This is a genomic window from Streptomyces sp. NPDC005492, assembly GCF_040605995.1.
Taxonomy (GTDB): domain Bacteria; phylum Actinomycetota; class Actinomycetes; order Streptomycetales; family Streptomycetaceae; genus Streptomyces.
The window spans coordinates 1-55,507 of sequence record NZ_JBEXDX010000051.1; the positions used below are offsets into that span (position 1 = coordinate 1).

Sequence of the window (55,507 nt, forward strand, 5' to 3'; positions counted from 1 at the left end):
ACGCGCTCACCGGCCGCCCGCCGTTCGGCTCGGGGGAGGCGGTGAGCCTCAGGGTGGTGCACGGCGAGCCCGATCTGGACGGCGTACCTCCGGGGTACGGAGCCGGGTGCTACTGGCCCTGTTGCTCGTCGCGCCGGCGCTGCCAGCGCTGCTCGATACGATCCATCACCGAGCGCCGCGGCCGTCCCTGACGGCGGGCATGCGGAGCGCCTGCGGCGGGCTGTTCGCCAGGCTTGGGAGCCTTGCGCCAGCCGGTCACGGCGAGGACCGCGCAGCCCAGCATGACGAGGAATCCCACCACGCTGACCCAGATCTGCAGTGTGACCATTCCGGCAATGAGGAGCGCGATACCCACGAGGAAGCCCGCGACCGCCTGGTAGACCCGTCGCCGGGTGTACGTCCGCAGACCGCTTCCCTCAAGCGCTGTCGCGAACTTGGGGTCTTCGGCGTACAGCGCTCGCTCCATCTGCTCAAGCATTCGCTGCTCGTGCTCCGAGAGCGGCACGGCGTCCTCCTCATCGTGCAGTCGCCGGGGCGACCCGGGGGGTCCCTTCAGGATAGGCAGGGAATCGCCCCCGTGAAACCCGCCCCTCTACGCCAATTGGCCAACCGGAATCCGCCATGGCTGTCCGGCTCGCTGAAGCTTCCATTCCCCAGCAGCCGTCCCGTCATGCCGGGCGGTCTCCCTCGATCATACGGCGCCGGGCCCCCGATCGGGGGGCCTGTGGCGTACTCCATGTGCGGCCGAGCCGCTGATCAGGGGTCCGGCACGGGAGGCCGCTCACGCCTCCGCGGCACCCCGCGTCACGCCGAGCACATGAAGCTGCGTGGCCACGGAGTGGAACGCCGGGAGCTCGGCCGCCGCGGCCTCCAGCTTGAGCAGCGCGTCCAGGGCACCGGGCTCGGTGTCCACGAGCACTCCGGGCACCAGGTCGGCGAAGACCCGCACGCCGTGCACGGCGCCGACGTCGAGGCCCGCGCCCGCGACGAACGCGGCGAGCTGCTCGGCGGTGAAGCGGTGCGGGACGGGGTCACCCGCGCCCCAGCGGCCGTTCGGGTCGTCGAGGGCCTGCTTGGCCTCCGTGAAGTGGCCGGCGAGGGCGCGCGCGAGGACGGCACCGCCGAGTCCGGCGGCGAGCAGGCTGAGGACGCCCTCGGGGCGCAGGGCGGCCACCACGGTGCGGACGCCCTCGGCGGGGTCGTCCACGTACTCCAGGACGCCGTGGCACAGCACCGCGTCGTAGCCGCCGCGCTCGACCACGTCGAAGAGGCCGTGGGCGTCGCCCTGGACGCCCTTGACGCGATCGGCGACACCAGCCTCGGCGGCGCGGCGCTCCAGCGCGAACAGCGCGTTCGGGCTGGGGTCGACGACGGTGACGCGGTGGCCGAGACGGGCGACGGGCACCGCGAAGTTGCCGCTGCCGCCTCCGGTGTCGAGGACGTCCAGCGCGTCCCGACCCGTGGCCTTGACCCGGCGGTCGAGGGCGTCCTGGAGGACCTCCCAGACCACGGCGGTACGGAGGGAGGCGCGGGGGCGGCTCGGGTCCGACACGGCAGTTGACTCCTCGGCGCGGCACCGCCTGTGCACGGCGGAGCGAACGGGCTGCCTCCCCGGTCCCGGTGCAGGGCGGAGGGAGGGCTTCAGGCGCCCTCCACCCTATTGCCTCCGGTGCCGTACCTGGTGATGTGTCTCGCGCGGCGAACACCGCCCGCTCACCCGGCGCGGTCCTCCGGCCGCTCGGGGTCCTGGCGCGGCTGCGGCAGCACCGGCTGAAGGACGAGCATCCGCTCCACCAGGCGCAGGAACATCGCCACGTCGCGTACGAGGTCGTCGGCGTCCCGGCGGGTCGCCGCGCCCTGGATGCCCGCCTCGGCCCGGGCCCGGCGGCGGGCGCCGGAGGCGAACAGGGCGCTCCACTCGGTGAGTTCGGGAGCTATCTCGGGGAGTACTTCCCAGGCGCTGCGGATACGGGCCCGGCGCCGGGCCGTGGTCTCCGGCTGGGCGCGCGCGGCGAGCACCGCGGCGGCGGTGCGCAGGGCGGCGAGGTGGGCCGTCGCATAACGCTCGTTCGGCGTTTCGAGGACGGCTGCCTCGTCCAGTCCGGCGCGGGCCTGGGCGAGGAGGTCGAGGGCGGCGGGCGGGGCCGTGGCCCGGCGGAGCACGGGGTGTACGTCGCTCGCCGGGCCGGTCAGTGAGGGGGCAGGGCCGGGGGCGCGGCGCCGACGGGCGGCGGCTGCGGACGAGTTGGCCATGACGAACCTCCTGTCGTCTGTGTGACGGCACTGGTGCCGTATGTACCCATCGTGAGGTAGGGCACTGACAATCCGTTCTGACCTGCGCTTTTGCTTCGATCGAAGGTTCGGGTTAGTTTTTGCACTGACCAGTCAGTTCAAATCCGGGATGGGGAAATCCGTGGGTGGGGTGGGTGTCGTCACCGAGGACTTCGGGCTCAGGGGGCCGCGCGGCTGGGCGTTCCGGGGGATCTCCCTGGACGCCGGGCCCGGCTCGCTGATCGCCGTCGTAGGGCCGTCCGGGTCGGGGCGTACGAGTCTGCTGCTCGCGCTCACCGGGCGGATGAAGGCGTCCGAAGGGGCCGCCTCCGTGGGCGGGTTCACGCTGCCGAAGCAGTCGGCGGCCGTACGGCGGGTCAGCGCGCCGGCCCATGTCGCCGGGGTCACCGACCTCGATCCGGCACTGACCGTCGCGGAGCATCTGCGGGAACGGGCGCTGCTGCAACGGCGGTTCGGGGACTCCGTGCGCGGGCTGCTGCGGCCGCGATCCGAGCGGGCGGTCGAGGCGGGGCTGCGGATCGAGCGGGCCGTGGCCGCCGCCGGGCTCGAACTCGACACCCTGCCCAAAGGCTCCCGGACCGCCGTACGGGATCTGGAACGGCCGCAGGAGTTGCGGCTGTCCATCGCGCTGGCGCTCATCGGGCGGCCCGCGCTGCTCGCCGTGGACGACGTCGATCTCAAGCTCTCGGATGCCGAACGGGCGGAGATCTGGGACCTGTTGAGGTCGCTCGCCGATTCCGGAACGACCGTCGTGGCGGTGTCCACCGAGGGAACGGAGAAGGCCGATGCACGCGCCGAGACTGGCCGCGCTTGAGCTGAGGCGCTTCGGCAGGGGGAAGCTGCCGCGCGCCGCGCTCGTCGCCCTCCTGCTGCTGCCGCTGCTGTACGGCGCCCTGTACCTGTGGTCCTTCTGGGACCCGTACGGCCGCCTGGACCGTATCCCCGTGGCGCTCGTCAACGACGACAAGGGGGCGAGTGCCGACGGGAAGAAGGTCACCGCCGGCGACGAGATCACCGAGGGGTTGCGCGACAGCGACACGTTCGACTGGCACGAGGTGAGCGCTGCCACCGCGCGGAAGGGCGTCGAGGACGGCACGTACTACCTGTCGTTGACCATGCCGGCCGACTTCAGTGAGCGTGTCACCTCCAGTGCGGGCGACTCCCCGGAGACGGGCGCGCTCCAGGTACGGACGAACGACGCGAACAACTACATCGTCGGGCAGATCTCCCGGACGGTGTTCAGCGAGGTCCGCTCGGCAGCGTCCACCAAGGCCTCGCGCACCTTCCTGGACCGGATCTTCGTCTCGTTCTCCGACATCCACGGCCAGACCGTGAAAGCCGCGGACGGCGCCGACCAGCTCAAGGGCGGCATCGGTACGGCCGAGGAGGGTTCCAAGGATCTCGCCGACGGGCTGAAGACCGCCAAGAAGGGCAGCGGCAAGCTCTCCAAGGGCCTGAAGAAGCTCGACACGGGCGCGGGCGACCTGGAGGCCGGCTCGAAGCAGGTCGCGGCGGGGACACAGACGCTCGCCGACACGGTCGACGGGGTCGCCGCCAAGGTAGGGCCCTTCCTGAAGGACAACGAGAAGACGATCGGGGACACCGCCCGACTGGTCGCCGATTCCGCCCAGTCGATCCGCGACAACCTCGACGTCCTGGTGAAGACGGCCCCGGTCGCCGCCAAGGGCGCGCACGCGGCCTCGGACACCCTGGACGAGGTCTACAGGGCACGCTGCGAAACCGCCGTCCTGAAGGACGCCGCCTGTCCCGACCTGAAGAAGGCCGCCCAGGCCGCCGCGGACGTGGCGAAGGTCGCCGACGACGTCAACAGCCTGGTCGCCGACCAGCACGGCGATCTGAAGAAGCTCGACGCGAACCTCGGCACGCTCCAGACGCAGGCCCAGGCGCTCGCCGACCGCGCACCGCACCTCTCCGAGGACCTCGACGACGCGGTGGCCAGGATCGACAAGCTCAACGACGGGGCCGGGAAGGTCGCCGCCGGCGCCAAGACCCTGCACACCGGGCTCGGCACGGCCAAGACCGGCGCCGCCGACCTGGACACCGGGGTCGGCAAGCTGAAGACGGGCGCCGTGGATCTCAGCGGCGGCCTGTACAAGCTCGTCGACGGCTCCGGGAAGCTCGCCGGCGGACTGCACGACGGCGCCGCGAAGATCCCGGACTACGACCAGCAGGACCGCGACCGGCGCACCGGGGTCATGTCCGACCCGGTCCGACTGGCCTCCCAGGACCTGCACAAGGCGCCCAACTACGGCACCGGATTCGCCCCCTATTTCATCCCGCTGTCCCTGTGGGTGGGCGCGATGGTGGCGTACATGCTGATCACGCCCATGAACCGGCGCGCGCTCGCCGCCGGTGCCCCGGCCTGGCGGATCGCCCTCGCGGGCTGGCTGCCGGTCGTGGCGGTCGGGGTGCTCCAGACGGTGGCCCTGATGGCCGTACTGCACTGGGCGATAGGCCTGGAGATGGCCCACGCGGCCGGCACGGTCGGCTTCCTGTTCCTGGTCACGGCGTGCTTCGCGGCCGTCGTGCAGTGGCTGAACGCGCGCTTCGGGGCGGCGGGCCGGATCCTCGTACTCGCCCTGCTGATGCTCCAGTTGACGTCGGCGGGCGGCACCTATCCGGTGCAGACCAGTCCGGGCTTCTTCAACGCGATCCACCCCTTCCTGCCGATGAGTTACGTGGTCGAGGCACTACGGAGGCTCATCACGGGCGGTGGCCTGGAACCCGTGTGGCACGCGTGCGTGGTGCTCGTCGGCTTCACCGCGGGCGCGCTCGCGCTGACCGCCCTGTCGGCGCGCCGCCGCCAGGTGTGGACCCTGGACCGGCTGCATCCGGAGCTGAGCCTGTGACCTCGCCCAGGACCCCGGCACCCGTGCCCGGCGCGGGAGTGGGGCCTGTGACAATCAGGCCCATGGAAAGCAGCAGCACCCCGCCGGGCGGCAGCACGCGCCGCGAGGCCACTCGGCAGAAGCTCTACGAGGCTGCCGTCACGCTCATCGCCGAACAGGGCTTCTCGGCCACCACGGTGGACGAGATCGCCGAGCGTGCCGGGGTCGCGAAGGGCACGGTCTACTACAACTTCGCGAGCAAGTCCGTCCTCTTCGAGGAGCTGCTGCGGCACGGCGTGGGCCTGCTCACCGCCTCCCTCCGCGAGGCGGCCGAGCAGACGGCCCGGGACGGCGGCAGCAAGGTCGACGCCCTGGACGCGATGATCCGCGCGGGCCTCGGCTTCATCGCCCGCTACCCGTCCTTCACCCAGCTCTACGTGGCCGAGCTGTGGCGCACCAACCGCTCCTGGCAGCCCACGCTCATGGTGGTACGGCAGCAGGTGAACGCCGCCATCGAGGACGTGCTGCACGCGGGCGTGGCGAACGGCGAGTTCAGCCCCGAGATCGATGTCCGGCTGACCGCGGCCGCGCTGGTCGGGATGGTCCTGGTGGCCGCCCTGGACTGGCAGTCGTTCCAACCGGAGCGCTCCCTGGACGACGTCCACTCGGCGCTGTCCCGGCTGCTCCAGGGCCGGGTGAGCGGAAGCCACTGACCGCACGCGCGGAAGCGCCGGTCCGTGGTGGCCGCGTCCCCCGCGGGCCACCTCGAACCGGCGCCTCCTCGTGCTTCCCCCGTACGTTCCCCCTGTCGGAACCCCCGTCGGTCAGTCCCCCGGGTTCCCCCGTGCCTCGCTTCCGCCGGGAATCCGGCGGAAGGAGCGGCCAAGGGCGCGGGTACCGTTCCGCCGCCCCGTGTCGGCGGTACCGGAGCCGCGCCCCTTTCCGTGTCTCCACTCTCTCGTTCGCGCAGGTCGCACCCCATCCGCGCGCGTACTCAACTCGCCCTCTAGGTACGGATACTCAGTCGTACGCGCTCAGGCCCAGGACGCCTCGTTGCGGAGTGGTTACTATCGCCTCCGTGTCCGTACTCCCTCTGGTCTTCACCAGCGGCTGGGCCAGCGGCATCAACGCCTACGCGGTGGTGCTGCTGCTCGGGATATTCGGCGCGACCGGGGTGAGCGACGCCGTCCCCGAGTCGCTGCAACGCCCTGAGGTCCTCGTCGCGGCCGGCGTGCTGTTCCTGTGCGAGGCGGTCGCCGACAAGATCCCCTACGTCGACTCCGTGTGGGACTCCGTGCACACGGTGATCCGGCCGGCCGCAGGGGCGTGGGTCGGGGCCGTGCTCGCCGGGCACAGCGGTTCGCTGAACGATGTGGCGGCGGGGTTGATCGGCGGTTCCACGGCGCTGGCCAGCCATACGGTCAAGGCCGGGACGCGGATGGCGATCAACACGTCGCCGGAGCCGTTCAGCAATGTGATCATGAGCCTCGCGGAGGATCTCGGGGTCGGCGGGATCGTCTCCTTCGCGATGTTCCATCCCCAGGCGGCGGCGATCATCGCGGCCGTGCTGCTGGCGACCGGCCTCACGGTTCTGTTCTTCCTCATCTCACGGATCCGCCGGTTCCTGCGCCGCCGGGCCCAACGCCGGGAGGAGAAACGGCTGGCCACGCAGGTGGGAGGGGACCCGGACCCACCGCGGTGGTGACGGCCCGTGACCGGAGTGTCAGTGGCGGCCGATAAAGTCGCGGGCATGGCAGGGATTGCGGTGATCGGCGCCGGCATGGGCGCGATGGCGGCCGCTGCCCGGCTGGCCGTCGCGGGCCACCGGGTGGCGGTGTACGAGCGTACGGAGACGTACGGCGGTGCGGTGCGCCGCTTCGAGCGGGAGGGCTTCGCCTTCGACACCGGCCCCGGACTGCTGCCCGTGCCCGCGGTCTACCGCGATCTGTTCATCAAGACCGGCAAGCAGCCGCTGGAGGACCTGGTCGAGCTGGTCCAGGTCGACCCGTCCTCCCGGCACCTCTTCGCGGACGGCACCGAGGTGTCGTTGCCGAACGCCTCCCGCGCGGGCGTCGTCACGGCCCTGGACGAGGCGCTGGGCGGCGGCGCGGGGCAGCGCTGGGGCGACTTCCTGATCCGGGCCCGCGAGGCCTGGGACCGCACCCGCAGGCCCCTCCTGGAGGAGCCGCTGTGGCCGAACTGGTCGGTGCTGGCCGGGCAGGAGCCCTATCCGGCGGTCCCGCACAAGAAACTGCTGCGCACCCGCCGTGCGGGCACCCTCGCCGAGATCGGCGCCTGGGAGCTGCGTGACGAGCGCCTGACGGCCCTCCTGGAGAGCCACGCGCTCGCGTACGGCCTGAACCCCTACAGTGCTCCGGCGAGCGCGGCCGTGCTGCCGTACATGGGGCACGCCTTCGGCACCTGGTATGTGCGGGGCGGCATGCGGGAGTTGGCGCGCGCGGTGTACGAGCGGTGCGTGGCGCGCAGGGTCGAGTTCGTCTTCGGGGCGGAGGTCACCCGGGTCCTGGAGAAGGACGGACGGGCGGCGGGAGTGGAGCTGTCGGACGGCTCGGTGACCGACGCGGACCATGTCGTCGCGGATGTGGACCCGGCGCGGCTGCGGGCCCTGACGGAGCGTCCGCTGGACGAGGACGGTGATGTGCGGGCCGATCCGGACGCGCCCCGGCCGGTGCGGTGCACGCTTCTGCTGGCCCTGCGCGGCCCGCGCGAGGCCGGTGCCGTCCACCGGACGGTCGTCCACGCACCGGACCGCGAGGCCGAGTTGGACTTCCTGGCCTCCCCGGGCGGCGACGAGCCCCGCTGTCCCACAGTGACGGTGCTGCGCCCCGACGACCCCGCGCTGCGGCCGGACGACGACCATGAGTCGGCGGTGGTGTCCGCCGTGCTGCCGGGCGAGGCGACCTGGGCGGACGAGGGCACTGTCCGGCGGTACACCGACTTCCTCCTCAAGGCCGCCGAGTCCGCCGTACCGGCTCTGCGGGAGCGCCTGTTGTGGCACGAGGTGCGCACTCCCGGGGACACGGAGAGCGAGACCGGCGCCCGCTCCGGAGCCGTACCCGCGCCCTCGCTCGCCGCCGGCGGGGGCCGTTTCCTGCATCCGGCGAACACCACGCGGCTGCCCGGTCTGTACCGGGTCGGCGGCTGGTCCCACCCCGGCGGCGGGCTTGCGCACGCCGGTATGTCGGGGGCGCTGGTCGCCGGACTGATCGTGGAGGGACCGGGGTTCAGAGGGTCTCAGTAGGCTTCAGAAACGGTACTGCTCGTCGTAGCCGGTGCCCGACTGCGGCTGCTGCTGCTGTTGGCCGTCGCCCTGGTAGTACTGCTGGTCCGCCGGGAGCTCGCCGCCGTAGGTCTCGTCGCTGCGCTGCTGCGGGACCCACACCCCGCCGGCCGGGGTCTCGCCCACATAGCCGTTGTTGCCGTACTGGTCCTGGGTGTAGCCCTGTTGGGGATACTGCTGCTGGCCGTCGTAGCCCGTGTCGTACGTGGCGCCGCCGTAGGTCTGGGTGCCGATGTACGGGTCGGAGTAGGCCGCGTACTGCTGCTGGCCGGTCGTGTCGTAGCCGTACTGCTGCTGGTCGTATCCCGAGTAGGCGGGGTCGTAGCCGTACTGCTGCTGCTCGCCCGTCGCGTAGGCCTGGTCCTGGGTCTGACCGGCGGCCGCCGCCGCGTAGTTGGGGTCGGCGGCGTTCGCGTACGCGGCGTTGCTGTATATGCCGTAGGAGCCGGTGTCGTCCGGCAGGGGCTGCGGTTCGTAGACCGAGGTGGTCTCGGCGGCCGTGGGGTCGAGGGGGCGGTTCGGGGTGAACACGTCGTCGCGGTCGTAGTCGTCGTCCTGGGCGTAGGCCGCCTTGTTCTGGCCGTAGTCCTGGAAGGCGCCCTCGGCCTGCTCGGGGCCGGCGGCCGCCAGGTCCGGGTCCTGCTCGTCCGGTTCGCCGCGGCGGCGCTTGATGCCGCCCGCGCCGGGCCGACCGGAGACCGCCCAGCCGGCTTCGAAGCCGCGGCGGAACGACAGGGTGACGTAGGTCTGGCCGACGGCGAAGGCCACCGCGCCCAGTCCGATCACGATGACGGAGGGCATCAGCACCCCGAGCACGACGCCCAGGAAGCCCACGAAGGCGAGCAGCCGCCAGCGCAGCCGTGCCTTGTACTGCAGCAACACCTCACCGAGCAACCACAGTGCGACGATGCCGAACGCGATGTAGAGGACCGTCCAGCCCATGTACGCCCCTCTCCCAGTGGCCGCTACGCAGTGTGTCGTATCTCCGGGCGGCCGGTCTAGGCCCGCGGTGGGTGGTGCAGGCCCAGGTTCTCGTAGATTTCCAGCGTCGCCGTGGAGTTGTTGAGCGTGATGAAGTGCAGTCCTGGCACTCCCTCGGCCAGCAGCCGGGCGCAGAACTCCGTGGCGAAGTCGATCCCGATCGAGCGTACAGCCGCCGGATCGTCTTTGGCTGTGAGGATTCGCTCTTTCAAGGCGTCCGGGATGACCGCGTTGCTGAGCTGCGGCAACCGCTCCAGCATCCGCACGCTGGTCACCGGCATGACCTCGGGGATGACCGGGGTGACACAGCCCGCGGCCTCGACGCGGTCGCGCAGGCGAAGATACGACTCCGGGCGGAAGAACATCTGAGTGATCGCGTAGTCGGCGCCGGCCCGGCACTTGTCGACGAAGTGCGAGACGTCCGTGTCCCAGTCCGGGGAGCGCGGGTGCATCTCCGGGAACGCGGCGACACCGACACAGAAGTCGCCCGACTCCTTGATGAGCCGGACCAGTTCGGCCGCGTACGTCAGCCCCTGGGGGTGCGCCACCCAGTCGGCCATGGGGTCGCCGGGCGGGTCGCCGCGCACGGCCAGGATGTTGCGGATCCCGGCGTCGGCGTACTGCCCGATGATGTTGCGCAGTTCGGCGACGGAGTGGTCGACCGCGGTGAGGTGTGCGACCGGGGTGAGCGTGGTGTCGGCGACGATCTGCTCGGTCTCCTTGACGGTGCCCGCGCGGGTCGAGCCGCCGGCGCCGTAGGTCACCGAGACGAAGTCGGGGGCGACGGCCTCGACCCTTCGCAGTGCGCTCCACAGGTTCCGCTCACCCTTGGGGGTCTTCGGCGCGGAGAACTCGAACGAATACGTCCCCTTGCCGGTCGCGAGCATGTCGCGCACGGTGCGTGCTCGATCAGTCCTGGTGGATGCGGTTCCGAAGGCCATACCCGCAGGTTAGTCAGGGGGCGCCGGTCACCCAACCGGAACCGGGAATTTGCCCGCTTTGTCGCCCTCTTGTCCACCCATCGGACAAAAGCCCGGCTCCTGGACGCCCCTCAGAGCTGCCGCAGCCGCTTCGCGAACTCCGCCGCCGCCGCGCCCGGGTCGTCGGCCTCCATGACGGCCCGTACGACGACGACCCGGCGGGCGCCCGCTTCGAGCACCTCGTCGAGGTTGCCGAGGTCGATGCCGCCGATGGCGAACCAGGGGCGGTCGGTGCCCAGGGCGGCCGTGTACCGGACCAGGTCGAGGCCGGGGGCGTGCCGGCCGGGCTTGGTGGGGGTCGGCCAGCAGGGGCCCGTGCAGAAGTAGTCCACGCCCTCCTGGACGGCGGCCGCGGCGGCCTCGGACTCGGCGTGGGTGGAGCGGCCGATCAGCACGTCCGCGCCGAGGATCGCGCGGGCCGCGGGGACCGGAAGGTCGCCCTGGCCCAGGTGCAGTACGTCGGCGCCGGCGGCGTGGGCGACGTCCGCGCGGTCGTTCACCGCCAGCAACCTGCCGTGCCGGGCGCAGGCGTCGGCGAACACCTGGAGGTGCTCAAGCTCCTCGGCGGCCTCCATGTCCTTGTCGCGCAACTGCACGATGTCGACCCCGCCGACCAGGACCGCGTCCAGGAACTCCGCGAGGTCGCCCTGTCGCCTGCGGGCGTCCGTGCAGAGGTAGAGCCGGGCGTCGGCGAGTTCGGCGCGCACGGCGGCGGCGGTGGTGTCGGGCATGGGTGTGTCCCCCGTTGTCATGGCGTGGTGGTGCCGTGTACGGGCCGCGGGTGGGCGCGGCCCGTACACCGGTCGGGCGTCCGGGTCAGACGGCGAGCGCCTGGGCGCGGCGCTTCACCTCCGTGCCGCGATTCTCGCTGAGTGCCTGCGCGGGGGTGCCGGGCAGGCTGGGGTCGGGGGTGAAGAGCCACTCCAGCATCTCTTCGTCGGAGAAGCCGTCGTCCCGCAGGAGCGTCAGGGTGCCCGTGAGGCCCTTGACGACCTTCTGCTCGGCCCCGTCGATGAAGGCGGCGGGGACGTGCAGCGCGCGGTTCTCACCACGGCGTACGGCGATGACTTGGCCCTCCTTGACCAGCTGCCGCACGCGTGTCACCTCGACATCGAGCATCTCTGCGATGTCGGGCAGCGTGAGCCAGGCGGGGACGAGAGCATCGATCTTTGCGTCAATCTCGGTCACGTGAACAGCGTGCCATCCCGGACTGACAGTCGGAAGTCGGGCCGGTCCGACCCGGGGGGTCCAACTAGGCGATAGCGGCCTTCATCGGCCGAGAAGGGTCGGCCAGCAGCTCGGGGTTCATCGGTGTGCCCGCCTCGATCAGGCGGCGGCCCTGGGCCAGGTCGCGGGGGCGGCCGACCGCCAGGAGGGCCACCAGGCGGTTCTCGCGCAGCCAGCAGACGGTCCAGGCCGGGGTGGACGGATCGCCGCGCCACAGGGTCGTGTCGGCGGACGCGTGGTGGCCGGCGTACTGGACGAAGCGGCCGAACTGCTCGGACCAGAAGTACGGCACCGGGTCGTAGACCGCCGGGACCTCCCCGATGATGTTCGCGGCGACCGTGCGGGGGCCCTGGAGGGCGTTGTCCCAGTGGTGGACCAGAAGGCGCTCGCCGTACCTTCCCGAAGGGAAGGAGGCGCAGTCGCCGACCGCGTACACGTCCGGCACCGAGGTGCGCAGCCGGTCGTCGGCCAGGACCTCGTGGTGGGCGCCCAGTGCGACGCCGGAGCCGGTCAGCCAGGTGGTGGCGGGGCGGGCGCCGATGCCGACCACGACGGCGCCGGCGGGCAGCCGGGAGCCGTCGTCGAGGACCACTTCGCCGGGTTCGACGTGCGCCACGCGCGCGTGCGTCCGCAGCGAGGCTCCGGCATCCGCGTACCAGGCGGCCATCGGCGCGGCCACCTCGGCGGGCAGCGCGCCGGCGAGCGGCCGGTCGGCGGCCTCCACGACGGTCACCGCGCAGCCCGCCTCGCGCGCGGCCGTGGCGAACTCCGCGCCGATCCAGCCCGCGCCGACGACCACGATGTCGTGCTGCCGGGCGAGCACGGGCCGCAGCCGCTCGGCGTCGTCCAGAGTGCGCAGCAGATGCACCCCGGGAATGCCCTCGGCGCCCGGCAGCCGGATCGGCTCGGCACCGGTCGCGAGCACCAGGACGTCGTACGGCACCGGGCCCTCGGCGGTGTCCAGTTCGTGCTCGGCGGGGCGCAGGCCCACCACCTCGCGCCCCAGCCGCACCTCGATGCCGAGCGCCTCGAAGTCGACGTCGAAGGCGGACCCCTCGGCCTTGCCCAGCAGCACGGCCTTGGACAGCGGCGGGCGGTCGTAGGGCTGATGGGGTTCCGCGCCGATCAGCGTGACGGTCCCGGTGAAGCCCTGCTCCCGCAGGGCGACCGCGGTCTGCACCCCGGCCATGCCCGCGCCGACGACGACCACACGTGTCTGCTCGCTCATCCGATCACCATAGACACCTGACAATTCGTCAGTCAGGGGGCGCGTTCAGTGAGCTGTTCCACAACACTCGTCCCGCTGCCCGGCTGCGACTCCCACTCCCAGGTCTCCTCCAGGCGGACGCGGCCGTCGGGCAGCTCGACCACTTGGGACACGCAGTGCCCGGAGGAGGTCGTCCCGTCCCGCTTCAACTGCACGTACCGGAAGTCGAGCCGGTCCCCCGCGCGCGTGCCGACGAGATGTCCGCGGACGACGTCGCCGCCCGCGTACTCGGCCCAGATCTCGCCGTCCTTCTCGTGGTAGGCGAACCGGGTGCGCGTCCCGACCTGACCCGGTGCCTGGTCCACGACGGGGGCGAGGACGAGACCGTCGAGCGAGCGGGCCATGAGCGGAGGCTCCCTTACTGAGGGATACGGCACGGGCTAGGGTGGCCAACGTAAAGCACTCGCGGGAGTCCGGACGTACCGGGCTGAGAGGGAGGCTGGCCGGCCTCCGACCGTACGAACCTGATCCGGGTCATGCCGGCGAAGGGAGGGGCTGGACGCCCATGCCTACACGTACGTCAGACGTCCTCGTCGTCGGGGGCGGAATCATCGGGCTGGTCACGGCCTGGCGGGCGGCGCAGCGCGGGTTCGCCACCGCTGTGGTGGACCCCGAGCCGGGCGGCGGGGCCGCTCAGGTGGCCGCCGGGATGCTGGCCGCCGTCACGGAGCTGCACTACGGCGAGCAGACCCTGCTCGCCCTCAACCTGGCCTCGGCGCACCGCTACCCGGACTTCGCGGCCGAGCTGACCGACCTCACCGGGCTGGATCTCGGCTATCGCCGCTGCGGCACGCTCGCCGTCGCCCTGGACGCCGACGACCGCGCCCATCTGCGGGAACTGCACGCCCTGCAACGGCAGTCGGGGCTGGACTCGGAGTGGCTGTCCGGGCGTGAGTGTCGGCGCCTGGAGCCGATGCTCGCGCCGGGCGTACGCGGGGGGCTCCGGGTCGACGGCGACCACCAGGTCGATCCCCGGCGGCTGGCGCACGCGCTGGTGGCCGCCTGCGAGCGGGCCGGCGTCGTCTTCCACCGGACCTGGGCCGAGCGCCTCACGGTCGTACGGGAGCGGGCCGCCGGAATCGTCACGCGGGACGGAGAAGCGCTCGGCGCGGATCAGGTGGTGCTCGCGGCCGGCAGTCTCAGCGGGCGGCTGGAGGGGGTTCCCGACGACGTCCTGCCGCCCGTACGGCCCGTGAAGGGGCAGGTGCTGCGGCTGACCGTGCCGGAGCGGTACGCGCCGTTCCTGAACCGCACCGTGCGCGCCGTGGTGCGCGGCAGCCAGGTCTATCTGGTGCCGCGCGAGAACGGCGAGCTGGTCGTCGGCGCGACCAGCGAGGAGCTGGGCTGGGACACCACGGTGACCGCCGGCGGTGTCTACGAACTGCTGCGTGACGCCCATGAGTTGATCCCGGGCATCACCGAACTCCCGCTCACCGAGACCCGGGCCGGGCTGCGCCCCGGCTCGCCCGACAACGCGCCGCTGCTCGGCCCGACCGGACTGCCGGGGCTGCTGCTGGCCACCGGGCACTACCGCAACGGCGTGCTGCTCACCCCGGTCACCGGCGACGCCCTCGCACACGCGCTGGCCACCGGTGAACTGCCGGACGAGGCGCGTCCGTTCACCCCGAAGCGGTTCGCCCTCACGGAGTCGCGCGTATGAACGTCTCCGTCAACGGGGAGCCCCGGGAGATCGCTCCCGGCACGGCTCTCGACACCCTCGTGCGGTCCCTGGCCCCGTCGCCCTCCGGTGTGGCCGCCGCCCTCAACGAAACCGTCGTCCCGCGCGCGCAGTGGCCGTCGACGCCCCTCTCCGAGGGAGACCGCGTCGAGGTCCTCACCGCCGTCCAAGGAGGCTGACCCATGGCCGACGACCCCTTCGTCCTCGGTGGCACGAACTTCACGTCCCGTCTGATCATGGGCACCGGAGGCGCGCCGAGCCTCGATGTCCTGGAGCGCGCGCTGGTGGCCTCCGGAACGGAGCTGACGACGGTCGCGATGCGGCGCGTAAACGCTTCCGTGCACGGCTCGGTGCTGTCCGTCCTGGACCGGCTGGGCATCCGGGTGCTGCCCAACACGGCGGGCTGCTTCACGGCAGGCGAGGCCGTGCTGACGGCCAGGCTGGCGCGGGAGGCGCTCGGGACGGCCCTGATCAAGCTCGAGGTGATCGCGGACGAGCGGACCCTGCTGCCCGACCCGATCGAGCTGCTCGATGCCGCCGAGACCCTGGTCGACGACGGGTTCACGGTGCTGCCGTACACGAACGACGATCCCGTGCTGGCGCGGAAGCTGGAGGACGTCGGGTGCGCGGCGATCATGCCGCTGGGCTCGCCGATCGGCTCCGGGCTCGGTATCCGCAACCCGCACAACTTCCAGCTCATCACCGAGCACGCGCGTGTGCCGGTGATCCTGGACGCGGGGGCCGGTACGGCGTCCGACGCCGCGTTCGCGATGGAGCTGGGATGCGCGGGTGTGATGCTCGCCTCGGCGGTGACGCGGGCGCGGGAGCCGGTGCTGATGGCCTCCGGCATGCGGAGCGCGGTGGAGGCGGGACGGCTGGCGTTCCGGGCGGGACGTATCCCGCGCAGGCACTTCGCCGAGGCCTCGTCCCCCGCGGAGGGCCTGGCCCGGCTGGACCCGGAGCGGCCGGCCTTCTGAACACCCGTTCCACAGCGTGGGATCCGTCACAGCTCGGCTGCAGTACCGCCCCGATCCTGGCCGAAAAGGCGGCGCTGTCAGCCTCGGCTCGTACACTCACCTGCGTGGATACGACCCTTCATGACCCTCTCGTCGGGCAGCTGCTCGACGGCCGCTATCGCGTCGACGCGCGGATCGCCGTCGGCGGGATGGCCACGGTCTACCGGGCCGTGGACACCCGCCTGGACCGGGTCCTCGCGCTCAAGGTGATGCACCCGGGGCTGGCGGCCGACGCCTCCTTCGTCGACCGGTTCATCCGCGAGGCCAAGTCGGTGGCGCGGCTGGCGCACCCGAACGTGGTGCAGGTCTTCGACCAGGGCGCCCAGGGGTCGTACGTCTATCTGGCGATGGAGTACGTCGCCGGCTGCACCCTGCGGGACGTGCTGCGCGAGCGCGGGGCGCTCCAGCCGCGGGCCGCCCTCGACATCCTGGAGCCGGTGCTGGCCGCGCTGGGTGCCGCGCACCGGGCCGGGTTCGTGCACCGGGACATGAAGCCGGAGAACGTGCTCATAGGGGACGACGGCCGGGTCAAGGTCGCCGACTTCGGGCTGGTCAGGTCCGTGGACACGGTCACCAGCACCACCGGGTCCGTCCTCGGCACGGTGTCGTATCTCGCGCCGGAGCAGATCGAGGGGACCACCGCCGATCCCCGGGTCGACGTGTACGCGTGCGGTGTCGTGCTGTACGAGATGCTGACCGGGCAGAAGCCGCACGACGGGGACTCCGCCGCGATCGTGCTCTACAAGCATCTGCACGAGGACGTCCCGCCGCCCTCGGCCCTCGTCCCGGGGCTGGCGTTCGAGCTGGACGAGCTGGTCGCCACGGCCACCGCGCGCACCCCGGACATCCGGCCCTACGACGCGGTCGCGCTGTTCGGCCTGGTGCGCGACGCGCGCTCGGGGCTGAGCACCGAGCAGTTGGACGCGGTGCCGCCGCAGGCGCTGACCGCGGAGTATCCCCACTCGGAGAACCGTACGAGCGTGATCCCGCGCTCGCTGACCGTGCCCCGCCCGCTGCCCGTCAACGAGGACGACGAGCACGGTGACCCGCTCAACCGGACCAGCCGGTTCGAGAGCGGCCCCCCGCTGCCGCCCCGGCGGCGCGACGCGCGGCGGCCCCGGCGCGGACTGTTCGCGGTTCTCGCCGCCGTGCTGCTGATCCTCGGGGTCGGGGCGGGCGTCTGGTACATCAACTCCGGACAGTTCACCAAGGTCCCGCCGCTGCTGGCGAAGACGCAGGCGCAGGCGAGGGAGCGGCTGGACGAGGCCGGTCTCGACGTCAAGGCGGTCAAGCACGCCTACAGCGACACGGTGAAGCGTGGCACGGTGATCAGCTCCGATCCGGAGTCGGGCGCCCGCATCCGGGACAACGACTCGGTGACCCTGACCATCTCGGACGGCCCGGAGACCGTGAAGGTGCCGGACCTGACGGGCTACCGCCTGGACAAGGCGCAGGCCCTGCTGAAGCGGGACGGGCTGGCGGCCGGCATGGTCACCAGGGAGTTCAGCGACGACGTCCCCAAGGGCTTTGTGATCGGCACGGCTCCGGACGCGGGCACGAAGCGTCACGCGGGCTCCGCGATCGCCCTGACCGTCAGCAAGGGCAGCGCGGTGGACGTGCCCGACGTCACCGGTGAGGACCTGGACGAAGCGAAGGCGGACCTCCAGGACGCCGGTCTCGCGGTGAAGGTGTCGGCCACCGAGGTCACCTCGGAGTACGACGCGGGCCAGGTCGCGAAGCAGACCCCGGCCGGCGACAGCCAGGCCGCCGACGGCGACACCGTCACCCTGACCGTGTCCAAGGGCCCGGAGATGGTCGAGGTCCCGAGCGTGGTCGGCGCGAGCGTCGACGCAGCGACGAAGCTCCTTGAGGAGTCAGGCTTCAAGGTCAAGGAGGACCGCGGTCTGCTCGGCCTGTTCGGCGACACCGTCAAGAGCCAGTCCGTGGACGCGGGCGAGCAGGCTCCCAAGGGGTCGACGATCACGATCGAGATCCGGTGACGGGGGTGTCCCGCGCGCGTGACACCCTGGACGGGTGAGCAGCCAGTTCCCCTCCCGCAACCCTGTCGGCGGTCACGTCCCCGTGGCCGGCGGCCTGAATTCCGTAGGTCTGTCCTACGCCCGTGACCTCAAGGCCGAGACCGTGCAGGTCTTCGTCGCCAACCCGCGCGGCTGGGCCACCCCGGTCGGGAACCCGCGGCAGGACGAGGAGTTCCGCGCGGCCTGCGAGGCCGGGTCGATCCCGGCGTATGTGCACGCCCCGTACCTGATCAACTTCGGCTCGCACACCGAGGCGACCGTGGAGAAGTCGGTCGACTCGCTGCGGCACTCGCTCAGGCGGGGGCGGGAGATCGGTGCGCTCGGCGTGGTCGTGCACACCGGGAGCGCGACGGGCGGGCGGGAGCGGTGGGTGGCCCTGGCGCAGGTGCGGGAGCGGCTGCTGCCGCTGCTGGACGAGCTGACCCACGACGACGATCCGTTCCTGCTCCTGGAGTCCACGGCCGGGCAGGGGGCCTCCCTGTGCTCACGGACCTGGGACTTCGGGCCGTACTTCGAGGCGCTGGACGCCCACCCGAAGCTCGGCGTCTGCCTGGACACGTGCCACATCTTCGCCGCAGGACACGACCTGACCGGTCCGGCCGGTATGCACCAGACCCTCGACCTGCTGGTGGACACGGTCGGCGAGGGCCGGCTGAAGCTGATCCACGCCAACGACTCCAAGGATGTCGTCGGCGCCCACAAGGACCGGCACGAGAACATCGGCTCCGGCCACATCGGCGAGGACCCGTTCCGCGCGCTGATGACCCACCCGGCGACCGCGGGCGTACCGCTGATCATCGAGACACCCGGGGGCAAGGAAGGGCATGCGGCGGACGTGGAGCGGCTGAAGAAGCTCAGGGACTCGTAGTCCCGGTAGTCCCGGGACTCACAGCTCCGGGCCGTCCTCCGGCCCCTCCTGGTACGAGTACCGCTGCTCCCGCCAGGGATCCCCGACGTTGTGATAGCCGCGTTCCTCCCAGAAGCCGCGCCGGTCCGCCGTCATGTACTCGACGCCCCGGACCCACTTCGGGCCCTTCCAGGCGTACAGGTGGGGGACGATCAGGCGGAGCGGGAAGCCGTGTTCCGCGGTGAGGAGTTCGCCGTCCTTGTGGGTGGCGAAGATGGTGTCGGCGGCGGCGAAGTCGGCGAGGCGGAGGTTGGCACTGAAGCCGTACTCCGCCCAGACCATGACATGGGTGACGGCCGGTGCGGGTGGTGCCGTCTCCAGGATGGTGCGGGCGGGGATGCCGCCCCATTCGGCGCCGAGCATGCTGAACTTCGTGACGCAGTGCAGATCGGCCACCACCGAGTCGTAGGGCAGGGCCGTGAACTCGTCGTGGTTCCAGGAGAGTTTGCCGCCGTCGGCGGTGGCGCCGAAGACGCTGAACTCCCAGCGCTCGGGGCGGAACTTGGGCACCGGGCCGTAGTGGGTGACCGGCCAGCCGCGCTGGAGCCGCTGGCCCGGCGGCAGCTCGGACTCTTCGACCCCTCTCTGACCCATGCATCCATCCTGACAGACCGGGGAAGGTGCACATGACCGACGCCGAGCAGATTCGGGCAACTCCTACTAAGCATGCACTTACTGGACGATCTCTTCGCGCCGGTGCAATCATGCGGCGCAACCCGCCGGCTACCCACCGTTCTGGAAGGAGCCTCTGCAATGCAGGGCGACCCCGAGGTCCTTGAATTCCTCAACGAGCAGCTCACCGGTGAGCTGACCGCGATCAACCAGTACTGGCTGCACTACCGCATCCAGGACAACAACGGCTGGACCAAGCTCGCCAAGTACACGCGTGAAGAGTCCATCGACGAGATGAAGCACGCGGACAGGATCACCGAGCGCATCCTGATGCTCGACGGCCTGCCGAACTACCAGCGGCTGTTCCACGTCCGGGTCGGTCAGACGGTCACCGAGATGTTCCAGGCCGACCGGCAGGTCGAGGTCGAGGCGATCGACCGGCTCAAGCGGGGTATCGAGGTGATGCGCACGAAGGGCGACATCACCTCCGCGAACATCTTCGAGGACATCCTGGAGGACGAGGAGCACCACATCGACTACCTCGACACCCAGCTCCAGTTGATCGAGCAGCTCGGTGAGGCGCTCTACATCGCGCAGCAGATCGAGCAGCCCAGCTAGGGCCCGCCAGGTCTAGGCGGCTTCCTCCAGGGCGCCGAACACCGGCGCACCCTCTTCCACGAGCTCGCGGCGCGGACAGGTGCCGCGGCCGAGGATCGCCTGGATACGGCGGACGCACGAGCCGCAGTCGGTGCCGGCCTTGCAGGCCGAGGCGATCTGGCGAGGCGTGCAGGCACCGGAACCCGCGTGCTGTTGGACCTGCGCCTCGGTCACCTGGAAGCAGCTACAGACGTACACGCGGATTCACCTCCCGTCGGGGATCTCGATAAGGCTAACCTAACCTTACCCGGCGCTCAGGAACCGCAAAAGTGGAATGGGGCGCGGATCGTATGTGATCCGCGCCCCACTTCATGTGCTGGTAACAGGCGAACCCGCTACTGATCTGCTACTGGTCCCGGTACATCTCCGCGACCAGGAACGCCAGGTCGAGCGACTGGCTGCGGTTGAGGCGCGGGTCGCAGGCCGTCTCGTAGCGCTGGTGCAGGTCGTCGACGAAGATCTCGTCGCCGCCGCCCACGCACTCGGTGACATCGTCACCGGTCAGCTCGACATGGATGCCGCCCGGGTGGGTGCCGAGGCCCTTGTGGACCTCGAAGAAGCCCTTCACCTCGTCGAGCACGTCGTCGAAGCGGCGGGTCTTGTGGCCGGAGGCCGCCTCGTACGTGTTGCCGTGCATCGGGTCGGTGATCCAGGCGACGGTGGCGCCGGACGCGGTCACCTTCTCCACCAGCTCGGGCAGTTTGTCGCGGACCTTGTCGGCGCCCATGCGGACGATGAAGGTCAGCCGGCCGGGCTCGCGGTCGGGGTCGAGGCGCTCGATGTACTGGAGAGCGTCCTCGGCCGTCGTCGTCGGGCCGAGCTTGATGCCGATCGGGTTGCTGATCCGGGAGGCGAACTCGATGTGCGCGCCGTCCAGTTGGCGGGTGCGCTCGCCGATCCACACCATGTGCCCGGAGACGTCGTAGAGCCTGCCGGTGCGGGAGTCGACCCGGGTCAGGGCCGACTCGTAGTCCAGCAGCAGCGCCTCGTGCGAGGCGTAGAACTCGACGGTCTTGAACTCCTCCGGGTCCGCACCGCAGGCCCGCATGAAGTTCAGCGCGTTGTCGATCTCGCGCGCGAGCTGCTCGTAGCGCTGGCCGGACGGGGAGGACTTCACGAAGTCCTGGTTCCAGGCGTGCACCTGGCGCAGGTCGGCGTACCCGCCCGTGGTGAAGGCGCGCACCAGGTTGAGCGTGGAGGCGGACGCGTTGTACATCCGCTTCAGCCGCTCGGGGTCCGGGATGCGGGCCTCTTCGGTGAAGGCGAAGCCGTTGACGGAGTCGCCGCGGTAGGTCGGCAGGGTCACGCCGTCGCGGGTCTCGGTGGGCTTGGAGCGCGGCTTGGAGTACTGGCCGGCGATCCGGCCGACCTTGACCACCGGCACCGAGGCCGCATACGTGAGCACGGCGCCCATCTGGAGCAGGGTCTTCAGCTTGTTGCGGATGTGGTCGGCGGACACCGCGTCGAAGGCCTCGGCACAGTCGCCGCCCTGGAGGAGGAACGCCTCTCCCTTGGCGACGGCCGCCAACCGGGCACGCAGCAGGTCGCACTCGCCCGCGAAGACGAGCGGCGGATACGACGCGAGGTCCGCGATCACTGCGCGCAGAGCCTCGGTGTCGGGGTACTCGGGCTGCTGCGCCGCGGGCAGGTCTCGCCAGGTGTTGCCAGCGCTGGCGCTGGTCTTAGCGTTCACGGTCACGCACCCAACATTACGGGGTCGTGTCGACCGGTTTTCGCACGGCTCGACAGGTGAGACACCCGCACGCTCAGGTGCGCGTGGGGTAGGGTTCCTCGCATGTTCGCGCACTCGACCCAGCACACGATCCAGAACTGGTGGTGGACCGCTCATCCGGCGGCCCACTGACTGCGCGTACTCCCAGTACTTCGCGAAGGCCGCCCGAGGGGCGGCCTTCGGTGTTTCCCGGGCCGTTCCTCCACCCACAGATGGCAGAGGAACCATGCACCTGACACAGCTCCTGTCCGACGACCGCCCCTTCGCCCTGCTGCGCCGCCGCACACCGGGCCACGACGAGAACATGGTCGAGGTCTTCCTCGGCCCGGTCGCCACCTACGACCGCCTCGCCGACCTCCCCGACGAGGGGCTCGCGCTCGTCCCTTTCCGCCAGATCCGCGAGCGCGGCTTCGACGTCCGCGACGACGGCACCCCGCTGGCCTTCCTCACCCCCGAGGAGTCGTACGCCATCCCGCTCGCCGACGCCCTGGAACAGTTGCCCGCGCACGACGTGCGGGTCGAGGGCGGTGGCTTCGACGTCGACGACGAGGCGTACGGCGAGATCGTCGGGCGGGTCCTGCGGGAGGAGATCGGGCGCGGCGAGGGCGCCAACTTCGTCATCCGGCGGACGTACGAGGGAGAGATCCCGGGGTACGGCAGGGCCGAGGCGCTGGCGTTGTTCCGGCGGCTGCTGGTGGGTGAGCGCGGGGCGTACTGGACGTTCGTCGTGCACACGGGCGAGCGGACGCTCGTCGGCGCGAGTCCCGAGGTGCACGTCCGGATGTCCGGCGGGACCGTCGTCATGAACCCGATCAGCGGGACCTACCGCTATCCGGCCGAGGGGCCGACGCCCGAGCATCTCCTCTCCTTCCTCGCGGACGGCAAGGAGATCGAGGAGCTGTCGATGGTCGTCGACGAGGAACTCAAGATGATGTGCACGGTCGGCGACATGGGCGGGGTCGTCGTCGGACCCCGGCTGAAGGAGATGGCCCATCTCGCGCACACGGAGTACGAGTTGCGCGGGCGTTCCTCACTGGATGTGCGCGAGGTCCTGAAGGAGACGATGTTCGCGGCGACGGTCACCGGGCCACCGGTGCAGAACGCCTGCCGGGTCATCGAGCGCCACGAGGTCGGCGGGCGCGGCTACTACGCCGGTGCGCTGGCGCTGCTCGGCCGTGACTCCGGCGGCGCGCAGACCCTCGACTCCCCCATCCTGATCCGCACCGCCGACATCGACCCGACCGGGCGGCTGCGGGTGCCGGTCGGCGCCACCCTGGTCCGCGGCTCCGACCCGGCGGGCGAGGTCGCGGAGACCCACGCGAAGGCGGCGGGAGTACTGGCCGCGCTGGGCGTACGACCGTCCCGGCCGCGCGGCGAGGACGCGCGGCCCCGGCTCGCCGACGACCCCCGGGTGCGGGCCGCGCTCGACGGACGCCGGTCCTCCCTGGCCCCCTTCTGGCTGCGGATGCAGGACCGGTCCGAGGAGCTGACCGGGCACGCGCTGGTCGTCGACGGGGAGGACACCTTCACGGCGATGCTCGCGCATGTGCTGCGCTCCGGCGGGCTGGACGTGACCGTGCGGCCGTACGACGAGGAGGGGCTGCGGGAGGCCGTGCTCGCGCACGAGGGGCCGGTGGTGCTGGGCCCCGGGCCGGGCGACCCCTCCGACACGGCCGACCCGAAGATGCGGTTCCTGCGGGCGCTGACCGCCGAGATCGTCCGGGAGAACCGGCACGGGGTCCTCGGGGTGTGCCTCGGGCACGAACTGATCGCGGCGGAGCTGGGGTTGGAGATCGTACGGAAGGAGGTTCCCTACCAGGGGGCGCAGACGACGGTCGACCTGTTCGGGCGGGAGGAGACCGTCGGCTTCTACAACAGCTTCGTGGCCCGCTGCGACGACGAGGCGCTCGGTGAGCTGGCCGCGCACGGGATCGAGGTGAGCCGGAGTGCCCAGGGGGAAGTGCACGCGCTGCGCGGGCCCGGGTTCGCCGGTGTGCAGTTCCACCCGGAGTCCGTGCTGACGCTCAACGGGGCGGCGGTCGTACGGGAGTTGGTGGGTCAGTTGCACGGGACGAGCACGTTCTCGGAGCGGCGACCGGCCGTGTAGTCGTCCTCAAACGCCGGACGGGCCGAGATGCCCGTCCGGCGTCGAAAGCGTGGACAGACCTCAGCCGAAGAAGACCCCGACCTCGTCGTACAGCTTCGGGTCGACCGTCTTCAACCGCGCCGTGGCCTCCGCGATCGGGACCCGGACGATGTCCGTGCCGCGCAGGGCGACCATCTTGCCGAAGTCGCCGTCGCGGACCGCCTCGATGGCGTGCAGGCCGAAGCGGGTGGCGAGCCAGCGGTCGAAGGCGCTCGGCGTACCGCCGCGCTGGATGTGGCCGAGGACCGTGGTGCGGGCCTCCTTGCCGGTGCGCTTCTCGATCTCCTTGGCCAGCCATTCGCCGACCCCGGACAGCCGGACGTGCCCGAAGGAGTCGAGGGTCCCGTCCTTCAGCACGACGTCCCCGTCCTTGGGCATGGCGCCCTCCGCGACGACGACGATCGGCGCGTACGACGCCTTGAAGCGGGAGGTGATCCAGCCGCAGACCTGCTCGACGTCGAAGCGCTGCTCGGGGATGAGGATGACGTTGGCGCCGCCCGCGAGCCCGGAGTGGATGGCGATCCAGCCCGCGTGCCGGCCCATTACCTCGCAGACCAGGACCCGCATGTGCGACTCGGCGGTGGTGTGCAGCCGGTCGATCGCCTCGGTGGCGATACCCACGGCGGTGTCGAAGCCGAAGGTGTAGTCGGTGGCGGACAGGTCGTTGTCGATGGTCTTCGGTACGCCGACGCACGGCACCCCGTACTCGTCCGAGAGCCGCCCGGCCACGCCGAGGGTGTCCTCGCCGCCGATCACGATGAGCGCGTCGACCTCCTGCGCGGCGAGGTTGTCCTTGATACGGCGGATGCCGTCCTCCTGTTTCAGGGGGTTCGTCCGCGAGGAGCCGAGGATGGTGCCGCCGCGGGGCAGGATGCCGCGCACCGCGGGGATGTCGAGACGGACGGTGGCGCCTTCGAGCGGACCTCGCCAGCCGTCCCGGTAGCCGACGAAGTCGTAGCCGTACTCCTGCACGCCCTTGCGGACGATGCCCCGGATGACGGCGTTGAGTCCGGGGCAGTCGCCGCCTCCGGTCAGTACTCCTACGCGCATGGAAATATCCCTTCGCCGCAGTTCCCTGTGACAGCCACGCTAATGGTGATCCAGGTCACAGAGGGATGGGCGGGAAGGTCAATTCCCCCATCAATTCCGTTGAATTGTCCGGTAGTTGATCTAGCGGTCGGCCTACGCGTCGTCGAGGCCGCGCTCTATCGCGTACCGGACCAGCTCCACCCGGTTGTGCAACTGGAGCTTGCCCAGGGTGTTCTGGACGTGGTTCTGGACCGTGCGGTGCGAGATGACCAGGCGTTCGGCGATCTGCTTGTAGCTCAGGCCCTTGGCGACCAGGCGCAGCACCTCGGTCTCCCGGTCGGTGAGTTGGGGCGCCTTGGGCTCGTCGCCGTCGGCGGCCGGTGCCGGGTCGGAGGCGAGGCGCCGGTACTCGCCGAGGACCAGTCCGGCGAGCCCGGGGGTGAACACCGGGTCGCCGACCGCCGTACGGCGCACCGCGTCCAACAGCTCTTCCGTGGAAGCCGACTTGAGCAGATAGCCGGTCGCGCCCGACTTCACCGCCTCCAGTACGTCGGCGTGCTCACCGCTCGCGGAGAGGACCAGGACCCGCAACGCCGGGTTGGCGCCGACCAGTTCCTTGCAGACCTGGACGCCGGGCAGCGCCGGCAGGTTCAGGTCGAGGACGAGGACGTCGGGGGCGGCGGCCCTGGCACGGCGTACCGCCTGCTCGCCGTCCCCGGCGGTGGCGACCACGTCGAAGCCGGATTCGGCGAGGTCCCGGGCGACGGCGTCACGCCACATCGGATGGTCGTCGACCACCATGACCCTGATCGGGTCCCGCTGCTCACTCATCGTGTTCCCGCCCTCCCCCGCGCCTTCGGTACCTTCAGCTCAACTTCCGTGCCCTGCCCGGGAATCGACACCAGCTCGGCGCTGCCGCCGAGGTCCCGCAGCCGGCCCCGGATCGACAGGGCGACCCCGAGCCGCCCCTCCCCCTCGGCCTGCGCGAGCCGCCCCTCGGGGATGCCTGGTCCGTCGTCCCGTACGGTCACGACGACCTCCCCGGGCTCGTCCTCGACCAGGATCCAGGCACGGGCGTCCGCACCGGCGTGCCTGCGCACATTGTCCAGGGCGGCACCGACGGCCGCGGCCAGTTCCTTCGCGGCGGGCACGGGCAGCGGCACCGGGGCGCCGGGCTCGGCGAAACTCACCTTCGCGGCGGCGTACGGGGCGAGTAGCGTGCGCAGGTCGACCAGGCCGTCGTCGTCATCGGGTTCTTCTTCCACGGCTCTCACGACCGCACCCTCCGCCGCGTCCAGCGACACCCGGGACGGCGGCACCAGACCGCCGGACACCAGGGTGCGCAGGGCGACCTCCTGCTCACCCGCCATCCGGCCCAGCTCGCCCGCCTCGCCGCCGAGCACGGCACCTCGCCGCTGCACCATGGCCAGCACCTGGAGGACACCGTCGTGGATGTCCCGGGCCAGCCGCTCCCGCTCCCGGGTGGCGGCCTCGATCTCCAGGGCGCGGGCGAGGGTGCGCTCGGAGGCGCGGGCGACCTCCACGACGTAGCCGATGGCGATGGAGGCGACCCAGACGAGGACCACGTTGTGGACGGTGTCGCGGGCCGGGGAGCCGCGCTCGACCAGGTTGGCGACGGCGACCGGTGTGGAGGCGAACGCGGCCCAGCGCCAGCCGCCCTTGATGGCATAGGCGAGGACCGAGCCGGCGGTCCATATCGACGGCAGGGTGGGGCCGCCGCTCTGGATGTGGTGGTCGTCGGCCGCGACCGGGGTGAGGACGATGCCGATCAGCGCGATCGCGAGGTCGGCGGCGAGGAAGCGCTTGGTGCAGGCGACCGCGCTCTGCACCCGGGGCAGGGTGGCCAGCGTCCAGACGAACAGGACGACGTAGAAGGCGATGGCGATGCCCGGACGGTCGAACTCGTCGTAGGCGGAGGCGAACAGCCCGACCGCGTACAGCATGGTCAGTACGCGGTACCCGCTCAGCGCACGCCACAACGGCTGCTCGACGGACATCCTGACGACGCGTACGCGCTTGGCTGCCAACTCCCCCACCCCCGACACAGACCGCCCCACCTAGGGACTGGTCTGTTCCTTCTCCGCTTGTGCGAGCGCGGCCTTGGCCGCCTTGTCCGCTTCCTTCTCCGCCTTCGCCGCGTCCGCGATCCGCCGCTTGGCGGCCGTCGCGTAGATGTCGACGTACTCCTGGCCGGAGAGCTTCATGATCTCGTACATGACCTCGTCGGTCACCGCGCGGAGGACGAAACGGTCGTGCTCCATGCCGCTGTACCGGCTGAAGTCGAGCGGCTCGCCGATCCGGATACCCGGGCGCATCAGCTTCGGCATGACCTTGCCGGGCGGCTGGATCTTCTCCGTGTCGATCATCGCGACCGGGATGACCGGCGCCCCGGAGGCGAGCGCCACACGCGCGAGGCCACCCGGCTTGCCGCGGTAGAGGCGGCCGTCCGGGGAGCGCGTGCCCTCCGGATAGATACCGAACAGTTCACCGCGCTCCAGGACGTCGAGCCCGGCCTTGATCGCGGCCTCGCCGGCCCCGCGCGCACCGGATCGGTCCACGGGGAGCTGGCCGGCGCCCTTGAAGAACGCGGCGGTCAGCTTGCCCTTCACCCCGGGCGTCGTGAAGTACTCGGCCTTCGCGATGAAGGTCACCTTGCGGTCGAGGACCGCGGGCAGGAAGAACGAGTCCGAGAACGAGAGGTGATTGCTCGCCAGGATCGCGGCGCCCTCGGCCGGAATGTTCTCAAGGCCCTCCACCCAGGGCCGGAAGGCGACCTTGAGCGGTCCCCCGATGGCGACCTTCATCGTGCCGTACAACAACCCAGTGCCTCCCGTGTCCGTCGATCAGACCTTAACCCGGAGCACCGTCAAAGGACCCGACGACCCTGGTCGGTGTCAGTGCGGTCGCGTACGGTTAACCGCACCTGGACTTGTCCACACCCCTCGCACGACCACGCTTCTCATGAACACGCCCCTCTCATGAACAGGAGACCGAAGGTGCCGGTCCTCCCCGGAGCCGAGCCGTACCGCCACGAGGGCGGGGAGGTCGGAGTTCTCCTCTGCCACGGCTTCACCGGTTCCCCGCAGTCGCTGCGCCCCTGGGCCCAGTATCTGGCCGAGCGCGGCCTCACCGTGTCCCTGCCGCTGCTGCCCGGGCACGGCACCCGCTGGGAGGACATGCAGCTCACCGGCTGGCAGGACTGGTACGCGGAGGTGGACCGCGAGCTGCGCACCCTGCGCGAGCGCTGCTCGCAGGTCTTCGTCGCGGGCCTGTCCATGGGCGGCGCGCTGGCCCTGCGGCTGGCCGCGAAGCACGGCGACGAGATCAGTGGCGTCGTGGTCGTCAACCCGGGTATCAAGGTGCACGGCCTCGCCGCGTACGCCCTTCCGGTGGCCCGCCACTTCGTGCGTACGGCACCCGGCATCGCCAGCGACATCGCGAAGGAGGGCGGCGAGGAGCTCGGGTACGCCAAGGTGCCGCTGCACGCCGCGCACGCCCTGCGCAATTTCTTCCGACTGGTCGACCGTGAGCTTCCGCAGGTCACCCAGCCGCTCCTGCTGCTGCGCAGCCCCCAGGACCATGTGGTTCCGCCGGCCGACTCGGCCCGTGTCCTCAGCCGGGTTTCCTCCGCCGATGTGACGGAGATCCTGCTGGAACAGAGCTACCACGTCGCGACGTTGGACCACGACGCGGACCGGATTTTCGAGGAGAGCTTCGGGTTCATCGGCCGGCTCGCACCCAGTGTCGGCAAGCAGGCGTCCGACACGGGCCGGGTGAGCGAGCAGGAAGGGACGGCCACAGGTGGCTGAGCACGACTCCGACCGCGAGGGCCTCGAACCGGACGAGCAGGGCGTCCCGTTCGACGAGGAGGCCGCGTGGGCCGCGATCGTCGCCGGATATGGCGAGGAGCCCAAGGATCCGCCGGGCGTCAAGCCGTTCAAGTCGATCGAGGACCTGGCGCTGCTCGATCCCGAGAAGAACGACGAGCAGCCCAAGCCCGAGGCCGAGAAGCAGGACAAGGCCGAGGCCAAGGACAAGGGCACGGAGGAGGAGCCGCCCGCCAAGCCGCTGGGCAGCTCGGTCTCCTTCGCGCCCGGTGTCGGCGGCCCCCGTGACTACACCGCGCCGGACTCCTCCGAGGAGGACTTCGACGAGGACGACGAGGGCCACTTCGTGCCGCCGGAGCCGCCCCCGTTGCCGGCCGCGGACACCACGGCCAAGTTCGCCTGGCTGGGGGTGATCGGCGGCCCGATCCTCCTGCTGCTGGCGGTGCTGCTCGGCTGGGACATGACCTGGTGGCTGACGACCATCGGCGTCGGCGGCTTTCTGGGCGGCTTCGGCACGCTGGTGATGCGCATGCGGACCGACGAGGACGAGGGCGACGACCCCGGACGCGGAGCCGTCGTCTAGCCGTCTACCGCGCTGGGATTCTGAGGGCGGCGAGGACCGGGAAGTGGTCCGTGGCCGCCCTCACGTCTGTCTCCGTGATCCCGGGCAGCCCGAGCGGGACCCCGCAGCCGAGCACCTCGATGCCCTTCGAGGCGAAGATCGCGTCGATGCGCTGGAAGGGGTTGCCGGGGGTCCAGGTGTACTCGGCGCCCCAGGGCGCGGTGGCCCAGCAGTCCTGGAGGTCCTCGGCCAGCCGCCCGAAGGTCCGGCCGCCGGGGCGGTCGTTGAGGTCGCCGCCCGCGATGGTGTGGTCCACGCCCATGCCGGCCAGCCGGTCGAGGAGCATGCCGCCCTGCTCGTAGCGCTCGTCCTGGCGCAGGCTGAGATGGCAGCTCAGCACACCGAGCCGGACGCCCCCGAACCGTACGACGGCGGTCGCGAAGCCGCGCCGGTGTTCACCGGGTGTCAGCGGGAGGAGCACGTCCTCGGTGCGCTCGACCGTGGCCCGCAGCGAGCAGAGCAGGGCGGGGCCGGCCGAGGTGCCTCCGCCGCCGAGGACGACGAGGTCGGTCGCGGAGGCCAGCCGGGCGAGCTTCTTGCGCCAGCGGAAGAACCGGGGGGCTTCCTGGACGAGGACGAGGTCCGGGGCGCAGGCCCTGATCACCCGGGCCAGGGCGTCGGTGTCGTCGCGCATCGAGCGGATGTTGTAGCTCAGGACGCGGACGACGGCGGAACCGTCGGGTTCGGTGCGGGAGTTGGGGAGCAGCGGGGTCGAAGTCGCCATGCGGATCAAGATACGACGAAGCCCGCCGGCCTGAGAGAGGGGCGCGGCGGGCTCATCACCTGAGACTCGGGTTCAGGGCACTACATGATCGGGTCGGGCTCCCGCGCCAGGTCGGCCGCGCCGACCATGCCCGCCTTGTTGCCCAGTTGCGCGGCGATCACGTCGGCGACCGGGCGCCAGTTGCCGCCGACCAGCCAGCGCTTGTAGGACTTGCGGATCGGGTCGAGGACCAGCTCGCCCTCGTCCGAGAGGCCGCCGCCGACGATGAACGCGGAGGGGTCGAAGAGGGAGGCCAGGTCGGCGAGGCCGGCGCCGGCCCAGCGGGCCAGCTCGCGGTAGGAGTCGACGGCCACCGGGTCGCCCTGCCGGGCGGCCATGGAGATGTGCTTGCCCTCGATGCCGTCGGGGCTGCCGTCGCCGAGGGACAGCAGGACCTCGGCGGCCTCGGGGGTGGCGTTGGCGCGCTGCTTGGCATAGCGCACGAGCGCGCGCCCCGACGCGTACTGCTCCCAGCAGCCCTGCGAACCGCAGCCGCACAGCAGGCCGTCCGGGACCATGCGGATGTGGCCGAACTCGGCGGCCACCCCGAAGTGCCCGCGGCGCAGCTTGTTGCCGATGATGATGCCGCCGCCGAGGCCGGTGCCGAGCGTGATGCAGATGACGTTGCGGTGGCCCTTGCCGGCGCCGAACTTGTATTCGCCCCAGGCCGCGGCGTTCGCGTCGTTCTCCACGACGACGGGGAGGCCCACGCGGGCCTCGACCTTCTCCTTCAGCGGCTCCTGGCGCCAGTCGATGTTCGGCGCGAAGTAGACCGTGGACCGCTGGCGGTTGACGTACCCGGCCGCACCGATGCCCACGCCGACGATCTCGTGACCGGCGCGCGCTCCGTCGACGGCGGCGGCGATGGCGTCCACGATGCCCTCGGGTGTGCCCGGGGTCGGCACCTGGTGGGTCGAGAGGATGTTGCCTTCCTCGTCGACCACGCCGGCCGCGATCTTCGTGCCGCCGATATCGACGCCGATGGTGAGTCCCATGAATCCCTCAGTTTCGGTCGAGCCCCGCTACGGCCCACCGTACCCGAGGGCCTGCCGTCGGATTCGCGTCGTTCGCCCGTAGGGCGGGCCCGGCGGGGCCTGGTGCGTGCAGCTGCAAGGCGGAGGAGGGAGTCGACGCGGAGCGTCGGCGACCGACGACAACGCCGCAGATGCGCGTGCCAGGCCCCGCCGGGCAGACGCGAATCCGGCGGCAGGCCCTCAGGCCCTCTAGTCCAGGTCGATGCGCTCACCCGGGCCGGAGTCGTCACCGGGGTCGCGCAGCTTCTTCAGCTCGCTGTCGCGGGCCGTCCAGCGTTGTTCCTGGGCCTGGACGGCGGAGCGGTATGCGGCGAGGAGTTCGTTGCCCGCGGCCGCGAGGTGGTCGAAGACGTCCGGGTTGCGTTCGATGACGGGCTCGACGGCGGCCTTGGCCTGCTGGACGACCTGCTTGACCACCTGTTGGGCGGCCGGTCCCGCGACCTGGCCGAGCAGCGGGGACTGGAGGCCGGACAGCTTGTCCGCGACGGTGTCGACGAGCTTGCGCAGTTCCTCGGCGGCCGAGCCCGGGGGCGGGCCGTACTGGGTGCGGCGGCGGGCCTTCTCCGCCGCGAGGTCTTCAGCGGCCGCCGTCGCCCACGCGTCGGCGTCGGTCGCCCGTACCTCGTCGAGCGCCTCTTCCTGGCCGGCGTCGGACGGGGGGAGCTCTTCGCTCATGACGGACTCCTGACTACGGTTCGTCTCTACGACGTTACCCGAACGGGCGTAGGTGCTTCACCGTCTCCGCGCCCAGAAATGCCGGCGCGGTCACCTTCCCTGCGGCCACAGCCCGGGGTCGGGGGTGAAGCGGATGCGCAGTTCGCCCTCGCGCAGGGCGGCGCCGGCCACGGTGCAGCGACGCAGGGCCGACGGGAGCGGCACGATCCGGCGGAACTGGCCGACGGCGACGACGAGTTCGTCGCCGCGGCGGACGAGGTCCAGCTCGTCGCGTATCGCGCCGGGCAGCGGGATGTGCCAGACCAGCACACCGTCCTCGGCGAGCCGGTCGGCGACGGGCCACTCGACGGTGGAGCCGGTCGCACCGGCACCGGGCACGGCGAGCGCGGCGAGGTCGTCGGTGCCGCGCGGGTCGTGGCCGAGGTGGCGGACGGGCCGGACGTCGTACGTGCCCTGCCACTCGTCCAGGGTCTTGCCCTGCTGGGCGACCGGGCCGGCGAGCCAGGGGTCCTCGGCGGAGTCGGGCAGCACCCGGTTGGCGACCAGCAGGTCGGGGCGCAGTCCGCGCAGCGCGAGGGCGAGGCCGGCCGCGCGGACGGCGTCGGCGCCGGCCGGTCCGGGCTCGGCGACCAGGCGTACGGCGGTGTTCCGGTCGGCGAGGACGGCTTGCACGGCGGCCAGTTCGACATCCCAGCGGCCTGCCGTGTCGTAGAGCCACTCGGAGGGCATCGGGACGCCGGCGAGGCGGCCGAGGACCGGGCGCAGGGCGCGGGCGGCCTGCCGCTCGGCGGGCAGGAGGCGGCGCAGATAGCGGCGGAGTTCCTCGGGGAGGGCGAGGAGGGCGAGCGCGTGCGGGGTGGGCGGGAGGTCTACGACGAGCAGGTCGTAGACGTCCGAGAGGGCCGCGTCGCGCAGGGCGCGCAGGAGGGCGAGTTCCTCGGCGCCGGGGAGGGGGGTGAGTTCTTCGGCGTCGAGGCGGGCGGCGCCGAGGAGTTCGAGGGCCGAGGCCGCGCGTTCCTGGAAGGCGGTGAGGTCGGCGCGGAAGGACTCGGTGGCGTCGGGCCGCCAGGCGGTGAGGTGCTCGGCGGCCTCCACGGGCGCCGCTCCCGTCACCACGCCCAGGGCGGCGCCGAGGGTGTCCGCGCGGTCGGCACCGAGGACGAGGGTCCGGGTCCCTTCCCGCGCGGCGGCCAGGGCGGTGGCGGCGGCGATCGTGCTACGACCGCTGCCGCCGGGGCCCGTGATCAGGAGAGTGCGCATAAGTGTCAACGCTACCCGGCCGCGCGGTGCGGGCCGGACGGGCTACTTCCCGCCCGACTCCGCCGCCTGGTCGCCCGACTCCACGCGCTTCTTCAGTCCGGCCAGCGCGCGGTCGATGATGACCTTCTCGGCCTTGCGCTTGATCATGCCCAGCATGGGGATCTTGACGTCCACCGTCAGGAGGTAGGTGACCTCGGTGGTGCCCGCGGCGGTGGGCTTGAGGAGGTAGGAGCCGTCCAGGGAGCGCAGCATCTGGGACTTGACGAGGGTCCAGGAGACCTCGTTGTCGCCGGTCCAGGTGTAGGCGAGGACCTGGTCGTCCTTGATCGCGCCGGCGTCCATGACGAGCCGGACCTGTTCGGCGCGGCCCCGCTCGTCGGTCTTGAGGACGTCCGCCTCCTTCACCTCGCCGGTCCAGTCCGGGTAGCGGGCGAAGTCGGCGATCACCTCCATGACGTCGGCCGGTGCCGCCTCGATCGTGATGGACGAGCTGGTGTGTTCCGCCATCGCTGTGGCTCCTCCAGATGCGGGCCGGTAGGACGTCGCCGTGCACACGTGTGTGCCGCGTGAAGGCTACCGCGCGGTCGACCGCCCCACTTCACCCCCTACCTGCGGACATCAGGGGGCGGTCACCATTCCAGCGCCCAGGGCTTGCCGCTCCCCGCGAAGTGCCCGACGTTCACGCACTCGGTCGCCCCGATCCGCATCCTCCGTACGAGCGGCTGGTGGACGTGTCCGAAGAGTGAATAGCGGGGCCGGGTGCGACGGATGGCGTCCAGAAGGGCCCGGCTGCCGCGCTCGAAGCGGCGCGCGACGGTGTCGTAGACCAACTCGGGGACCTCGGGCGGAATGTGGGTGCACAGGACGTCGACCTCGCCGAGGGCCTCGATCTTCGCGGCGTACTCCTCGTCGCCGATCTCGTACGGCGTGCGCATCGGGGTGCGCAGGCCGCCGCCGACGAAGCCGAAGGTCCAGCCGCCGATCTCGATCCGCTCGCCGTCGAGCACGGTGGTGCCGGGTCCGGCGTACTCGGACCACAGGGTCGGCATGTCGACATTGCCGTAGGTGGCGTACGTCGGGGTGGGGAAGGCGGCGAACATCTCCGCGTACTGCTTGCGCACCGCCTTCTCGATCAGGGCCGCGCGATCCCCGCCGACCGCGCTCCAGAGGCGGGCGCCGAGTTCGCGGGCCTCCTCGAAGCGGCGGGCGGTGCGCAGCTCGACCAGTTGGTCGGCGTTCTCCTCGCCGAACAGGTCGGGGAAGATGCCGCGCGTGTGGTCGGCGTAGTCGAGGAAGAGGACCAGGTCGCCCAGACAGATCAGGGCGTCGGCACCCTCACCGGATCTGGCCAGGTCACGGGCGTTGCCGTGCACATCGCTGACCACATGTACGCGCGTCCTGGAGTTGCCGGATGGTGTGGGTGCCATGGCGATCAAGGGTAGGCGTGTGCGGCAAACGTGAACAGTGGCGGCCGAGCTCGCGGTTACTGGCCAGTCAAGAAAGGCGTGGACTACTGTGCGCGAGGAAACACCAATCTGTGTGACGCAGCGAACATCTCACCGGGACCCCCTGTCGTAGAGGCCATACCGGCGGGTAACGTCCGGGCAGTCCAGTCGTGCTCAGGATTTCAACCACTGATTCCTGACGCACCTGCCCGAGCCTTGGACCGGACCGTCGCATCACACAACGTCGTGGCGCCGGCGCCCTATGAGGAGCAGCAGTCTTGCGCGAGTTCAGCCTTCCGGCTTTGTACGAGGTCCCTGCGGACGGCAATCTGACCGACATCGTCCGCAGAAACGCCGCGCAGCACCCAGATGTCGCCGTCATCGCCCGCAAGGCGAACGGCGGCTGGCAGGACGTGACCGCCACGGTCTTCCTCGCCGAGGTGCACGCCGCCGCCAAGGGGCTCATCGCCTCCGGCGTCCAGCCCGGCGACCGGGTCGGCCTGATGTCCCGCACGCGGTACGAGTGGACGCTGCTCGACTTCGCGATCTGGTGTGCGGGCGCGATCACCGTGCCGGTGTACGAGACCAGCTCCGCGGAGCAGGTGCAGTGGATCCTGAGCGACTCGGGCGCCACCGCCGTGGTCGTGGAGCAGGACGGGCACGCCGCCGCCGTCGAGTCGGTGCGTGAGCACCTGCCCGCGCTCAAGCATGTCTGGCAGATCGACGCCGGCGCGATCGACGAGCTGGGCCGCGCTGGCAAGGACGTCACCGACGCCACGGTCGAGGAGCGCAGCTCGCTGGCGAAGGCCGACGACCCGGCGACCATCGTCTACACCTCCGGTACGACGGGCCGCCCCAAGGGCTGTGTGCTCACCCACCGCAGCTTCTTCGCGGAGTGCGGCAACATCGTGGAGCGGCTGCGCCCGCTGTTCCGCACCGGCGAGTGCTCGGTGCTGCTGTTCCTGCCGCTGGCGCACGTCTTCGGGCGGCTGGTGCAGATCGCCCCGATGATGGCGCCGATCAAGCTGGGCCTGGTCCCGGACATCAAGAACCTCACCGACGAACTGGCCTCGTTCCGGCCGACGTTGATCCTCGGTGTGCCGCGCGTCTTCGAGAAGGTCTACAACTCGGCGCGCGCCAAGGCGCAGGCGGACGGCAAGGGCAAGATCTTCGACAAGGCCGCGGACACCGCGATCACCTACAGCCGCGCGCTGGACACCCCCTCGGGTCCGTCGCTCGGCCTGAAGATCAAGTACAGAACGTTCGACAAGCTCGTCTACAGCAAGCTGCGCGCGGTGCTCGGCGGCCGGGGCGAGTACGCGATCTCCGGCGGCGCCCCGCTGGGCGAGCGGCTCGGTCACTTCTTCCGCGGTATCGGCTTCACGGTCCTCGAGGGCTACGGCCTGACCGAGTCCTGTGCCGCCACCGCGTTCAACCCCTGGGACCGGACGAAGATCGGCACGGTCGGTCAGCCGCTGCCCGGTTCGGTGGTGCGCATCGCGGACGACGGCGAGGTGCTGCTGCACGGCGAGCACCTGTTCAAGGGCTACTGGAACAACGAGGCCGCCACGGCCGAGGCGCTGGCCGACGGCTGGTTCCACACCGGGGACATCGGCACCCTCGACGAGGACGGCTACCTCAGGATCACCGGCCGCAAGAAGGAGATCATCGTCACCGCGGGCGGAAAGAACGTCGCCCCGGCCGTGATCGAGGACCGGATCCGCGCGCACGCGCTGGTCGCGGAGTGCATGGTCGTCGGCGACGGGCGGCCCTTCGTGGGCGCGCTGGTCACCATCGACGACGAGTTCCTGGGCCGCTGGGCGGACGAGCACGGCAAGCCGGCGGGTTCCACCGCGGCGTCGCTGCGTGACGATCCGGACCTGGTGCAGGCGATCCAGGACGCGGTCGACGACGGCAACGCCGCGGTGTCGAAGGCGGAATCGGTGCGGAAGTTCCGCATTCTGTCCTCCCAGTTCACGGAGGAGTCGGGCCATCTGACGCCGTCGCTGAAGCTCAAGCGCAATGTGGTGGCCAAGGACTACGCGGACGAGATCGAGGCCATCTACCAGAAGTAGACGGGTAGTTGGGTTTCTGCCCGGTGCTCAGAAGTCCTCGGCGAGGACCCGTTCCAGCGTGCGCTCGGCGAGCGCGGTGATGGTGACGAACGGGTTCACGCCGATGTTGCCGGGCACCAGCGAACCGTCCGTGATGTACAGCTTCGAATACCCCTTCACCCGGCCGTAGTTGTCGGTCGCGTTGCCCAACACGCAGCCGCCGAGCGGGTGGTAGCAGAAGTCGTCCGCGAACACCTTGCCGCTCGATCCGAACAGGTCGGACCGGTAGACCGTCACGTTCGCCGAGTTGATCCGGTCGAACAGCTTCTTGGCCATGGCGACCGAGACCGCGCTCTGGGCCGCGGTCCAGCCCAGCTTCACCGTGCCGCTCGCCGAGTCGTAGGTGAAGGACGCCCGTTGGGGGTTCTTGGTGATCGCCAGATAGAGGCTCACCCAGGTCTCGAACCCGATGGGCAGCGGGGCGATCTCCGCGAAGACCGGGTTGTCGGTGTTGGCCCAGTCGTCGATGCCCATGACCGGCATGGTCGCCTGGTTGGCGCCGGTGGTGTCCCAGATGTGGTTGGCGCGGCCCAGCATGGTGTTGCCGTTGGGCCCCCAGCCCGCCCCGACCGAGGAGTTGAGCGCGGGCAGGGTGCCCGTGTCCCGGGCGCGGACGAGGAGTTCGGTGGTGCCGAGGCTGCCGCCGCCGAGGAACAGATAGGTGCAGGTGTACTGCTTGGTCTCGACAACCGCGCCGGTGTTGTCGATCCGGTCGACACTCAGGACGTACGACCCGTCGCTCGCCCGCGTGACCGCCTTGACCTTCTCCAGGGTGTGGATGGTGACCTTGCCGGTGCCGAGCGCGGCGGCGAGATAGGTCTTGTCGAGGCTCTTCTTGCCGTAGTTGTTGCCGTAGATGACCTCCTGTGCGAGCGCGGACTTGGTGGCGGTGCCGGCCGCTTCCTTCTGCATGTAGCCGAAGTCGTAGACGTTGGGCACGAAGGTGGTCTTCAGGCCGGTGTTGGCGGCGGCCTTCCTCGACGTACGGGTGAACTGGTACCACTCGGTCGACTCGAACCAGGTCGGGTCGATGGTGTTGACGCCGAGCATGGTGCGGGCGCGCGGGAAGTACGTGCCGTACATCTGGGCGGCGTCCACGCCGGGGAACTGCTCGGCGAAGTACGACTGGAGCGGAGTGACCGCCATCCCGCCGTTGACCAGCGATCCTCCTCCCACGCCCCGGCCGACGTAGACGGACATGTTGTCGTAGTGCACGCGGTCCAGGACGCCGGGGTAGAGGCCGATGTCCTTGTTGACGACGTCCAGCCACAGGAAGGTGGCGAGCGGGGCCTCGGTGCGGGTCTTGAACCACATGGATCTCTGGTCCGGGGCGGCGGTCGAGCAGAAGACCTTGCCGTCGGAGCCGGGCGTGTTCCAGAGCTTGCCCATCTCCAGGACGAGGGTGGTGATGCCGGCCTGGCCGAGCCGGAGGGCGGCGACCGCCCCGCCGTAGCCGGAGCCGACGACGATCGCGGGGGCGGATTCGACGGCCGCGGGTTCGGCGGCCTGCGCGGACTGGAGACCGATACGGGTGAGACCGGCCGCAGCGGCGGTCTGGAGGGCGACCATGCCCAGTATTTGACGTCTCGTCAGCTGATGCTGCGTCAGTTTTACTGTCATGTGCGCAGCATGTGCGGATTATTCGGTTCCGCCTAGAGGTACTGCCGAGTACCGGTCACTTTGGTTCGGTCCTTCGGCGGAAGCTCCGGCGGAGCCCTTTACAGCAGGGCCTTCAGCCGCTCGGCGAGGAGGTCCCAGCGCCACCGCTCCTCGACCCAGCGGCGCCCCCGCTCGCCCATGTTCCGCCGCAGCTCCGGGTCGTCGAGCAGCGCGACGATCCGGTCGGCGGCCTCCTCCGGGGAACCGCCCCGGACGACCCAGCCGGTCTCGCCGTCGAGCACCGCGTCGGGCGCGCCGCCGGAGTCACCGGCGACGACGGGCAGGCCGGTGGCGGACGCCTCCAGGTAGACGATGCCGAGTCCCTCCACGTCGAGTCCGCCGCGCCGGGTGCGGCAGGGCATCGCGAAGACGTCACCGGCGCCGTAGTGCGCGGGCAGTTCGGCCCAGGGCACGGAACCCGTGAAGCGCACGGAGTCGCTCACGCCGGTCTCCCGCACGAGCCGGCGCAGGTCCTTCTCGTACGGTCCGCCGCCCACGATCAGCAGGACGGCGTCGGGCTGCCGGACCAGGATGCGCGGCATGGCGAGGATCAGCGTGTCCTGCCCCTTGCGCGGCACGAGCCGCGAGACGCACACGACCACGGGCCGGTCGCTCAGCCCGAGCCGTGCCCGGACCTCGTCACCGCCGGACCCCGGGTGGAAGACCTTCTCGTCGACGCCGGGCGGCAGTTGGACCATCCGCGCGGCGGCCTGCGGGCTCAGCGCGGCGGCGATCCGCGAGCGCGTGTACTCCCCGAGATAGGTGATCGTGTCCGTCGACTCCCCGATCCTGCCCAGCAGTTGACGCGAGGCGGGCAACTGCGCCCACCCGGCCTCGTGCCCGTGCGTGGTGGCGACCAGCCGCTCGGCACCGGCCTTCCGCAGCGCGGGCGCCATCAGCCCGAGCGGCGCGGCCGCCCCGAACCACACCGCCGTACATCCGTGTTCCCGCAGCAGTCCGACGGCCGTGCGGGTCGCCGCGGGCGTCGGCAGCAGCATGGTCGTGTCATCCCGTACGACGGTGAAGGGCTGCTCGGCGTCGAAGGCGGCGGTCGCCTCGGCGCCCTCCCGGCCGCGCTTCCAGGTCGAGGCGTAGACGACGAGCCGCTCGGGTTCGAGCCGTAGGGCCATGTTGTGCAGAAAAGCCTGGATGCCACCGGGCCGGGGCGGGAAGTCATTGGTCACGATCAGGGTCTTGCGCACGCGGCAGACCTTACCCGGGGTGGACTCACAGGTCGGCACGGCCGTGCTTCATGGCTCTCGCACAGTCCTTCGGGAGATCATGTGGCCCTCATATGCGGCATCCGGCGCGGAACAGGGGCTGACGTGGAGATTGCGGGCGCGAGACGGCGGCTGGCGGCGCTGCTGGGGGCCTGGGGGCTGAGCAGGGTGGTGCTGCTGCTGTTCGTCTTCAAGGTGCTCGTGTTCCCGGGGCCGGACGTCACCAGCGACGTGTCGGTGATCTACCAGGGCTGGTTCGAGACGCTGCGGCACGGCGGCTTCCCGCTGGACGACGTCACCTGGCAGTACCCGCCCGCCGCCGCCCTCCCGATCCTCGCCCCCTCCCTCCTGGGCTTCCTGGACTACGCCTCGGCGTTCTTCGTCCTCGCCTTCCTCGCCGACCTGACCGTCGTGACCCTGCTCGTGTACACGGGCCTGCGCCCCGGCCGCACCCTGCGCGGCGCGTGGGTGTGGGTGGCGGGCGTACCGCTCCTCGGCCCGACCGCGTACGCGCGCTACGACGTGATGGTGACCGCGGTCGCCGTGGCCGCGCTGCTCGCGGGGGCCCGCCGTCCCCGGGTGATGGGCGCCCTCGTCGGCTTCGGGGCGCTGCTGAAGGTCTGGCCTGCGCTGCTTCTGCTGGGCGCGGTCAAGCGCCGGGCGTGGGGCGCGGCGGCGGTGACCGTGGTGGTGATCGCGTCCCTCTTCGCGGTGTCGATGCCGGGCGCGTTCACGTTCCTGACCTTCCAGCGCGAGCGGGGCACGGAGGTGGAGTCACTGGGCTCCCTGGCCTTCCACGTGGCCCGGCACTTCGGCTGGCAGGGCCAAGTGCTCCTGAACTACGGCTCGGTGGAGTTCGTCGGCCCCTACGTCAACTGGGTCAGCACGGCGGCCCTGGGCCTCACCGCGATCGCCTTCGGCTGGCTGATGCTCTGGCGCCTGACGGCGGCCCGCTTCCTCCCTCACACCCTCGCGGACGCGGCCTTCGTGGCGGTCCTGCTGTTCACGGTCACCAGCCGGGTGATCAGCCCCCAGTACATCGTCTGGCTGATCGGCCTCGCCGCGGTCTGCTCCTGCTTCCGGGCCAGCCGCATGAAACTCCCGGTCGGCCTGGTCCTGGCGGCCGCCTTCGTCACGGTCCTGGAATTCCCCATCTGGTTCGCCCACGTGGTCACCAGCGACGGCACGGGCATCACCCTCCTGCTCCTCCGCAACGGCCTGCTGATCGCCGCGGCCATCACAGCGGCACGCGAACTGTGGCGGGCATCGGTCACCTGGGCGGATGTACCACCACTACCGAGTCAGGCGACGCGCTCGAAGGCGACTTCGGCGTCATCCTGAGGCCGGGCCCCGGAAACAGGAGGGCGACGACAGCGCACTGCACCCGCATCGCGAGCGCCAGCGCCAGCGCCAGCGCCAAGTCGGACCACGGCGAACTCCGGCGAACCTCGATCACCTGGCCAGACGCCCCACCCCTCCCCACTCAAGCAACCCGCCCAAAGCCAACCTCAACACCCTCCCGGCACCGAGCCCGCCGCCAGAACAGCACGGCCACCACCGCACACTGCACCCCCATCGCGCCCGCCAACGCCAGACACACCCCGACCAACCCGAACCCCAACAACCCATACGCCAAGGGCAGTTGGACCACCGTGCCGAGCACCGTCACCCGTAGCAGCGCCCCCGCTCCCCCGCTCCCCTCGAAAACCCCGCCCAGCGCGATGAAGCCGGCCATCAGCAGCAGGTAGGGGCCGATGCAGCGCAGGAACAGAGTGCCCTCGTGGGCGACTTGGGGGCCGGCGCCGAAGGCGGACATGATCCAGGGGGCGGTGACACAGAGCAGCAGGGTCGCCGTCACGCCCACCGCGCCGGACACCAGCAGCGCCTCTCGGCCGATCGCCCGGCGCTCGTCCCGGCCCGCCCCGCGCAGTCGCGCGGTGTGGATGGCCGCGGCCTGCCGTACGGAGTAGAAGGCCATCGTCGCCACGTACAGGACCTTGTAGGCGATGGCGTACGCGGCCACCGCCGTCACCCCGAGCCGTGCCACGATCGCGACCAGCGCCAGCGTGCCGGTCTGCCGGACGGTGAAGTCCGCGGACATGGGCAGCCCGGTCGTCAGTGTTCGGCGCAGGGCGGCGGCCACTGGCTCGGCGGGGGTGGCCTTGGTGCGCAGCAGGGCGTTGCGGCGCAGGGCACGCAGTCCCACCACCAGCGCTGCCGTCCGGCACAGCACGGTCGACGCGGCCGCGCCCCGGACGCCGTAGAGGTGGATGAGGAACGGGTCGCAGCCGAGGATCAGGCCGTTGGCCAGCAGGGCCAGCCGCATCGGGGTCCTGGTGTCGCCCGCGCCCTTGAGGATGCCGTCGACGAGCTGCTGGACCTAGAAGACGGCGATGCCCGGGAGCGAGATCGCGAAGTAGGCGACCGCGAGCGGGAGTTCGGGGCCCGTGCCGCCGAGGACGAGGCGGGCCAGGGGTTCGCGGAGCAGGAAGCCGGCCGTGACGACCACCGGTGTGACCAGCGCGCACAGGGCCCAGCCGCCGCGCACGGCGGACCGTACGGCGGCCGGGTCGCGCGCTCCCCTCGCGTGGGCGACCAGCACGGTCGTACCGGAGGCGAAGACGAGGGCGACGCCCAGCAGCACGTTCTCGGTGTTGGTCGCGACGGCCACGGCGGCGACGGCCGGGCCGCCGAGCCGGGAGACCCAGACGGTGTTGATGATCCCGGCGGCGACAGAGGCGAGGAGCGAGAGGTAGACGGGATGGGCGAGCGATATGAGCTGCTTGCGGTGGCTGTTCACGATCACCTGACCCTCTCGGCACCGACTACGAGCTACCTCTATTCGAGGTAGCTCGATAAGAGGTACCATCGGTCGCGTCGAGTCCGCAAGGAGAAACATGCTGGAACTGTCGATCCTCGGCTTCCTGGCCGAACAACCCCTGCACGGCTACGAGTTGAAGGAACGCATCAAGGCGCTCAGCGGCCACGTCCGCCCGGTCAGCGACGGCGCGCTCTACCCGGCGATCACCCGCCTGGTCACCGCCGGCAAGCTCGACCAGCGCACGGAGGAGGGCGCGAGCGCGGCCCCGCGCCGGGTGCTGTCCCTCACCGCGAAGGGCCGCGAGGACCTGCTGGAACGGCTCCGTCACCCCAAGCAGGCCGAGATCACGGACCACGTCCGCTTCAACACGGTCCTGGCCTTTCTACGGCACCTGCCCGACCCCCACGAGCAGGCCGCCGTGCTGCGCCGTCGGCTGGACTTCCTGAAGACGCCGGCCAGCTTCTTCTACCGGGACGGCGAGCCCGTACGGGCGGAAGAGACCCAAGACCTGTTCCGGCAGGGGATGTTGCGGATCGCGCGGGCGACGGGTGCGGCCGAGCGGGAGTGGCTCGCGGAGGCCATCGGCCAACTGGATCAGGCGAGTTGAGCCTTGAGGTAGTCCCGCCACTGTGCGGTGAAGTCGTCCGGTGAGATGCCGAGGACGTTCTTCATAGCGTCCTCCACCGCGCCTGCGCGCTGCTTGTGGGTGCCAACAGCCCGGTAGAACCTGCCCAGTTGAGCGGCGCCCCACCGGTCCTCGATCATCCGGCAGGCCAGCCAGCCGCCCTCGTAGGCCTGTGCCAGTTCGGTGGCCTCGTCGCTGAAGCCGAAGTCCTTGTCGGTGGGGAGGGCGGTCGGGAGGTCGCCGTCCTGGACCGCGTGGGACAGCTCGGGGGCGGCCTGGATCGCGGTGCGGCCGGTGCCCCGGTAGCCGATCCAGTCGGCATAGCCCTCCGAGAGCCAGAGGGGGGTGGCGGGGGTGGTGCGGGCCCGGGTGGCGACATGGGTCGTCTCGTGGGTCAGCACGACCTGCTTGCCGACCGGGCCGAGGACGGCGTACGCGTCCGGGTTGACGATGATCCGGTCCGCGGGCGTGTGGCCCGAACCGCCCGCCTCCCCCGTGGTCACCGCGGCGATGCCCCGGTAGGAGGCCGCCGGTGAGCCCAGGAGCCCCGCCATGCCGTCCAGGGAACCGGGAACGAGCACGACGACGTGCCGGGTCCAGTCGGTGCCCCAGGCGTCCGACACGGCCGGTACGGCGTGGTCCGCGAGGGAGCGGTAGTCGCGCAGGCTGTCGGCGTCCTGCCCGACCCCCATCACCAGGCTGTGCGCGCCCTTGAGGACACTCACCTTCCCCTGGTCCCAGAGCTGTTGACCGGACTTCTTCGCGGGCTTGTCGGAGTCGACGTACCACTGCCCGTCCGCGGTGAGGCGAAGCGTGAGCGTACGGCCGACGGTGACCGGTGAGGTGTCGTAACCCCGGACCCGGTAACCGAGTTCGGCGGCGGCGGTCGCGGTCGCGCCGGTGCGGTGCAGCGAGGTGAGCCGGTAGGACCAGGCCGCCAGCGGTACGGCGCTCAGGTTCTCGTACGCCGTGCGCGAGCCGGTCCGCGCGTACGCCGTCCCGTCGTGGTGCAGGACGGCCGTCGCCTGAGTGTCCAGGAGGCGCTGCACATCCGCCTTGGCGCTGTCCGCCGCCGGTTGTCCGCCGCAGCCCACCAGGGAGCCGAACAGCAGACACAGCGCGAGCACTCCGGAGCGCGACGCCCGCCTACGACCAGTCACTTCCCGATCGTACGACCCTTTCGCGCGGGTTCAGACCCTCGTGACCGACGAGACCGGCATCATCCCGACCGGGTCGTACCGCACGGGTGCGCCGGGGTAGGGCGCGTGAATCACCTGGCCGTTGCCCACGTACATCGCGACATGGCTGGCGTCGGAGCGGTAGACGACCAGGTCGCCGGGCTGGGCCTGGGAGAGCGGGATCTGCCGGCCGGCGTAGCGCTGCTGCTGCGAGGTGCGCGGGAGGTGGACGCCTGCCTGGGCGTACGACCACTGCATCAGACCGGAGCAGTCGAAGCCGCCGGGGCCGTTCGCGCCCCAGATGTAGGGCTTGCCGAGGGCGGACTGGGCGGCGGTCACCGCGGCTGCGGCGCGGCCCGAGGAGGGGACGCCGGCGCCGAGGTCGGGGATGTCCTGGCGGGAGGAGCGGGAGGCCCGGTCGAAGGCGGCGCGTTCGCCGAGCGGCATCCGGTTGAGCAGTTGCCGGGCCTTGGCGAGTTTCTGTTCGACGGTCTTCTTGTGGGTGGCGACGGCCTTGCGGCTGCGCTCCAGTTCGGCGAGGTGTCCGGCGGCCTCGGTGCGCTCCTGGGCGAGTTCGCGCATGGCCTCCTGGAGGTCCTTGAGCTCGCCCGCCTGCTGGGTGGTGATCCGGTCGAGGACGGAGGCCTTGTCGAGGTAGTCGGCCGGGTCGTCGGAGAACAGCAGCGCGACGGTGGGGTCGATGCCGCCGGAGCGGTACTGGGCGCCGGCGAGTGAACCCAGCGCGTCCCGCATGGTGTTGATGCGCTGCTGCTGCCGGGCGATCCGGTCCTGCGCGTCGCTCACCTGCCGGTGCAGTTGCCCGGCGCGCTCGTCGGCCTTGTCGTAGGCCTCGGTCGCCTTCTCGGCCTCCTGATACAGCCGGTCCACCTCGGCCCGGCCGCCGTCGTGCGGCGCGGCCACGGCGGAGGTGGCCGGCAGGGCGCCGAGGGCCGCAGCGGCGGCGGACAGAACACACACCGCGGCACTGGCGCCTCGGTCGAACCCGGACGGTGCAAGGCGACGACGGGATCCCACGGGAAGCCGCACTCCTTCCGCTGGCGGACACGGACCGCTCCCCCGGTGCGGGGAAACGCGCCAGACAGTAGCTCTGTGAAGGGGTGCGGGCCAAAGACCTCCGCGGGCACACAACGTGACGCCCCGCCTATGACGCAGGTCATGGGCGGGGCGTGGAGTCAGCGTGGTGTGTCGTAATTCGCCCGTTCGGGCGGACCGGAAGGACCGGACGAGGACCGGATCAGATCCGGACGCCGAACTCGAAGGTCATGTTGCCGATCGACTCGTAGCGCACCACGGCACCGGTGTGCGGGGCGTGCAGCACCTGGCCGTTGCCCGCGTAGAGGCCGACGTGGTGGTAGTCGCCGTAGAAGATGACGAGGTCGCCGACCTTGAGGTCGCTCTGGCTGTAGATGCGGGTGCCGGCGTTCGCCTGCGCCTCGGAGGTGCGCGGGATGGAGACACCGGCCTGCGCGTAGGCCCAGGAGGTGAGGCCCGAGCAGTCGAAGGAGGACGGGCCGGAGGCGCCGTAGACGTACGGCGAGCCGATCACGGACTGGGCGGCGGCGAAGGCGGAGGCGGCGCGGCCGGAGGCGGAGCCGGTGCTGCCGAGGTCCACCCGCGAGGTGGAACGGCTGGCGGCCTGGGCCTGCTCCTGGTCGAGGGCGGCCTTCTCGGCGGCCGTCAGCGTGTTCAGCAGCTTCTGGGCTGCCGCCAGCTTGGCCTTGACCTCGTCCTTCTTCTTCTTGAGCTCGGTGCGGGTGGCGGAGAGGTCCTTGAGCTTGGTGCTCGCCTCCGCGCGCTCCTGGGCGAGTTCGCGCTGCTTGCCCTGGATCTTCGTCAGTGCCTCGACCTGCTGAGCGCTCAACTGGTCCATGGTGGACGCCTTGTCGAGGAAGTCGCCCGGGTTCGAGGAGAGGAAGAGCTGGATCGACGGGTCGATGCCGCCGGTGCGGTACTGGGCGCTCGCCATCGTGCCGAGGCCGTCGCGGAGCTTGTTGAGATCCTCCTGGCCGCGGGCGACGTTGTCCTGGATGGTCGAGATCTCTTTCTGGAGCTTGTCCTGCTTCTCCTGAGCCCCGTCCAGCTTCTCGGTGGCCTGCTCGGCCTGCTCGTAGAGGGCGTCGACCTTCGCCTTGACCTCGTCCTTGCTGGGCTTCTCGCTCGGCGCGGCGTTGGCGGCCTGGGCACTGAGAGCAACGGCGGCTGCGGCTGCGGTGGTCAGCACGGTGACACGCGCGCGGCTCGGCTGCTTCGGTCGACGATGGGACGCCACGGAGTCGAGCTCCTTCTATTGAGTGATCACCCGTTCGGAGGTTCGAGGCATGACCCTAGTGATGTTCCTGTGATCAGTTCAAATCCTCACACGAAAAAATGCCGTCACTCAAAGCATTCTTTGCACATAACCCACATGCAGTGATGGCCGATTGACGCTACGTTGCGTGACGGTTCGGTCAATTCCGGCATTAAACCTGTACGTTGACCTTCACGACAGTCGCTTGAGGAGTACCGCAGAAGCGACGGGGCGTGCGCCCGCCTTCGCGATGCCGTCGGCCACCTCGCGGTCGGTCGAGGCGACGATGACGGGCCGGCCCGGCGGCTCGGCGCGCACCAACTGGCGGATCAACTCGTCGGCGGTGACGCCCGGTTTGGAGAACAGCACCCGCACTCCGCGCGGCGGAGCGAGCAGCACCGGCGCGGCCAGCTCGGCCCCGTCAAAGACACAGGTGACCTCGGCGCCGGTCTGCGCGGCGAGCTGGGAGAGCTGCCCCAGGAGCCTCAACCGCTGCTTCTCCAGGGGCATTTGGGGATAGCCGGTCTTGGTGACGTTGTAGCCGTCGACGACCAGGTGCGCCTGCGGCAGGGCGAGCAGCTGGTCGAGGATCGCGGGGTCGTTCTCGGACAGCGCCCGCGCGGCGATGTCCTTCGGGGTCATTCGTCCCGGTTCGACCGCGTCGACGGTCTCGGCGGGCCGTACGGAGACGGGCGGCAGCGCCAGTTCACGGCGCAGCCCCTGGGTCGCCTCCAGCACGGTGTCGAGCAGCAGCCGGACCCGCATGTCCTCGACGCTGCGCCCCTCCCGGGCCGCCTTGCGGGTGGCCTCCAGGGCCGCCTCGGCCTCACTGAGCCGCGCCTTGAGCCGCCGGGTCTCGATCTCGCCGGCGGACACCTGCGCCTGCCCCTCGGCGCGCGCGGCGTCCGTCTCGGCCCGCAGCTTGCGCAGGGCGGCCTCGCCGCGCTTGATGTCGCTGTGGGCGGAGCGCAGCTTGCGGTGAAGCGATTCCGCTTCCTTCTTCGCCGCGTCCAGCTCGATGCGCAGCCGCTCGGTCTCGGTCCGGGTCGCGTCCCGTGCCTGGGCCAACTCCTCGCGCAGCCGCTCCAGTTCGGCCCGGCTCTCCTCGTCCGCGCGCTCGGCGTCGGCGCGCAGCGCCTCCTCGCCCGCGGCGGTCACCAGCTTCACCCAGCCGGTGGGGCGCAGAACATAGGCCGCGGCCGCCACGTCGAGCGGGTCCGCGGCCGGGGGCGGCGAGCCGGAGTCGAGAGCGCCGGTGAGTTCCGGCTGGGCCTCTCTGAGCTTCTCCCCGATCCGCTGCCGGAACAGTGGATCGGTTTCCAGGGCGGCGGCCATGGCGTTGCCGGCGAACTTGGCGCGGCGGTTGGGCGCGAAGCGGGCGTACTGCCGTAGCTGCGTGGGCAGTTCGGCGACCGTCAGGCCGCCGAAGCCGTCCGAGACGATCTGTACGACCCTGCGGCGCACGCCGTCGGGCAGCGGACGGTCGAGCACCTCGGCGGCGCCGTCGCCCGGCCCCCCGCCTGAGTTCTCGTCCATCCCTCACACCCCAAGCTGCGTCTTCTCAACGCGTGTGCGGGGCCGCTCCCTCTCAGGAGTCGGCGCCCGGCCTGTCCACCAGTTCCACCTGATCCACGGCGTTGCACCAGCGGCAGCGCACCGACTCGATGGTCTCACTGACCACCTCACGCTCCTCCACCTTCGGCTCACCGGCCAGGTCCAGGTGGAGGTACTCCACGACCTTCGACGAGCGCGTCACGTCGAAGCGCGTGAGGTTGCCGCAGAGGGTGCAGCGCCACCGCGTCGAGGCGGTCGGCAGGGGAACCGTCATCGTGGCTGTCCGCTTCCTTCTTGTTCGAGTTCCGTGATCGCCGATTTCCCCGGCGATCGTGGCTCGTAACCCTACGGCCTGGCGGGTACTCACCGCTCGGCCGTCCACAGCGGCGAGGCACTCTGTCCGACCGTGTCCCCTTACGTCATGCTCTGTATCCATGATCAGGAACTGGGGAACAGCGGGTGTCCGGACGATCCGGAACACCTCGGCACCGATGACATTCGCCCTCATCGCCCTGTGCTGTCTGATCTTCGTCCTCGGCCCGGCCTCGGGCTTCGTCCCGTCCTACGGCACCGGGGACGCCCTGCTCGGCGTCCAGCGGGCGTACTTCCGCCACTGGGGCGTGGTACCGGCCGACCTGTTCGCGAGCCCCACACGGGAGGCCCTCACCCCGGTCACGGCCCTCTTCATCCACGGTAGCTGGGTCCATCTGCTCGGCAACATGCTCTTCCTCTACGTCTTCGGAGCGATGACCGAGGAGCGGCTGGGCCGGGTCGAGTTCATCCTGTTCTACGTGTGCTTCGGCTACCTGGCGCTGCTGGGCTACGCGGTGGCCAACGCCGACTCCGCACAGTCACTGGTCGGCGCGTCCGGGGCGATCTCGGCGGTCCTCGGGGCGTTCCTCTACTTGTTCCCCCGGGCCCGCGTGACGAGTCTCCTCCCCTTCCTCTTCTTCCTTCCGCTGCGCTTCCCCGCGTGGGTCGTCCTGCCGTTCTGGGTGTCCCTGCAGTGGCTCGCGGCGGGCCAGGCCGCCCAGGGTTCGGGGGTGGCGTACCTCGCCCACCTGGTCGGCTTCACGCTGGGCTTCTGCTACGCGTGGGTCCGGTTCGGAAAAAAGAAGGGCCCGAAGGGCGGCCTTGGAAGGGCGGTGGTGGGAGACGGGCGGGCGACTAGAGTGAAAGCCGCCCCAGCAACGGTCCCCGAGGGAGAGAACCAGCCGTGATCACCGCGATCGTCCTCATCAAGACCAGCGTGGACCGGATTCCGGAGATCGCCGAGTCGATCGCCGCGCTGGATTGCGTGAGCGAGGTCTTCTCCGTCACCGGTACGTACGACCTGATCGCCATGGTCCGAGTCCGCCAGCACGAGGACCTGGCCGAGGTCATCCCCGGCCGGATCAGCAAGATCCCCGGGGTGGAGGGGACGGACACACACGTGGCGTTCCGGACGTACTCCCAGCACGACCTGGAGGCGGCGTTCGCGATCGGGCTGGACTCCTAGCTGGAGCGCAGCCGCTGCCACAGGGTGACCAGCGCGCACCAGTTCACGACCTCCCAGGCCGGCGGTTCGGTGCGGTGCGGATCGCCGCGTCCGTCCCTGCCCTCCAGCAGGAGGCGCGCGTCCCGGCGCTGCTGCCACCAGGACGACGGCACGGACCAGTCGGGCAGGTCGATGTCGAGCCGCGGCTCCCGCATCTCCGCCCAGCGGTACGCCAGTCGCCCGCCCGGGACGAACACCCCGTGCGCGTCCGCCGTGAGCGGGCCGAAGGTCACCTGCCGGCCCGCCTCCAGCCGGTCCAGCATCCCCGGCACCTGGGCGTCCGCCACCCGCTGCCGGACATGGTCGACGACGGACCGTATCCGCTGGTTCTCGGGGCGCTCCTCGTCCGGCTCCAGGGTCTGCCACTCGTCGAGGACGAAGCCCTGTTCGACCTCGTCGCCGAACCGCAGCAGATGCCGGTGGCCGAAGGTGTACCAGGCGATGCCGTGCTGCTCGTCGAGTCTGAGGGTCAGGTCCATGGTGGAGCGCCAGCGCGTCACGTCCGCCCAGCGCCGGACGCGCGCACCGGGGACGAGAACGAACCCCTCCTCGTACAGATAGACGGGCCTGCCCCCCAGGAGCCGCGGCGCGCGCCGTACGACCGCCTCGATCAGCGGCTCGCCCAGGCCCTCGGCGGCCGCCGCCCCGCTCACTCCCGGTGGAATCCCCACCGCACGATCGTCACACAGCGGGCACGCAACGGCCGTCCTGCGTACGGTAGTTCCACTTCGCGCCGTCGTTCACCAGCTCCGTCACCGCGGTCACGAAACGCTCCACGTGCTCGTCCGGGGTGCCCGCGCCGAAGCTCACCCGGATCGCGTTGAGGGACTTCTCACCGGGGGCCGCCTCGGGGGCGCCGCACTCGCCCTGGGTCTGCGGGTCACTGCCGAGCAGGGTGCGCACCAGCGGGTGGGCGCAGAAGAGGCCGTCGCGGACGCCGATGCCGTACTCGGCGGAGAGGGCGGCGGCGAAGTGGGAGCTGTTCCAGCCCTCGACGACGAAGGAGATGACGCCGACGCGCGGGGCGTCGTCGCCGAAGAGGGAGAGCACCTTGACCTGCGGGACCTCGGCCAGGCCCGCGCGCACCTTCTCGATCAGGTGTCGCTCGCGCGCGACCAGTGTGTCGAAGCCGGCCTCGGTCAGCGCCTTGCAGGCCGACGCGATGGAGTAGGCGCCGATGACGTTCGGGGAGCCGGCCTCGTGCCGGGCGGCGCTGTCGTGCCACTCCACGTCCACTCCCCCGTCCTCGCGCCGGCTGACCTTGCGGCTGGCGCCGCCGCCCGCGAGGTAGGGGTCGGCGGCCTGGAGCCAGTCGGCGCGGCCCGCCAGGACACCGGAGCCGAAGGGGGCGTACAGCTTGTGGCCGGAGAAAGCGACCCAGTCGACGTCCAGGTCCTGGACGGACACCGGGTGGTGCGGGGCGAGTTGGGCGGCGTCCAGGACGATCCGGGCGCCGTGGGCGTGCGCGGCGGCGGCCAGTTCACGGACCGGCCACAGCTCGCCGGTGACGTTCGAGGCGCCGGTGACACAGACCAGGGCCGGGCCCTTCGGGTCACGGGCGGCGAGGGCCTGCTCCAAGGTGTCCACGGCCTGGCGCGGGGTGCGCGGGGCGTTGAGGTAGGTGACCTCGGCGTCCTTCCAGGGCAGCAGGGACGCGTGGTGCTCGGTCTCGAAGACGAAGACCTGGCAGCCGGCGGGGAGGGCGGCGGCGAGGAGGTTGAGGGAGTCCGTGGTCGAGCGGGTGAAGATCAGTTGGTCGTCGGCCCGGCAGTCCAGGAACTCGGTGACGGTCCTACGGGCGTTCTCGAAGAGGTCGGTGGAGAGCTGCGAGAGGTAGCCGGCGCCGCGGTGGACGCTGCCGTAGTAGGGGGCGTAAGCGGCCACGTCGTCCCAGACGCGCTGGAGGGCGGGGGCGCTGGCCGCGTAGTCGAGCGCCGCGTAGGTGACCTCGCCGCCGGTGACGAGCGGGACGGTGACATCCCGGCCGAGAACGGGCAGCGGCCCTGAAATGTCACTGCAAATGGTACGGGTGGCGGCAGCGGTGGAGACAGACATGGCGCACTCCTGTGAGAGGCAAGGAAAAGTGAAAGGGGGACGCGGAAGCGGGGCTCTACGCCCTATCGCATTCGCTTGCTCACAGAGGACTCCCTCGATGACCAGGACCCCTGGTGTCTTTCGAGGGGCCCGCGCTTGCCGCAGACCTCGCTGCCTACGGCCTGGTCTTCACCCGGGGCACCCCGCCACGGACGGAGGGTTGCCGGACAGTCGGCCGGGGCCGTATGACTGTCACTCATGACCTGACGCGAAAACTTACGTGAGGTGATCGTCGTCCCGCAACCCGTGTCCGGATCGCGGGACGACGACCGCCGTACCGCTATGCGTGGGTCGCGGCCGCCCAACGCTCCAGAGTGCGCTTGGCCGCCCCCGAGTCGATCGACTCAGCGGCCTTCTCCATCCCGCCCCGGATCCGGTCCGCCAGCGGCCCGTCCCCCGGCTCCAGGGCCACCAGGGCGGCCGCCGAGTTCAGGAGTACGGCGTCCCGCACGGGGCCCGTCTCGCCGTCCAGGAGACGGCGGGCGACGCCCGCGTTGTACTCGGGGTCGGCGCCGCGCAGGGCCGCCACGGGGACCAGTTCGAGGCCGACGTCCCGGGGGTCGAAGGACTCCTCGGTGACCTTGCCGTCCCGGACGATCCATACCCGGGAGGTGGCGGTGGTCGTCAGCTCGTCGAGGCCGTCGTCACCGCGGAACACCAGCGCGGACGAACCGCGTTCGGCGAGCACACCGGCGATCAGCCCCGACATCCGGGAGTCGAAGCAGCCGACCGCCGAGGCGGTGACGCGGGCCGGGTTGGTCAGCGGGCCGAGGAGGTTGAACGCGGTCGGGATCGCCAGGTCCCGCCGGACCGCGCCGACGAACCGCATCGACGGGTGGAACTTGGCCGCGAAGCAGAAGGTGATCCCGGCCTCCTCCGCGACTCGCGCCACCTGCTCGGTCGGCAGGTCCAGGTTGATGCCGAGCTTCTCCAGCACGTCGGAGGAGCCGCTCGCCGAGGACGAGGCGCGGTTGCCGTGCTTGACGACCTTCGCGCCGGTACCGGCGATCACGATCGCGGACATCGTCGAGATGTTGACCGTCTTGGCCCGGTCGCCGCCCGTACCCACGATGTCGACGGCCGGCCCCGGGATGTCCAGCGGCTTGGCGTGCGCGTACATCGCCTCGACGAGACCGGTGATCTCCTCGACCGTCTCGCCCTTGGCGCGCAGCGCCACCAGGAAACCGGCGATCTGCGCGTCCGCCGCCTCACCGCTCATGATGCGGTCCATCGCCCAGGCCGTGTCGGCGGTGCCGAGGTCCTGTCCGGCCAGCAGGGAACTGAGGAGATCGGGCCAGGAACGGCCCGCCGCGGTGTCGCCTCCAGCGGGGGTCACAGCGCTCATACGGCCGCTCCTGGGTGTCGTACGTCCAACGATGGTTGTGCGTCCCACCCTATCCAGCCGGGGGCACGGCAAAGGGCCCCGTCCGGTGTTCGGACGGGGCCCTTCGACTGTGGCGTGGCGACGCCTCAGCGATCAGTGGTGGCCGTGGCCGCTCGTGATCTCCTTGTACTCCTCGACGGTGGGCTTGGGGATCTGGGACTCCTCGCCGTAGTACGCCTCGCTCAGCTTGGCGCGCAGCTTCTCGGAGCCCTTCACCTTGCGCTCGACACCGTTCTCGTCGACCGTCGCGCCGATCGCGGCCGGCACGTACTGCTCGTGCGCGGTGAGCGTGTGCAGCGCGTCCTGGCTGAGCGGCTCGTGGATCTCGACGAACTCACCGTGCGGCAGGCGCTTGATGATGCCGGACTCGCGGCCGTGCAGCACCTTGTCCCGGTCGCGGCGCTGGAGGCCGAGGCAGACCCGCTTGGTGGCGAGGAAGACCAGCACCGGCAGCACGAAGAAGCCGACGCGCACGACCCAGGTGATCGCGTTGATCGACAGGTGGAAGTGCGTGGCCCAGATGTCGTTGCCGCCACCGACGAGCAGGACGAAGTACCACGAGATCCACGCGGCACCGAAGGCCGTACGGGTCGGGACGTTGCGCGGGCGGTCCAGGATGTGGTGCTCGCGCTTGTCGCCGGTGACCCAGGACTCGATGAACGGGTAGACCGCGATCGCGACCAGGACCAGCGGGAAGATCACCAGCGGGATGAACACACCCAGGACGAGCGTGTGACCCCAGAGGTTGATCTCCCAGCCCGGCATGACACGGATCAGGCCCTCGGAGAAGCCCATGTACCAGTCGGGTTGGGCGCCCGTGGACACCATGTCCGGCCGGTACGGACCCATGGCCCAGATCGGGTTGATCGAGGCGAGCGCCGCGACGGCCGCGATGACACCGAAGACCAGGAAGAAGAAGCCTCCGGCCTTGGCCATGTAGACCGGCAGCAGCGGCATGCCGACGACGTTGTTGTTCGTCTTTCCGGGGCCCGCGAACTGCGTGTGCTTGTGGTAGAAGACCAGGATCAGGTGGCCGACCACCAGGCCGAGCATGATGCCCGGCAGCAGCAGGATGTGGATCGAGTAGAAGCGGGCCACGAAGTCGCCGCCCGGGAACTCGCCGCCGAAGAGGAAGAACGACATGTACGTGCCGACGATCGGCACGGACAGGATCGCGCCCTCCATGAAGCGGACACCGGTGCCGGAGAGCAGGTCGTCCGGGAGCGAGTAACCGGTGAAGCCGGTGAACATGCCCAGGACGAACAGCAGGAAGCCGAACAGCCAGTTGACCTCACGCGGCTTGCGGAACGCACCCGTGAAGAACACGCGCATCATGTGCACGAACATGCCGGCCAGGAAGATCAGCGCCGCCCAGTGGTGGATCTGCCGGATCAGCAGACCACCGCGCACATCGAAGGAGATGTGCATGGTCGAGTTGAACGCCTCCGACATCAGCTGCCCCTGGAGCGGGACATAGCTGCCGTGGTACGTCACCTCGTTCATCGACGGGTGGAAGAACAGCGTCAGATACACACCCGTGAGGATGATGATGATGAAGCTGTAGAGGCAGACCTCGCCCAGCATGAACGACCAGTGGTCGGGGAAGATCTTGCGCATGTTGGACTTGGCCAGGGAGTAGATCCCGAGGCGTCCGTCCGCCCAGTCGGCGACCCGCTCGCCGGCCGGTGCCTTGCCGCGCCGCTCGCCCGCCGCGGCAGCGGCCGGTGTCTGTGTCTCGTTGGTGCTCATCCGCGCTCCCAGAATGCAGGACCGACGGGCTCCTCGAAGTCGCCGAGCGCTTGGAGGTAACCCTCGTCGCTCACGCCGATACGCAACTGCGGCAGGGCGTGACCGGCCGGGCCGAAGATGACTCGGGCACCGTCGGAGAGGTCGAAGGTGGACTGGTGGCACGGGCACAGCACGTGGTGCGTCTGCTGCTCGTACAGGGAGATCGGGCACCCGACGTGGGTGCAGATCTTCGAGAAGGCCACGATGCCCTCGTGCGCCCACTCCAGCTCGCGCTTGTCCTTGATGTTCTCCGGCTGGAGCCGGACGATCATCAGCGCCGACTTGGCGATCTCGGTCTGGAACTCCTCGTCGGTCTCCTCCAGGCCCTCGGGCTTGGCGAAGGTGAGCGAGCCGACGGCCACGTCCGAGGGACGCAGCGGCAGGTTCGTGTTCATGTTGACGAGCAGCTTGCCCTTGGACCACAGGGTGTGGCGGAGCTTGGTGCCGGGCAGCGGGCCGAGGTCGCGCAGCAGCATCACGCCGGAGAGCGGGAACAGGGCCAGCGCGCCGAACATGGTGTTGCGGATCAGCTTGCGACGGCCGAGCGCCGACTCCTTGGCACCTTCCTTGAAGTCGGCCATGACCTTGGCCTTGACCTCGGGGGGCGCCTCGATGGCGTGCCGCTCGTCGGCGATCTCCACGTCGGACATCAGGGTGCGGGCCCAGTGGACCGCGCCCGCGCCGATGGTGAAGAGCGCCGTACCGAGGGTCAGACCGAGCGCGAAGTTGAGCGCGTTGATGTGACCGATCGGGAAGACGAAGATCGCCTTGTCGTGCGGGATCCCCACGTACGAGGCGATGAAGCCGACGGTGGCGAGCATCGACAGCGTGAACAGGAAGGCGACGACGCGCTCGGACCGCTTGG

54 protein-coding genes, 1 pseudogene and 2 riboswitches (1 of these 57 cut by a window edge) are annotated in these 55,507 nt (G+C 70.8%); of the genes and pseudogenes, 20 read left to right on the plus strand and 35 right to left on the minus strand.

Annotated features, from left to right (window positions below):
- Positions 1-109: 109 nt before the first annotated feature.
- The 3 genes from ABZT04_RS39250 to ABZT04_RS39260 all read right to left on the minus strand — a co-directional run bounded on the left by ABZT04_RS39250 (position 110) and on the right by ABZT04_RS39260 (position 2,253).
- On the minus strand, positions 110-505 hold the full coding sequence (locus tag ABZT04_RS39250) for a DUF3040 domain-containing protein (RefSeq protein WP_356063666.1): 396 nt from the start codon (positions 503-505) through the stop codon (positions 110-112).
- Between the two features lie 276 nt (positions 506-781).
- A complete protein-coding gene (locus tag ABZT04_RS39255; RefSeq protein ID WP_356063668.1) occupies positions 782-1,552 on the minus strand; it encodes a methyltransferase in 771 nt (256 codons plus the stop codon).
- A gap of 161 nt (positions 1,553-1,713) precedes the next feature.
- The gene (locus ABZT04_RS39260; protein WP_356063671.1) at positions 1,714-2,253 is read right to left on the minus strand and encodes an SAV_6107 family HEPN domain-containing protein; all 540 of its coding nucleotides are present in this window, start codon (positions 2,251-2,253) and stop codon (positions 1,714-1,716) included.
- A gap of 160 nt (positions 2,254-2,413) precedes the next feature.
- Here ABZT04_RS39260 and ABZT04_RS39265 point away from each other — a divergent pair, with 160 nt between their 5' ends.
- The 5 genes from ABZT04_RS39265 to ABZT04_RS39285 all read left to right on the plus strand — a co-directional run bounded on the left by ABZT04_RS39265 (position 2,414) and on the right by ABZT04_RS39285 (position 8,403).
- Entirely contained in the window at positions 2,414-3,106 is a 693-nt protein-coding gene (locus ABZT04_RS39265) for an ATP-binding cassette domain-containing protein (RefSeq protein WP_356063674.1), read from the plus strand.
- Complete coding sequence (locus tag ABZT04_RS39270) at positions 3,078-5,162, plus strand: YhgE/Pip domain-containing protein (RefSeq protein ID WP_356063676.1); 2,085 nt, start codon at positions 3,078-3,080, stop codon at positions 5,160-5,162. Before ABZT04_RS39265 ends, ABZT04_RS39270 begins: the two co-directional genes overlap by 29 nt.
- A 62-nt stretch (positions 5,163-5,224) precedes the next feature.
- Positions 5,225-5,854 carry a TetR/AcrR family transcriptional regulator gene (locus ABZT04_RS39275; RefSeq protein WP_355922407.1) on the plus strand — a complete coding sequence of 210 codons (630 nt, stop codon included), beginning with the start codon at positions 5,225-5,227 and terminating at the stop codon, positions 5,852-5,854.
- A gap of 365 nt (positions 5,855-6,219) precedes the next feature.
- Positions 6,220-6,846 carry a DUF4126 domain-containing protein gene (locus tag ABZT04_RS39280; protein ID WP_356063679.1) on the plus strand — a complete coding sequence of 209 codons (627 nt, stop codon included), beginning with the start codon at positions 6,220-6,222 and terminating at the stop codon, positions 6,844-6,846.
- A gap of 45 nt (positions 6,847-6,891) precedes the next feature.
- Positions 6,892-8,403 carry an NAD(P)/FAD-dependent oxidoreductase gene (locus tag ABZT04_RS39285; protein ID WP_356063681.1) on the plus strand — a complete coding sequence of 504 codons (1,512 nt, stop codon included), beginning with the start codon at positions 6,892-6,894 and terminating at the stop codon, positions 8,401-8,403.
- A 3-nt stretch (positions 8,404-8,406) separates the two neighbouring features.
- Here ABZT04_RS39285 and ABZT04_RS39290 read toward each other — a convergent pair whose 3' ends face one another.
- The 6 genes from ABZT04_RS39290 to ABZT04_RS39315 form a co-directional block, all read right to left on the minus strand.
- Positions 8,407-9,384, minus strand: coding sequence for a hypothetical protein (locus tag ABZT04_RS39290; RefSeq protein ID WP_356063683.1), 978 nt, complete (start codon positions 9,382-9,384; stop codon positions 8,407-8,409).
- Positions 9,385-9,440: 56 nt separating this feature from the next.
- Complete coding sequence (metF, locus tag ABZT04_RS39295) at positions 9,441-10,364, minus strand: methylenetetrahydrofolate reductase [NAD(P)H] (protein WP_356063685.1); 924 nt, start codon at positions 10,362-10,364, stop codon at positions 9,441-9,443.
- Positions 10,365-10,474: 110 nt separating this feature from the next.
- Complete coding sequence (gene thiE, locus ABZT04_RS39300) at positions 10,475-11,134, minus strand: thiamine phosphate synthase (RefSeq protein WP_356063688.1); 660 nt, start codon at positions 11,132-11,134, stop codon at positions 10,475-10,477.
- 85 nt (positions 11,135-11,219) lie between these two features.
- Positions 11,220-11,591 (minus strand): Rv2175c family DNA-binding protein, encoded by a 372-nt coding sequence (locus tag ABZT04_RS39305; protein WP_019067778.1) that lies wholly within the window; start codon positions 11,589-11,591, stop codon positions 11,220-11,222.
- A 64-nt stretch (positions 11,592-11,655) separates the two neighbouring features.
- Positions 11,656-12,858: an FAD-dependent oxidoreductase gene (locus ABZT04_RS39310; protein ID WP_356063690.1), complete on the minus strand. Its 1,203-nt coding sequence runs from the start codon at positions 12,856-12,858 to the stop codon at positions 11,656-11,658.
- Positions 12,859-12,890: 32 nt separating this feature from the next.
- Positions 12,891-13,241, minus strand: coding sequence for a hypothetical protein (locus ABZT04_RS39315; RefSeq protein WP_356063692.1), 351 nt, complete (start codon positions 13,239-13,241; stop codon positions 12,891-12,893).
- A 51-nt stretch (positions 13,242-13,292) separates the two neighbouring features.
- A riboswitch (TPP riboswitch) is annotated at positions 13,293-13,405 on the plus strand.
- On the opposite strand from ABZT04_RS39315, the gene thiO reads away from it, so the two are divergent.
- The 5 genes from thiO to ABZT04_RS39340 all read left to right on the plus strand — a co-directional run bounded on the left by thiO (position 13,403) and on the right by ABZT04_RS39340 (position 18,498).
- On the plus strand, positions 13,403-14,557 hold the full coding sequence (gene thiO / locus ABZT04_RS39320) for a glycine oxidase ThiO (RefSeq protein ID WP_356063694.1): 1,155 nt from the start codon (positions 13,403-13,405) through the stop codon (positions 14,555-14,557). (Overlaps the previous riboswitch by 3 nt.)
- Positions 14,554-14,754 carry a sulfur carrier protein ThiS gene (thiS, locus tag ABZT04_RS39325; RefSeq protein ID WP_355922381.1) on the plus strand — a complete coding sequence of 67 codons (201 nt, stop codon included), beginning with the start codon at positions 14,554-14,556 and terminating at the stop codon, positions 14,752-14,754. Before thiO ends, thiS begins: the two co-directional genes overlap by 4 nt.
- A gap of 3 nt (positions 14,755-14,757) precedes the next feature.
- On the plus strand, positions 14,758-15,552 hold the full coding sequence (locus ABZT04_RS39330) for a thiazole synthase (protein WP_356063697.1): 795 nt from the start codon (positions 14,758-14,760) through the stop codon (positions 15,550-15,552).
- A 104-nt stretch (positions 15,553-15,656) separates the two neighbouring features.
- On the plus strand, positions 15,657-17,591 hold the full coding sequence (pknB, locus tag ABZT04_RS39335) for a Stk1 family PASTA domain-containing Ser/Thr kinase (protein WP_356063699.1): 1,935 nt from the start codon (positions 15,657-15,659) through the stop codon (positions 17,589-17,591).
- A 34-nt stretch (positions 17,592-17,625) separates the two neighbouring features.
- Positions 17,626-18,498 (plus strand): deoxyribonuclease IV, encoded by an 873-nt coding sequence (locus ABZT04_RS39340; protein ID WP_356063701.1) that lies wholly within the window; start codon positions 17,626-17,628, stop codon positions 18,496-18,498.
- 18 nt (positions 18,499-18,516) lie between these two features.
- On the opposite strand, the gene ABZT04_RS39345 is transcribed toward ABZT04_RS39340, so the two are convergent.
- Positions 18,517-19,131, minus strand: coding sequence for a sulfite oxidase-like oxidoreductase (locus tag ABZT04_RS39345; protein WP_356063703.1), 615 nt, complete (start codon positions 19,129-19,131; stop codon positions 18,517-18,519).
- Positions 19,132-19,290: 159 nt separating this feature from the next.
- On the opposite strand from ABZT04_RS39345, the gene bfr reads away from it, so the two are divergent.
- Complete coding sequence (bfr, locus tag ABZT04_RS39350) at positions 19,291-19,767, plus strand: bacterioferritin (protein WP_328831942.1); 477 nt, start codon at positions 19,291-19,293, stop codon at positions 19,765-19,767.
- Positions 19,768-19,779: 12 nt separating this feature from the next.
- Here the strand turns inward: bfr and ABZT04_RS39355 are convergent, their stop codons facing one another.
- Entirely contained in the window at positions 19,780-20,004 is a 225-nt protein-coding gene (locus ABZT04_RS39355; protein ID WP_356063706.1) for a (2Fe-2S)-binding protein, read from the minus strand.
- Between the two features lie 148 nt (positions 20,005-20,152).
- On the minus strand, positions 20,153-21,505 hold the full coding sequence (locus ABZT04_RS39360) for a class II 3-deoxy-7-phosphoheptulonate synthase (protein WP_356063709.1): 1,353 nt from the start codon (positions 21,503-21,505) through the stop codon (positions 20,153-20,155).
- A gap of 96 nt (positions 21,506-21,601) precedes the next feature.
- On the opposite strand from ABZT04_RS39360, the gene ABZT04_RS39365 reads away from it, so the two are divergent.
- On the plus strand, positions 21,602-21,670 hold the full coding sequence (locus tag ABZT04_RS39365; protein WP_356063777.1) for a trp operon leader peptide: 69 nt from the start codon (positions 21,602-21,604) through the stop codon (positions 21,668-21,670).
- Positions 21,671-21,764: 94 nt separating this feature from the next.
- On the plus strand, positions 21,765-23,645 hold the full coding sequence (locus ABZT04_RS39370; RefSeq protein ID WP_356063712.1) for an anthranilate synthase family protein: 1,881 nt from the start codon (positions 21,765-21,767) through the stop codon (positions 23,643-23,645).
- A 60-nt stretch (positions 23,646-23,705) separates the two neighbouring features.
- On the opposite strand, the gene ABZT04_RS39375 is transcribed toward ABZT04_RS39370, so the two are convergent.
- The 4 genes from ABZT04_RS39375 to ABZT04_RS39390 all read right to left on the minus strand — a co-directional run bounded on the left by ABZT04_RS39375 (position 23,706) and on the right by ABZT04_RS39390 (position 27,538).
- On the minus strand, positions 23,706-24,734 hold the full coding sequence (locus ABZT04_RS39375) for a 6-phosphofructokinase (RefSeq protein WP_356063714.1): 1,029 nt from the start codon (positions 24,732-24,734) through the stop codon (positions 23,706-23,708).
- A 132-nt stretch (positions 24,735-24,866) separates the two neighbouring features.
- The gene (locus ABZT04_RS39380; protein ID WP_356063717.1) at positions 24,867-25,544 is read right to left on the minus strand and encodes a response regulator transcription factor; all 678 of its coding nucleotides are present in this window, start codon (positions 25,542-25,544) and stop codon (positions 24,867-24,869) included.
- Positions 25,541-26,731 carry a DUF5931 domain-containing protein gene (locus tag ABZT04_RS39385; protein WP_356063779.1) on the minus strand — a complete coding sequence of 397 codons (1,191 nt, stop codon included), beginning with the start codon at positions 26,729-26,731 and terminating at the stop codon, positions 25,541-25,543. The genes ABZT04_RS39380 and ABZT04_RS39385 overlap by 4 nt, the downstream gene beginning before the upstream one ends.
- A 60-nt stretch (positions 26,732-26,791) precedes the next feature.
- Positions 26,792-27,538: a lysophospholipid acyltransferase family protein gene (locus tag ABZT04_RS39390; protein ID WP_356063781.1), complete on the minus strand. Its 747-nt coding sequence runs from the start codon at positions 27,536-27,538 to the stop codon at positions 26,792-26,794.
- A 192-nt stretch (positions 27,539-27,730) separates the two neighbouring features.
- Between ABZT04_RS39390 and ABZT04_RS39395 the strand changes: the two genes are divergently transcribed.
- Together ABZT04_RS39395 and ABZT04_RS39400 are read left to right on the plus strand one after the other, a co-directional pair.
- Positions 27,731-28,543, plus strand: a complete 813-nt coding sequence (locus ABZT04_RS39395) for an alpha/beta fold hydrolase (RefSeq protein WP_356063784.1) — start codon at positions 27,731-27,733, stop codon at positions 28,541-28,543.
- Entirely contained in the window at positions 28,536-29,144 is a 609-nt protein-coding gene (locus tag ABZT04_RS39400) for a hypothetical protein (protein ID WP_356063720.1), read from the plus strand. The genes ABZT04_RS39395 and ABZT04_RS39400 overlap by 8 nt, the downstream gene beginning before the upstream one ends.
- Before the next feature lie 4 nt (positions 29,145-29,148).
- Here ABZT04_RS39400 and ABZT04_RS39405 read toward each other — a convergent pair whose 3' ends face one another.
- The 6 genes from ABZT04_RS39405 to ABZT04_RS39430 all read right to left on the minus strand — a co-directional run bounded on the left by ABZT04_RS39405 (position 29,149) and on the right by ABZT04_RS39430 (position 34,342).
- Positions 29,149-29,907, minus strand: coding sequence for an endonuclease/exonuclease/phosphatase family protein (locus tag ABZT04_RS39405; RefSeq protein WP_356063723.1), 759 nt, complete (start codon positions 29,905-29,907; stop codon positions 29,149-29,151).
- Between the two features lie 80 nt (positions 29,908-29,987).
- A complete protein-coding gene (locus ABZT04_RS39410; RefSeq protein ID WP_355922328.1) occupies positions 29,988-30,941 on the minus strand; it encodes an ROK family glucokinase in 954 nt (317 codons plus the stop codon).
- Positions 30,942-31,169: 228 nt separating this feature from the next.
- On the minus strand, positions 31,170-31,655 hold the full coding sequence (locus tag ABZT04_RS39415) for a DUF5304 domain-containing protein (RefSeq protein ID WP_355922325.1): 486 nt from the start codon (positions 31,653-31,655) through the stop codon (positions 31,170-31,172).
- A gap of 90 nt (positions 31,656-31,745) precedes the next feature.
- Positions 31,746-32,915 (minus strand): ArsA family ATPase, encoded by a 1,170-nt coding sequence (locus tag ABZT04_RS39420; protein WP_356063725.1) that lies wholly within the window; start codon positions 32,913-32,915, stop codon positions 31,746-31,748.
- Positions 32,916-32,957: 42 nt separating this feature from the next.
- Positions 32,958-33,422: an SRPBCC family protein gene (locus ABZT04_RS39425; RefSeq protein WP_356063727.1), complete on the minus strand. Its 465-nt coding sequence runs from the start codon at positions 33,420-33,422 to the stop codon at positions 32,958-32,960.
- A 122-nt stretch (positions 33,423-33,544) separates the two neighbouring features.
- Positions 33,545-34,342 carry a metallophosphoesterase gene (locus tag ABZT04_RS39430; protein WP_356063729.1) on the minus strand — a complete coding sequence of 266 codons (798 nt, stop codon included), beginning with the start codon at positions 34,340-34,342 and terminating at the stop codon, positions 33,545-33,547.
- Between the two features lie 296 nt (positions 34,343-34,638).
- Between ABZT04_RS39430 and ABZT04_RS39435 the strand changes: the two genes are divergently transcribed.
- Positions 34,639-36,435 (plus strand): AMP-dependent synthetase/ligase, encoded by a 1,797-nt coding sequence (locus ABZT04_RS39435; protein WP_356063731.1) that lies wholly within the window; start codon positions 34,639-34,641, stop codon positions 36,433-36,435.
- A 27-nt stretch (positions 36,436-36,462) separates the two neighbouring features.
- Here ABZT04_RS39435 and ABZT04_RS39440 read toward each other — a convergent pair whose 3' ends face one another.
- Both ABZT04_RS39440 and ABZT04_RS39445 read right to left on the minus strand, forming a co-directional pair.
- A complete protein-coding gene (locus ABZT04_RS39440; protein ID WP_356063733.1) occupies positions 36,463-38,043 on the minus strand; it encodes a GMC oxidoreductase in 1,581 nt (526 codons plus the stop codon).
- A 149-nt stretch (positions 38,044-38,192) separates the two neighbouring features.
- The gene (locus ABZT04_RS39445) at positions 38,193-39,335 is read right to left on the minus strand and encodes a glycosyltransferase family 4 protein (RefSeq protein ID WP_356063735.1); all 1,143 of its coding nucleotides are present in this window, start codon (positions 39,333-39,335) and stop codon (positions 38,193-38,195) included.
- A 123-nt stretch (positions 39,336-39,458) separates the two neighbouring features.
- Here ABZT04_RS39445 and ABZT04_RS39450 point away from each other — a divergent pair, with 123 nt between their 5' ends.
- Positions 39,459-40,694, plus strand: coding sequence for a glycosyltransferase family 87 protein (locus tag ABZT04_RS39450; RefSeq protein WP_356063738.1), 1,236 nt, complete (start codon positions 39,459-39,461; stop codon positions 40,692-40,694).
- 142 nt (positions 40,695-40,836) lie between these two features.
- On the opposite strand, the pseudogene ABZT04_RS39455 reads toward ABZT04_RS39450, so the two are convergent.
- Positions 40,837-42,153, minus strand: a pseudogene (locus ABZT04_RS39455) (MATE family efflux transporter).
- 97 nt (positions 42,154-42,250) lie between these two features.
- On the opposite strand from ABZT04_RS39455, the gene ABZT04_RS39460 reads away from it, so the two are divergent.
- Positions 42,251-42,781: a PadR family transcriptional regulator gene (locus ABZT04_RS39460; RefSeq protein WP_356063740.1), complete on the plus strand. Its 531-nt coding sequence runs from the start codon at positions 42,251-42,253 to the stop codon at positions 42,779-42,781.
- On the opposite strand, the gene ABZT04_RS39465 is transcribed toward ABZT04_RS39460, so the two are convergent.
- From ABZT04_RS39465 to ABZT04_RS39485, 5 genes are all read right to left on the minus strand, one after another.
- On the minus strand, positions 42,769-43,959 hold the full coding sequence (locus ABZT04_RS39465; protein ID WP_356063742.1) for a hypothetical protein: 1,191 nt from the start codon (positions 43,957-43,959) through the stop codon (positions 42,769-42,771). The genes ABZT04_RS39460 and ABZT04_RS39465 overlap by 13 nt on opposite strands.
- 30 nt (positions 43,960-43,989) lie before the next feature.
- Positions 43,990-45,012 (minus strand): NlpC/P60 family protein, encoded by a 1,023-nt coding sequence (locus ABZT04_RS39470; RefSeq protein ID WP_356063744.1) that lies wholly within the window; start codon positions 45,010-45,012, stop codon positions 43,990-43,992.
- A gap of 220 nt (positions 45,013-45,232) precedes the next feature.
- Positions 45,233-46,267 carry an NlpC/P60 family protein gene (locus ABZT04_RS39475; protein ID WP_356063746.1) on the minus strand — a complete coding sequence of 345 codons (1,035 nt, stop codon included), beginning with the start codon at positions 46,265-46,267 and terminating at the stop codon, positions 45,233-45,235.
- A gap of 210 nt (positions 46,268-46,477) precedes the next feature.
- Positions 46,478-47,821 carry an NYN domain-containing protein gene (locus ABZT04_RS39480; protein WP_356063749.1) on the minus strand — a complete coding sequence of 448 codons (1,344 nt, stop codon included), beginning with the start codon at positions 47,819-47,821 and terminating at the stop codon, positions 46,478-46,480.
- 52 nt (positions 47,822-47,873) lie between these two features.
- On the minus strand, positions 47,874-48,113 hold the full coding sequence (locus ABZT04_RS39485; protein WP_286257438.1) for a hypothetical protein: 240 nt from the start codon (positions 48,111-48,113) through the stop codon (positions 47,874-47,876).
- Between the two features lie 160 nt (positions 48,114-48,273).
- On the opposite strand from ABZT04_RS39485, the gene ABZT04_RS39490 reads away from it, so the two are divergent.
- Positions 48,274-49,059 (plus strand): rhomboid family intramembrane serine protease, encoded by a 786-nt coding sequence (locus ABZT04_RS39490; RefSeq protein ID WP_356063751.1) that lies wholly within the window; start codon positions 48,274-48,276, stop codon positions 49,057-49,059.
- Entirely contained in the window at positions 49,056-49,337 is a 282-nt protein-coding gene (locus tag ABZT04_RS39495; protein ID WP_356063754.1) for an Lrp/AsnC ligand binding domain-containing protein, read from the plus strand. The genes ABZT04_RS39490 and ABZT04_RS39495 overlap by 4 nt, the downstream gene beginning before the upstream one ends.
- Here ABZT04_RS39495 and ABZT04_RS39500 read toward each other — a convergent pair.
- The 5 genes from ABZT04_RS39500 to ABZT04_RS39520 all read right to left on the minus strand — a co-directional run.
- Positions 49,334-50,047 carry a hypothetical protein gene (locus ABZT04_RS39500; protein WP_356063757.1) on the minus strand — a complete coding sequence of 238 codons (714 nt, stop codon included), beginning with the start codon at positions 50,045-50,047 and terminating at the stop codon, positions 49,334-49,336. The two genes, ABZT04_RS39495 and ABZT04_RS39500, sit on opposite strands and share 4 nt — an antisense overlap.
- Before the next feature lie 10 nt (positions 50,048-50,057).
- Positions 50,058-51,431, minus strand: coding sequence for an aminotransferase class V-fold PLP-dependent enzyme (locus ABZT04_RS39505; protein WP_356063759.1), 1,374 nt, complete (start codon positions 51,429-51,431; stop codon positions 50,058-50,060).
- A 126-nt stretch (positions 51,432-51,557) separates the two neighbouring features.
- Positions 51,558-51,674, minus strand: a riboswitch (SAM riboswitch).
- A gap of 76 nt (positions 51,675-51,750) precedes the next feature.
- Complete coding sequence (gene trpD, locus ABZT04_RS39510; protein WP_356063762.1) at positions 51,751-52,815, minus strand: anthranilate phosphoribosyltransferase; 1,065 nt, start codon at positions 52,813-52,815, stop codon at positions 51,751-51,753.
- Between the two features lie 132 nt (positions 52,816-52,947).
- Complete coding sequence (locus ABZT04_RS39515) at positions 52,948-54,603, minus strand: ubiquinol-cytochrome c reductase cytochrome b subunit (RefSeq protein ID WP_356063764.1); 1,656 nt, start codon at positions 54,601-54,603, stop codon at positions 52,948-52,950.
- On the minus strand, positions 54,600-55,507 hold the 3' portion of the coding sequence (locus ABZT04_RS39520) for a Rieske 2Fe-2S domain-containing protein (RefSeq protein ID WP_356063767.1). Its footprint extends 148 nt past the window's final position; 908 of the gene's 1,056 nt are visible here — the last part of the coding sequence; its start codon lies off the right edge, out of view; its stop codon occupies positions 54,600-54,602. The genes ABZT04_RS39515 and ABZT04_RS39520 overlap by 4 nt, the downstream gene beginning before the upstream one ends.

What these genes read in the sequence shown, in the direction of transcription:
- thiS (WP_355922381.1), top strand. Translation starts at nt 14,554, where the DNA reads ATGAACGTCTCCGTCAACGGGGAGCCCCGGGAGATCGCTCCCGGCACG.
- bfr (WP_328831942.1), top strand. Translation starts at nt 19,291, where the DNA reads ATGCAGGGCGACCCCGAGGTCCTTGAATTCCTCAACGAGCAGCTCACC.
- ABZT04_RS39420 (WP_356063725.1), bottom strand. Translation starts at nt 32,915, where the DNA reads ATGCGCACTCTCCTGATCACGGGCCCCGGCGGCAGCGGTCGTAGCACG.
- ABZT04_RS39315 (WP_356063692.1), bottom strand. Translation starts at nt 13,241, where the DNA reads ATGGCCCGCTCGCTCGACGGTCTCGTCCTCGCCCCCGTCGTGGACCAG.
- ABZT04_RS39385 (WP_356063779.1), bottom strand. Translation starts at nt 26,731, where the DNA reads ATGTCCGTCGAGCAGCCGTTGTGGCGTGCGCTGAGCGGGTACCGCGTA.
- ABZT04_RS39430 (WP_356063729.1), bottom strand. Translation starts at nt 34,342, where the DNA reads ATGGCACCCACACCATCCGGCAACTCCAGGACGCGCGTACATGTGGTC.
- ABZT04_RS39270 (WP_356063676.1), top strand. Translation starts at nt 3,078, where the DNA reads ATGCACGCGCCGAGACTGGCCGCGCTTGAGCTGAGGCGCTTCGGCAGG.
- ABZT04_RS39440 (WP_356063733.1), bottom strand. Translation starts at nt 38,043, where the DNA reads ATGGTCGCCCTCCAGACCGCCGCTGCGGCCGGTCTCACCCGTATCGGT.
- ABZT04_RS39480 (WP_356063749.1), bottom strand. Translation starts at nt 47,821, where the DNA reads ATGGACGAGAACTCAGGCGGGGGGCCGGGCGACGGCGCCGCCGAGGTG.
- ABZT04_RS39380 (WP_356063717.1), bottom strand. Translation starts at nt 25,544, where the DNA reads ATGAGTGAGCAGCGGGACCCGATCAGGGTCATGGTGGTCGACGACCAT.
- ABZT04_RS39460 (WP_356063740.1), top strand. Translation starts at nt 42,251, where the DNA reads ATGCTGGAACTGTCGATCCTCGGCTTCCTGGCCGAACAACCCCTGCAC.
- ABZT04_RS39275 (WP_355922407.1), top strand. Translation starts at nt 5,225, where the DNA reads ATGGAAAGCAGCAGCACCCCGCCGGGCGGCAGCACGCGCCGCGAGGCC.
- ABZT04_RS39515 (WP_356063764.1), bottom strand. Translation starts at nt 54,603, where the DNA reads ATGAGCACCAACGAGACACAGACACCGGCCGCTGCCGCGGCGGGCGAG.
- ABZT04_RS39345 (WP_356063703.1), bottom strand. Translation starts at nt 19,131, where the DNA reads ATGGGTCAGAGAGGGGTCGAAGAGTCCGAGCTGCCGCCGGGCCAGCGG.
- thiO (WP_356063694.1), top strand. Translation starts at nt 13,403, where the DNA reads ATGCCTACACGTACGTCAGACGTCCTCGTCGTCGGGGGCGGAATCATC.
- ABZT04_RS39260 (WP_356063671.1), bottom strand. Translation starts at nt 2,253, where the DNA reads ATGGCCAACTCGTCCGCAGCCGCCGCCCGTCGGCGCCGCGCCCCCGGC.
- ABZT04_RS39405 (WP_356063723.1), bottom strand. Translation starts at nt 29,907, where the DNA reads ATGGCGACTTCGACCCCGCTGCTCCCCAACTCCCGCACCGAACCCGAC.
- ABZT04_RS39490 (WP_356063751.1), top strand. Translation starts at nt 48,274, where the DNA reads ATGATCAGGAACTGGGGAACAGCGGGTGTCCGGACGATCCGGAACACC.
- ABZT04_RS39330 (WP_356063697.1), top strand. Translation starts at nt 14,758, where the DNA reads ATGGCCGACGACCCCTTCGTCCTCGGTGGCACGAACTTCACGTCCCGT.
- ABZT04_RS39375 (WP_356063714.1), bottom strand. Translation starts at nt 24,734, where the DNA reads ATGCGCGTAGGAGTACTGACCGGAGGCGGCGACTGCCCCGGACTCAAC.
- ABZT04_RS39485 (WP_286257438.1), bottom strand. Translation starts at nt 48,113, where the DNA reads ATGACGGTTCCCCTGCCGACCGCCTCGACGCGGTGGCGCTGCACCCTC.
- ABZT04_RS39285 (WP_356063681.1), top strand. Translation starts at nt 6,892, where the DNA reads ATGGCAGGGATTGCGGTGATCGGCGCCGGCATGGGCGCGATGGCGGCC.
- ABZT04_RS39410 (WP_355922328.1), bottom strand. Translation starts at nt 30,941, where the DNA reads ATGGGACTCACCATCGGCGTCGATATCGGCGGCACGAAGATCGCGGCC.
- ABZT04_RS39310 (WP_356063690.1), bottom strand. Translation starts at nt 12,858, where the DNA reads ATGAGCGAGCAGACACGTGTGGTCGTCGTCGGCGCGGGCATGGCCGGG.
- ABZT04_RS39415 (WP_355922325.1), bottom strand. Translation starts at nt 31,655, where the DNA reads ATGAGCGAAGAGCTCCCCCCGTCCGACGCCGGCCAGGAAGAGGCGCTC.
- ABZT04_RS39290 (WP_356063683.1), bottom strand. Translation starts at nt 9,384, where the DNA reads ATGGGCTGGACGGTCCTCTACATCGCGTTCGGCATCGTCGCACTGTGG.
- ABZT04_RS39390 (WP_356063781.1), bottom strand. Translation starts at nt 27,538, where the DNA reads ATGAAGGTCGCCATCGGGGGACCGCTCAAGGTCGCCTTCCGGCCCTGG.
- trpD (WP_356063762.1), bottom strand. Translation starts at nt 52,815, where the DNA reads ATGAGCGCTGTGACCCCCGCTGGAGGCGACACCGCGGCGGGCCGTTCC.
- metF (WP_356063685.1), bottom strand. Translation starts at nt 10,364, where the DNA reads ATGGCCTTCGGAACCGCATCCACCAGGACTGATCGAGCACGCACCGTG.
- thiE (WP_356063688.1), bottom strand. Translation starts at nt 11,134, where the DNA reads ATGCCCGACACCACCGCCGCCGCCGTGCGCGCCGAACTCGCCGACGCC.
- ABZT04_RS39505 (WP_356063759.1), bottom strand. Translation starts at nt 51,431, where the DNA reads ATGTCTGTCTCCACCGCTGCCGCCACCCGTACCATTTGCAGTGACATT.
- ABZT04_RS39425 (WP_356063727.1), bottom strand. Translation starts at nt 33,422, where the DNA reads ATGGCGGAACACACCAGCTCGTCCATCACGATCGAGGCGGCACCGGCC.
- ABZT04_RS39370 (WP_356063712.1), top strand. Translation starts at nt 21,765, where the DNA reads ATGCACCTGACACAGCTCCTGTCCGACGACCGCCCCTTCGCCCTGCTG.